Source organism: Pantoea sp. QMID4, from assembly GCF_030270445.1.
Lineage (GTDB): Bacteria > Pseudomonadota > Gammaproteobacteria > Enterobacterales > Enterobacteriaceae > Pantoea > Pantoea vagans.
The window spans coordinates 973,113-1,030,783 of record NZ_BSXL01000001.1 but is presented as its reverse complement, the minus strand read 5'-3'; the positions used below and the strand labels follow the sequence as shown (position 1 = coordinate 1,030,783).

Genomic DNA, 57,671 nt, shown 5'->3' with positions numbered 1-57,671 from the left:
TGTGGAAAAACAGGCACAGCAGTCATTTATCACGCCGCAGGGGCCGTTCGCCGTTCCAGCGCAGCGCCTGCTCGGTCTGAGCATTATGGAGACGCTGGGTTTCGACTTTAACCATGGCCGTCTCGACATCAGTGCACATCCCTTCTGTGGCGGCGTTCCGGAAGATGTGCGCATCACCACCCGTTACAACGAGAATGAGTTTCTCAGCGCCATGATGGGCGTGATTCACGAAACCGGTCATGCCCGCTATGAGCAGAATCTGCCGCAGCAGTGGCGCGGTCAGCCGGTGGCGCTGGCGCGCTCCACGGCTATTCATGAATCACAAAGCCTGTTTATGGAGATGCAGCTGGGTCGCAGCCGCGAATTCCTGCAGCGCATTCTGCCGCAGGTGATCGCGACCTTTGGCGATCAGCCCGCCCTGCAGGCGGATAATTTCGTGCGCCTGACTCAGCAGGTGAAACCAGGCCTGATCCGGGTTGACGCCGATGAGCTGAGCTACCCGGCGCACGTCATTCTGCGCTATGAAATCGAGCAGGCGCTGATTGAAGGCGAGATTGAGGTTGAGGACATCCCGGCGTTATGGGATGAGAAGATGATGCAGTCGCTGGGGCTGGATACACGCGGTAACTACCGCGATGGCTGCATGCAGGATATCCACTGGACCGACGGCGCATTTGGTTACTTCCCGACCTATACGCTGGGCGCGATGTATGCCGCACAGCTGTTTCGGTCGGTACAGAACGCCATTCCTCAGCTCAGTGAGCTGATTCAGCACGGTGAACTGCAGCCGGTGTTTGACTGGCTGCAACAGAATATCTGGCAGCACGGCAGCCGTTTCTCCACCGACCAGCTGCTGATCAATGCCACCGGCGAAGCCCTGAATCCGGCTTTCTTCCGCCAGCATCTTGAACAACGCTACCTGAATAGCTAAGCTTCCGGGCGGTCTGCTGACCGCCCTTTCCCGCCTTTGTACAATCGGTTACACGCCGATACCAAACACCCACGGACACCGTTCATTGATTTCCCTATAGTCTCTTCACCGGCCCCGCAGTGGGCTACACATGAAAAAATAGTCTCCGAGGGATTTGCAATGAAAAAATTATTTGCACTGGTTGTCGCCGCTGCTATGGGTATGTCTTCTGTTGCTTTCGCTGCTGACACCACAGCTGCTCCAGCTGCTGCGCCAGCCGCAACAACTACTACTACCGCTGCAGCACCGGCTAAAACCGTTCACAAAACTGCGCACAAGAAACACCATAAAGCAGCTCAGAAAGCCCAGGCTGCTAAGAAACACCACAAAAAAGCTGTGAAAAAAGACGCCGCGCAGAAAGCGCAGGCTGCTAAAAAAGTGCACCACAAGAAAGCGGTAAAACCTGCTGCACAGAAAGCGCAGGCCGCTAAAAAAGTTCACCACAAAAAAGCAACTAAACCAGCCGCTCAGAAAGCCCAGGCTGCTAAAAAAGTTCACCACAAAAAAGTAACTCAGCCAGCTGCTCAGAAAGCCCAGGCTGCTAAAAAAGTGCACCACAAAAAAGTGGTAAAACCTGCTCAGAAAGCCCAGGCCGCAAAAAAAGTTCACCACAAAAAAGTTGTGAAACCAGCAGCTAAAAACTAAGGTCGCCTTCAGCGCACGGCCACGAGATGATAATTAAAAACACCCGGTTCTGCCGGGTGTTTCTTTACTGGAGTGGATGAAATGACGAGAGTGGATGAAATAGTGCGTCGCTATCGCTTCGAAATTATTCTGCTTGTTATGATCCTGTGTGGCATTGTTGCAGCCAGCTTTTTTATTTAGCCGCTGTAGCGTACTGATTAACCAATAAAACTCCCTTTTTTAACGCTCACCGACTATAGTTACCGTACTTACGTAATAACAATAACGTTAATTTTTCTCGCCATTGAGATTTCTATGCGCCTGGCTACCCTGTTAATGGTTGGACTCTTCAGCTTTGCCACCACGGTTCACGCCGATGATGACGATGACTCGCCTACTCCTGCTGAAATTAAGATGCTGTTCTTCGGCAAGGATCATCGCCAGGCAATCACCGATATTACCGCTGCCCCCTGGGATGCCATTGGTCAGCTGGAAACCGAAAGCGGCAACCTCTGTACTGCCACGCTCATTTCTCCGCATCTGGCGCTGACGGCCGGACACTGTCTGCTCTCCCCGCCGGGTAATTTCGATAAGCCGGTTGCGCTGCGATTTATGGCCAGTGATAAAGGCTGGCGCTACGAACTTCATGATATTGATGCGCGGGTCGAACCCTCGCTGGCGTCAAAATTAAAAGCGGATGGTGAAGGCTGGATCGTGCCGAGTAGTGCTGCGCCCTATGATTATGGCATCGTGATTTTACGCAATCCGCCCTCCGCGATTATGCCGATTCCATTGTTCGATGGCTCACGCAGCGATCTTACCGCGGCGCTGAAGCTGACCGGACGCAAAGTGACGCAGGCAGGCTATCCGGCCGATCATCTGGATACGCTCTATTCTCACAGTGATTGTCTGATTACCGGCTGGGCGCAGCGCGCCGTGCTGTCGCATCAGTGTGACACCCTGCCGGGTGACAGTGGTTCACCGCTGCTGCTCAAAAGCGATAAAAGCTGGCAGTTAATCGCGGTACAAAGCTCTGCCCCGGCAGCGAAAGATCGCTATCTGGCTGATAACCGCGCGATTTCAGTCACCTCGTTTAAAGATAAGCTGGAATCTCTCGCGCAGTAATCGCTTCGTTACCATCAGGTGCGCGCCTGTTACGGCGCGCATCCTGACTTTTACCCTGCTATCTGTTCCATTGTCTGCAGAATACGCTTCTCCGAGATGGGATACGGCGTGCCCAGTTGCTGAGCAAAGTAGCTGACACGCAGTTCCTCAATCATCCAGCGAATGTTCTTCACCTCTTCATCATCCTGACGCTGCGGCGGCAATTTGTTGCGCCACGCCTGATACGCCTGTTCTACTGCCTGCACTTTTAACATCCGCGCACGATCGCTGTGTGGATCGGCAGGCAGTTTTTCCAGCCGCCGCTCAATGCCATGCAGGTAACGCAGTGTATCCGCCAGTCTCTGCCAGCCGTTGCCGGTGACAAAGCCGCGATAAACCAGACCACTTAACTGCGCCTTGATGTCGGACAACGCCAGCGCCATCGTCATATCGACCCGGCCCTTGAGACGTTTATTAATGTTGAAGACAGCCGTCAGAATCTGCTCAACCTGCTTTGCAATGGTCACGACGGTCTCATTGAGTTCGCCGCGAACCTTGTCACGCAACTGCTCAAACGAGGTCTGATCCCAGGCCGGACCGCCCGCCTCACCCATTAGTTTATCGATACCGCAGGCGATGCAGTCATCAATCAGCTCCAGCACTTTGCCATAAGGGTTGAAGTAAAGACCGAGCTTGGCTTTGTTCGGCAGCTTCTCGTGCAGATATTTAACCGGTGACGGCACATTCAGCAGCAGCAAACGACGCTGACCGCGCCACATCATTTTCTGCTGCTCCGGCTCGCTGTCAAACAGGCGAATGGCGACGCTCTCTTTCTCATCGACCAGTGCAGGCCAGGCTTTGACCTGATAGCTACCGCGCTTCTGTTCGTAGCTGCGCGGCAGTTCACCAAAGCTCCAGATATGCAGACCGCTCTGCTCCAGCCCGTCATCTGCCACTTTCGACAGCGTCTCCTGCACCTTGCCTTTCAGCTGTGCCTTGAGCGCGGTGAGATCTTTACCTTCCAGCAGTTTGCGGTTGTGCTCATCCAGCACACGGAAGGTCATTTTCAGATGATCGGGGACCTGTTCCCATTGCCAGTTTTCCCGCTCCAGCGTGACGCCGGTCATCCGGCGAAACTCACGGGACAGCGCATCGAGAAGCGGCATCTCCATTGCGTTGACACGTCCCAGGAACGCCTCGGCGTAGTTGGGTGCCGGCACCAGGTTGCGGCGCAACGGCTTGGGCAGTGACTTAATCAGTGCGATGATCAACTCACGGCGAACCCCGGGGATTTGCCATTCAAAACCGCTATCTTCAATCTGATTCAGCAACGGCAGCGGAATATGTACCGTCACGCCATCCGCATCGGCACCCGGCTCGAACTGGTAACTCAGCTTGAGTTTAAGGTTACCCTGATGCCAGACGTTAGGGTAATCAAGCTGGCTGACCTTATCCGCGCCCTCTTTGATCAGCATCTGTTTGTCGAAGTTCAGCAGCTCCGCGTTTTCACGGCTGGCCTTTTTCCACCAGCTGTCGAAATGCTTCGCTGAGACAACCTCTTTGCCAATGCGCTGGTCATAAAAAGCAAACAGCGTTTCGTCATCCACCAGAATATCGCGACGGCGGGATTTATGTTCCAGATCTTCGACTTCACTGCGCAGCTTCTGGTTAGCACGGAAGAAGGCGTGACGCGTCTGCCAGTCGCCCTCCACCAGCGCGTGACGGATAAACAGCTCACGGCTCAGAGTGGGATCAATGCTGCCATAGTTCACCTTGCGCGCGGCGACAATTGGCAGGCCATAGAGCGTAACCTTCTCAGCCGCCATTACCGCGCCCTGCGATTTCTCCCAGTGCGGTTCACTGTAGCTGCGCTTGATCAGATGCTGCGCCAGCGGCTCAATCCACTCGGGCTCAATCCGCCCCGCCGTGCGGCCCCACAGACGGCTGGTCTCAACCAGCTCTGCCACCATGGCCCACTTCGGCGGCTTCTTAAACAGCCCGGAACCCGGGAAAATCGAGAAGCGTGTATTGCGTGCGCCGGTGTACTCCTGCTTGTCGGTGTCCTTCTGGCCGATGTGCGACAACAGACCGCTAAGCAGCGCACAGTGGACGGGCTGCAGCTCAGCCGGTTCGCTGTTAACCGGAATGCCCAGTTCACGCACCACCTGCCGCAGCTGGGTATAAATATCCTGCCATTCCCGCACGCGCAGATAGTTCAGGAAGTCGCTTTTGCACTGGCGGCGGAAAAGATTGCCCGACAGCGCTTTCTGCTGCTCCGCCAGGTAGTTCCAGAGATTCACATAGGCGAGGAAGTCGGAATCTTTATCGGCAAAGCGCCGGTGCTTCTCATCGGACGCCTGCTTTTTCTCTGCCGGGCGCTCGCGTGGGTCCTGAATCGACAGACCGGCGGTGATGATCATCACTTCACGTACGCAGCCAAATTTCTGCGCTTCCAGCACCATCCGTGCCAGACGCGGATCGACCGGCAGCTGTGCCAGCTGGCGCCCGGAGCCGGTGAGTTTATAGTGTCCGCTCTCCTCATTCAGTGTCAGCGCACCCAGCTCTTCCAGCAGGCGGACGCCATCCTGAATGTTGCGCTTATCGGGCGCTTCCACAAATGGAAATGCGGCGATTACGCCGAGTCCCAGCGAGGTCATCTGCAGGATCACCGACGCCAGGTTGGTACGCAGGATTTCCGGATCGGTAAAAGCCGGACGGCTCAGGAAGTCATCTTCTGAGTAGAGACGAATACAGATACCGTCTGAAACACGGCCGCAACGCCCTTTTCGCTGGTTGGCAGAGGCCTGCGATATCGGCTCAATTGGCAGGCGCTGCACCTTGGTGCGGAAGCTGTAGCGACTGATACGCGCCGTGCCAGGATCGATAACATATTTGATGCCCGGCACCGTCAGCGAGGTTTCCGCGACGTTAGTCGCCAGCACGATGCGACGGCCACTGTGCGACTGAAATACCCGATTCTGTTCGGCGTTCGACAGTCGCGCATAGAGCGGCAGCACTTCGGTGTGCGGCAGGTCGCGTTTGTTCAGCGCATCGGCGGTATCGCGGATTTCGCGCTCACCGCTCATGAAGATCAGGATATCGCCGCGACTCTCGCGTCCAAGCTCATCCACCGCATCAAAAATTGCCTGCAGCTGATCGCGATCGCCATCATCCGCTTCTTCAACCACCGGCCGGTAGCGCACTTCGACCGGGTAAGTCCGGCCAGAAACTTCAATCACTGGCGCATTATTGAAGTGCCGTGAGAAGCGCTGTGGATCGATGGTTGCCGAGGTGATAATCACTTTCATATCGGGTCGGCGCGGCAGCAGTTCACGCAGATAACCGAGCAGGAAATCAATATTCAGGCTGCGCTCGTGCGCCTCATCAATGATGATAGTGTCATATTGCATCAGCAGGCGATCCTGCTGGATCTCCGCCAGCAGGATCCCGTCGGTCATCAGTTTAATCTGTGTCAGGTCGCTGACCTGGTCGTTAAACCGCACTTTATAGCCGACACAGCCGCCCGGTGAGGTACTGAGCTCATCGGCTATGCGGTTCGCCACGGTGCGCGCAGCCAGACGGCGCGGTTGCGTATGACCAATTAACCCGTTGATACCGCGTCCCAGCGCCAGACAGATTTTCGGCAGCTGCGTGGTTTTACCTGAGCCGGTTTCGCCCGCAACAATCACCACCTGATTGTCGCGAATCGCCCCCGCAATATCCTGCTGCTTCTGACTGACCGGCAGATTGTCCGGGAAGGTTATGGCTGGCGTCGCCGCGCGGCGCTGGGCCACGCGCTGTTCAGCAGCAAAAAATTCCTGCTCCAGCTCGCTGGCAATGCTCTGCTGCGCTTCAGGATTTTTAGCTTTTCTGGCACCCTGCAAGCGGCGCTGCAGACGCTGGCGATCGCGCAGCATGACACCATCGAGCCGTGGCCAGAGCGCTGCCAGTGGGGAAGTATCGGGAGATGACATAATAGTGACGTACCTTACTCAGACGGTGTCGCTGCGAGAAGCAGCGCCCTGCAAGCCGGGATAACCAGCTGATTCAATAAAAATAATTGTGCGCATCATAGCACATTCTGAACTGTTACGGCGGCTGGCCCCGGTTACGCTTATTCAATAAATTCGAATATGGGTCTCGAAATATTGCGCTTTCACCGCGCCATCGATAACCGTAGAGTGTAAACCATTGAGCGGAAAGTCTTCCGCGTAACAGACAGGAAACCACCATGAGCAAAGTTTTAGTTCTGAAATCAAGCATCCTTGCAGGCTACTCACAATCAAGCCAGCTTGCTGACTTCTATATCGAACAGGCAAAGGCACAGGGTAAAGAAGTGACTGTACGTGACCTGGCCGCTAACCCGATTCCGGTTCTGGATGGTGAGTTAGTGGGTGCAATGCGCCCATCCGAAACGCCGCTGTCACCTCGTCAGCAGGAAGCACTGGATCTGTCCGATGAACTGATTGCAGAACTGCAGGCTCATGACGAAGTGGTGATTGCCGCGCCAATGTACAACTTCAACATTCCAACCCAGTTGAAAAACTACTTCGACCTGATTGCCCGTGCAGGCGTGACGTTCCGCTACACCGAAGCAGGCCCGGAAGGTCTGGTTAAAGGAAAAAAGGCTGTGGTGATCTCCAGCCGTGGCGGCATTCATAAAGATACCCCAACTGACCTGCTGACCCCTTACGTTAAGCTGTTCCTGGGCTTTATCGGCATCACTGACGTGGAGTTCGTGTTTGCTGAAGGCATCGCGTACGGTCCGGAAGTGGCCAGCAAAGCGACCGCTGAAGCAAAAGACACAATTAAGCAGATCGTAACCGCATAAGTCTCCGTCATCTCATGATGATGCTGTAAACCGGGCGATGCGCCCGGTTTTTTACGCCTGTCACTGGCCGCTGCCTGCTCCTTTTCTTAGCCACTGACCATTAATGCCGCGCACATATTCCCCTGCTGCCGCACGGCCCACCAGCTTCTGTCCGGCAATACTGGCGATATCAGCCGTGGAAAGATTATTCTGCTCTGCCAGCCGCTGATAGGCCTGCTTACGTCCGGCGTTGATACGCTGTACCAGCGCCAGCGTGTCACTGTCCTGTGAACGTGCCGCCAGATAGCCTGAGAGCGTTTCGCCTGCCAGACCTGCTTGCCGCGCTTCATCGAGCGTCAGTGCCCAGGCAGGCTGCGCCATCGCCACGGAGAGTAACAGCGCCGCACTTATGCGTTTCATCGTGGCTCTCCTCAGAACAGACCGCTCTGGTTTTTTAGTAACGCTTCCACATCCTTGTCGACTTTGATGTGAATCTCATGCTCGATTCTTACGTTCATATTGATGGTGATGGGATCTTTAGGTGCCGTGACTTCGATGCGCGGCACGCAGCCGATGCTCAGCAGTCCGGCTGCCAGAATCAGTAGTGGCCTCAGGCTCATGGTGAATTGTCCTTGTTCGACGGCAAAGTCGCATGTTGCTCTAACCAGGATTGCAAATTATCGCCGAAGCGCAGGCTGCGCCAGAGCTGAAACAGGTTTTCCTGATGATGATAGTTGAGATTGACCGTCTGCCGACGGTTACTGAACTGGCTGACGCCCTGCACCTGCGCTTCCATCGTCAGGTCGCCGAGGTTATCCAGATTGATCGTGGCCCAGCTGCGGGAGACTTCCATATAGCGTAACCAGTCCAGCGCCGCACCGGTCGCTACGTTGTTGCGGGTAATGGCATCCGCCATATCTTTATCCAGCCGGAAGGTCAGCGGGCCGCTGTTGGCAATCCACCCTTTCTCCACCAGCCAGCGTGGGTTATTGAGCCACAGCGGCAGCTCGCCGTTAACCTTGCCTGACATGGCGAACTGTTTCGGCTTCAGTGCCGTGACAAGTTCGCTGAGGCTGATTTGACGCAGCGACACCCGGGCGGGTTCATGCTGCGGCATGCGCAGGGATGGCAGCGTGATTTGTCCGCCCAGCAGATCGAGGCTGACATCCTGCAGCGTCAGCGGCGCCTGTTCAGACCATGGCCAGTTTCCCTGCAGGTCGGCGCGAATATTCTGTATCGCAAACTGGTTCTTTACCTCGGCAATGCGCAGTGAAACCGGGCCATGCTGACCAAACTGCCACTGCTGCTCGTGGAATCTGAAGGGCAGCGAGAAGTCGATACCGTTTATCTGGCTGTCCGGCGTCCAGACGCTGCCCTGTCTGACCGTCCAGTGGCCCCCGGCCTGGAAGCCCTGATCGCTGGCAGCGGAAAAAGCGACCTGTGCCTGCAGACTGCCGCCCTGAATCTGCATTTTCATGTCGGGGCTGATCAGCGGCTGAAATACCGTCAGCGACTGAGCCGGCCACCAGGCCTGGCCGCGTAATCGTTCGCCATCCCAGCGACCATTCACCCGCAGCGGGCCAACCTTGCCCGCGTTTAACTCGCCCCGCCAGAGGAAATAGCCGGGATCCCGGCCTTTAGCTTCAAAGTCGAGCGCTGAGTCAGCCAGACGGCCGCCATAAGTGAAGCGTGTCGGTCCCGCCTGCAGTCTGAAATGGCCATTAAAAGAAGGATGTGCCGCATCACGCTGCCAGTTTACCGGTTCAGTCAGCGTCAGACGCGGTTTTGCTATGTTGACGCTGCCGTAAGCCAGCTGATTAAAGCCGGCAGACAGAGTATCAAGCTGGATCAGCGTGTCATGCCAGCCGCCGGTTCCTTTGACATCCCAGCGAGCCTGCAGCGGCAGCATCTCGCCTCCGCCCCAGTAGCGCCAGTTCCATTCGCCCTTATCGGGCCAGAAATTCGTGGCACGGCCATCGAGATGCAGCCGGAAGCGGCCAAAACTGACATCGTGTGCATTGAGAATAGCCTGCAGGCGACCCTCTATGCCCTGTGAGGAGAGCCTCACACCCGCCAGCGGCCAGCGCGCCTCATCCACTTCCAGCGTTGACAGCAGCCGGCCACGCAGACGCAGCAGCGATTTAGGTTGCAGCACCAGTTGAGGATCGAGCAGCGAACCACTAAGCGCACCCGGAATCGAGCCGTAAAGTTGCAGATCGGCCAGTTTGCTTTCACCAGTCAGCTGAAACGGCAGGTTGCTGTTGGTCAGGCTAAGGTTACCAGGCCCGACGCCCAGCACCACGTTGCCTTTGCCGCCGCGTCCCTGCGTCAGCAGGTTAACGCGACCTGTGATCTGGCTGCCTTCAGGGCCCGACTGCCAGTTATCCAGCGTCAGGTTAACAAACCCAGACAAGGGCTGAGACGCCAGCGGCCAGTAATATTCACCCTTTTCGATCCGAATCTGATCGCGGCTGACCTGCCAGGGTAACCGGAGAAGCGGTCGGTTCTCTTCCGCCATCGCCACGCGTAACTCACCCTGCTGCTGCTGCCAGTTGAGCGTCAGCTGCAGCGGATGCGGCAGCGCGTCCAGCGCCAGCTGTCCGGCCACCTCGCCGTTTACCGGCAGATCAGTGGCGAAGGTGGGTAACTCCAGATGACCACTCAGCGTGACGGGTTCAGGCAGTGCAGGATGAGTGAGCGTCAGGCGACGGATAGCGAGCTGTTGACCGGTCAGCGTGGCCGCCAGCTGCAGATTATCGCCCTGATAATTAAGTTGCTGGCGATCTTTTTCCAGCGTCAGATCCAGCGCACCCGCATAGGTCTGCCAGGGCGCGACAATCAGTTTGCCCAGATGAACGTCGGCGCCAGGCAGCATTGCCTGCCATTCGGCCAGCGTTTTGGGCGCAGCCGTATTGTTACTGGCCGGTAATTTTTGCAGGCAGTCACTATCCAGCGTCAGCGCTTCCGCATTGAGTTTCCAGCGCGACTGATGCCAGCCCAGTGACACCGCCTTTACTGTTGCCAGCGAGCAATCACCGGCGAGATAGCGAATCTGAGGCAACCACAGTCCACCGTTCCGCCAGCGCGGCGCGCCTGACAGCGCAATGCGCGTCCCGTCAGGCAGCCAGATGCCGGCCAGCCGTGGCAGCCATTGCGTCACAGTCAACATCAGGCCGAGCAGCAGCAGGATCACCGCCAGAATGGCCACCAGCCGTCGCCGGAAAATCCGTGGCATAAAAGCCATAATCCTTTTCCTTACAGTATCCTGACAGGAATGATGGCATGTAATCTGCCAGAGGTGAAGGCCTTCGCCTGGCGCAAATCAGCTGTTTCAGCAAAGTCAGTCAGAAAACGTTATCCTTGATTTATCACTCTGCAGGAGCATAACGATGAAGATCGCGGTTTACAGCACCAAACATTACGATCAGAAATACCTTGATCAGGTTAATCAGCAGTTCGGTTTTGAACTGGTGTTTTTTGACTTTTTACTCTCTGAAAGCACGGCCAAAACAGCTGTGGACTGCGATGCCGTCTGCATTTTTGTCAACGACGACGGGTGTCGCCCGGTGCTGGAAGAACTGGCCGGGTTGGGTGTGAAATATATCGCGCTGCGCTGTGCCGGTTTCAATAATGTCGATCTGGCTGCGGCGAAAGAGCTGGGTCTGGAAGTCGTCCGGGTTCCGGCCTACTCACCAGAGGCGGTCGCGGAACACGCGATTGGCCTGATGATGACCCTGAACCGCCGTATTCATCGTGCTTATCAGCGTACCCGTGACGCAAACTTTTCGCTTGATGGCCTGACCGGTTTTAACATGCACAACAAAACTGCGGGCGTTATCGGCACCGGTAAAATCGGGATTGCGACGATGCGCATTCTGAAAGGATTTGGTATGCGGCTGCTGGCATTTGATCCTTACCCAAGCCAGCAGGCACTGGAACTGGGCGCGGAATATGTCGATCTGAAGACGCTGTTTGCTGAATCCCACGTCATCACGCTGCACTGCCCGCTGACACCGGAAAATCATCACCTGCTTAACGCCGATGCGTTTAAACAGATGCGCGATGGCGTGATGATTATCAACACCAGTCGCGGTGGTTTGATTGATTCACAGGCGGCGATTGACGCGCTGAAACAGCAGAAGATCGGCGCGCTCGGCATGGATGTTTATGAGAATGAACGCGACCTGTTCTTTGAAGATAAGTCGAATGATGTGATTCAGGACGATGTGTTCCGTCGTCTGTCAGCGTGCCATAACGTGTTGTTCACCGGCCATCAGGCGTTTTTAACCGCCGAAGCGCTGACCGCCATTTCTGAAACGACGCTGAGTAATCTCAGCCAGCTCGACCGGGGGGAAGAGTGTCCGAACCGGCTCTCTGCCTGATTATTCTCTATAGCTATGCGGGCCGGAGCAATCCGGCCTGTTCATCAGCGCGCGCAATTCCCGCCAATTAACGCCTGCTCATCACAGCGACGGCCATTCACTAACTGACACATTCCCACGCGTGAACCATCCAGCTGATGTGAAAACGCCAGCATTCCGCCCGCATTTGAACAGGTGCTTTCTGCCAGGGAAGACATCACCACCCGTGGCTGGATATGGGCGGCGGTGGCTTGTTGTGGTGGCTCGTTATCATCACTGTTGCTGCTGCAGGCAGAGAGTAATAGCGCGGCACCGGCCAGCAAAAAGGTGGCTGCTTTCATCAGTCGGACTCCGGGAATGGGTGTAATAGGCTGGGTCAGCATATGTCAGGCAACACAAGGGGTCGAGAGGTGAAACAGCTTTTTACAAAATTCTCCGGCGTCATTTGCAAGCAGAATTATCTTGTTTACCTGTTATCGCTGAACTGTCACCCTTTTGCGGCCCCTCTTATTTCGGAGTAAAGCCATGTTAATGGATATGTTAATTCGCATCGCCCTTGCTGGCATTCTCGGCGGCCTGATTGGTCTGGAGCGTCAGATGCGGGCCAAGGAAGCGGGGCTGCGTACCCATATTCTGGTCGGTATCGGCAGTGCCATGTTTATGCTGGTGTCGAAATATGGCTTCGCCGACATGCTCAGCAGCGACCACGTGGCGCTGGATCCCAGCCGTATTGCCGCTCAGGTGGTCAGTGGAATGGGCTTTCTTGGCGCGGGCACTATCATGATTCAGAAGCAGGTGGTGAAAGGCTTAACCACGGCTGCGGGATTATGGGTAACGGCGGCGATTGGTCTGGTAATCGGCAGCGGCATGTATGAGATCGGCATCTATGGCACAGTGCTGGCGCTGGTGGTGCTGGAGGTGTTCCGCCGCCTGAGCCATGTTTTAATCGGCAAACACCATACGCTGCTGGTTTTCCTTAAGCCTAAAAGCGTGCCGCTGGTGCTGCTGGTGATGCAGCGCGAAGGCATTCGCTACGGTAATGTGACGGTAATTAATCGTGATGAAGAGAGCGGTCTGTGCGAACTCAGTGTTCAGGTGACGCTTTCACGCAGATCAAACGATGCGCACCTCTATGACAAGGTCATCGAGATCAAGGGGGTTCAGTCGCTGGAAATGATGTAATCCCGCCGGAAATACGGCACAGACCCGATATCTCCCTGCAGGCATCGGGACATCGCAGAAGGCGGTTAGTAGCAGCCAGCGCCTTCAGCCCCCCCCCTCCGAATCCATTTGCCCGCAAATCAAAGACGCCACAGCCTGACCGGAGACATAGAGCGAGCCGGTAATTAATGGCATAATCCGTTATTGTTTATCATTGTAATAATTTTCACCGGGGACCAATGCGCCAAAACTCTGACCATTCTCAAGATACTCTGCCTGCTGCTACGCGGAAAAATAACCAGCCTGCATTAATCGTGCTGATTTTTACGCTGATTGCGGGCGCTGTAGCGATCATGATGATTCTGGATCATCGGAACTCGGTTAATAATGCGCTGGAGACCGGACAATGTCTTGCTGGAGAAGGTGCGGAAGATATTCTGGAAGTACTCAGGCATTTTTTACATCATGCTTATCGCTGGATTTTTAAGGCCTGCGGCTGAATTCCGTGCAGCATAAAATGGCGTAAGCCATGCCGGTTGACCAACAGCAGAACGCCGCAATACATAATCACAACATAGCAAAGTAAAAAGAATCAGCGTCATAATAAATCTGATGCCGTACTTTTTTATTTTGCGATTTTTATCCGGATGCCTCATAAACATAAAATATTGATTCATTTTTTTCACATTGATAGCCCGACATTAAACGGCTTCACAGGCAGTCTGTATTGACGAAATGTTCTAAGCGACGGGTCAATGTAAGAGAGTCTGTGTCAATGGATATAAGCATAAATGTAAACGCCCGCTCTTACGCAGTCTGCTTATCGGATGTCATGAACATCACCTGATTTTACTGGAAAGTCATTTTTTAGTACGTGTCACAGGGATTATAAAGCTATTTTTTAAAAGAGATAAACAACACGCCAGCACGTCTGAATTTATTATAAACCCGATAGGTCAACGCACATTCAACAGAGCCCGTTTTTAAGATTATCACCTGAAAAATGAAAACAGTGATTAATATCAGACTCTCTGCCAATTAAACAGAAACATTTATTTTGATGTGCATCAAATCAGACCGATACAACCTGGAATGCATTCAGGCCTGATTAAGTTATAGCAGCGCGGTCTGTTTTTTTATTAATCCGGCAGTGCTGATGAAATTTTTATAATTATCTCTGTCATTTTTATGACCACAGGTTGTGCGGTAAAAAGGGAGCATCCGCGGACTGTTGCTTACCCGTCATCACCGCCGTCCTGTTCAATGCACAGTGATGAAATTGATTTTCAGTGGAGAGATGTGCCCGTCAGCTGACATCGCGCAGCTGATCGCTTTCCGTATTACCTCACAGCCCGCCGGATTACTCACGACGAAGCAAAACCCGCCCTCTTTGCTCGCGCTCTTTCGTAGTACCGCATTGCGGCAATCATCGCCCTGACAGGTAACGCGGCCTGTGACTCTGACGGCGATTATCCGCTGAATACTTCACTCCAGTACTGGCATTCGCGTCAACAATCCGTACCATACGCTGCATATTCGTAACATCACAGTGAAGTGACCGGCTGGGCGCGCGCATCAATTCGCCTTTTTGCTACGCTTTCTGGTTTTTGAGATAGGTAAAAATGCAAGATAATCAAACGGTTGACAAGAAAGCACAGTACAACCTGAATAAACTGCAGAAGCGTTTGCGTCGTAATGTCGGCGAAGCCATTGCAGATTTTAATATGATTGAAGAAGGCGACCGCATCATGGTCTGCCTGTCGGGCGGAAAAGACAGCTACACCATGCTGGAAATTTTGCGCAGTCTGCAAAAAAGCGCACCGGTGAACTTCAGCCTGATTGCCGTCAACCTTGACCAGAAACAGCCGGGCTTCCCTGAGCATATCCTGCCGCAATATCTTGAGTCGCAGGGTGTTGAGTACCGGATTGTCGAAGAAGATACCTATTCCATCGTCAAAGATAAGGTTCCGGAAGGCAAAACGACCTGCTCACTCTGCTCGCGCCTGCGCCGTGGCATTCTCTATCGTGTCGCGACAGAACTCGGTTGCACTAAAATTGCGCTGGGCCACCATCGCGATGACATCCTGCAGACGCTGTTCCTGAACATGTTCTATGGTGGAAAACTGAAAGGCATGCCGCCAAAGCTGATGAGCGACGATGGCAGGCAGATTGTGATCCGTCCACTGGCCTACTGCCGTGAGAAAGATATTATTCGTTTCTCCGAAGCACGTCAGTTCCCGATTATTCCGTGCAACCTTTGCGGGTCACAGCCGAATCTGCAGCGTCAGGTGGTAGCCGATATGATGCGTGACTGGGATAAGCGCTATCCTGGCCGTATTGAAACCATGTTCAGCGCGATGCAAAACGTGGTGCCGTCGCACCTGGCCGATGTCAGTCTGTTCGATTTTAAAAGCATCAAACATGGCGATGCAGTCGTTGATGGCGGCGATCTCGCCTTTGACCGGGAAACGCTGCCAGCACAGCCTGTGGGCTGGCGGGTCGATGAAGACGATGCACCCGATATCAGCACGCGTCTGGATGTACTTCAGATTAAATAAGTGCGGGAAAGTTTAAGGGCGTGCTGCAGGCAGCACGCCCTATTTTATATGTTTCGATGTGGCGGTGGATCCATTATCGGCGGAAATTCCGGATCGGTTGGTGGATCAGGCTGCGGTTGCGGCCGGGGAATGGGTTCAGGAATCGGGACTGGATCCGTGGGGATCGGCTCGCTGTTAAGAATCGCGCTCATGCCGTACTCCTTTTCTTGCGAATGGAGTTTAAGTTTAGATAAGGAACGGCGTTACAGCCAGGCAGACAAAAAAAAGCCGGCACACTGGCCGGCATGTTTCGAATTAAATGTGCTATGCAATAATTCTAAATATGGAAGTAAGACAATATGGAGCGCAACGCCCATCGCTTGACGTTGCATTCACCTGCGGGAGAGAGTTTGCGTCAGCTGCGGCAACGGGTTCTTGATGTCGATCAGCTTTTGCTCGCTTAACGGGATTTTCAGCTCCTATATCGGGATTACCGCATTACCCTTTGGCGCATCAGAGCCAGCGCCGTTTACGCAGATAGCCCGCTACCCCTACTGCCAGCGCCAACAGCAGCAGACAGAAGATTGAAAACCCATATTTCCATTCACCGCCCGGAATGCCGCCCAGGTTGACGCCAAACAGGCCAGTCAGGAACGTGGCGGGCAGAAAGATCATCGCCATCAGTGACATGGTATAGGTACGGCGATTCATTGATTCTGCCATTGCAGAAGCGACCTCATCAGCCAGAATCGCGGTGCGCGCCACGCCTGCATCCAGATCGTCCAGCCCGCGTCCCAGACGGTCGGCGATGTCCTGCATCCGGCGGCGTTCGCTGTCATCCATCCAGGCCAGTTTTTCACTGGCCAGCCTGGCATAGACATCGCGCTGAGGTGCCATATAACGCCGCATCACAATCAATTGCTTGCGCAGCAGGCCCAGCTCGCCGCGCGCGGGCATCCGCTGATCAAGCAGCGCATCTTCCAGCTCGATGATTTTGTCATGTAACTCTTCGATAAATTCGCTGGTGTGATCGGTCAGCGCATCACAGACATCCACCAGCCAGCTGCCGCAGTCAATCGGGCCATTGCCGTTTTGCAAATCGGTGAGCACTTCATCAACGGCAGAGACTTTGCGCCGCCGGGTCGAGACGATGAGCTTGTCGTTGATAAACACCCGCATGACCACCAGCTGGTCGCGACGTGCATCGCTATTGTGGTTGACGCTGCGCAGTACGATCATAAACCCGTCGCCAAGTCGGCTGACGCGAGGACGCATGCTGTCGCCCGCTAAGGCGTCACGCACCGTATCGGGGATCTGTGGCGTTGACTGCAGCCATTCGGCGCTCTTGCGATGGGTATAGTTGAGATGCAGCCAGCAGGGCTGCTCACACTGGATGACTTCATCTTCAGCAATCGGGATCATCCCACCCTTACCATCCAGCTGGCAGGAAATGATGGCATCTGAAACCTGTAATGCTTTTCCTTCAATAACGTCCACACCGTCCCCTCTCTACTAAAATCAATACGATACAGTCTAGCGTGACGGCGTTGAGTTGCAATCTCCGGGCTGTGTAGAAAGATGTCAGCCGATGGCCGGAAAACCGGCCACCAGTGGCTTAGTGCTTTTCAATCCAGAGTTCACGGCTGTAGGCGACGTCTTCAGGATTGGTAATGGGATAGCCTTTGACCCAGGGCTTAATGAGGCGGCCATTGGTGTACTGATAGATCGGGGCAATGGGTGTCTGTTCAGCCAGGATCTGCTCCGCCCGGTTGTAGTCGCTGTTGCGCGCCTGGTCGTTGGTCTCACGGCTGGCTTTGGCGATGACCGCATCATAATCCGCATTGCTGAAACGCGAAATATTGCTGCTGTTGCCTGAGGTCAGCAGATTCAGGAAGGTAGAGGGCTCATTGTAGTCACCCACCCACGAAGCACGAATCACATCAAAGTTCCCGCTATTACGGCTGTCGATATAGGTTTTCCACTCCTGATTCTCTAGCGTAACATCCACCCCGAGGTTCTTTTTCCACATTGAGGCCACGGCAATCGCAATCTTCTGATGGCTTTCAGAGGTGTTGTAGAGCAACTTAAGTTTTAATGGCTTGCCAGGACCATATCCGGCTGATGTCAGCAGTGCTTTCGCCTGCGCGTTCAGGGTGTTCTGATCGTGCTGCTGCATGAAAGTGGGCAAGGGCTTAAAGCCTGCTGTCACATCTGGCGTGAAGTGCCACGCCGGCTTCTCACCGGTGCCCAGCACTTTTTCAGCAATTACTTTGCGGTCAATAGACCATGACAGCGCTTTACGGACCCGCACATCAGCAGTCGGCCCCTTCTGCGTATTAAAGGCATAGTAATAGGTGCCTAACTGGTCGGGTGTGTAGACCTCTCCCGGCAACGTTTTTTTCAGCATCGCATACATATTCTTAGGGAAGGACTCGGTGATATCGACATCATTCGCGCGATAGCGCTTGGTGGCGCTCGACTCTTCATTGAGCGGGACAAAGGTCACTTTTGTCAGCACCGAATGCGCATCATCCCAGTAGCCCGGATTACGGACCAGGACGATTTTTTCATTTACCACCCGCTCACTGAGCTGATAAGCACCGTTGCCCACCAGTTTGCCGGGTGCCGTCCAGCTGTCACCCTCCTGCGCAATCGTCTTCTGAGGAACCGGGAAGAGCGCTACATTAGCCACCAGCGCCGGGAACCATGGCACCGGACGATCCAGCGTCACTTTCAGCTGCGTTTTACCCTGAGCGACGACACCCAGCTTATCGGGCGTCATTTCGCCTTTGGTAATCGCTGCCGCATTTTCAATACCGCTTAAGCCCGCGAACCAGGCAAAGGGTGAACTGTTTTTAGGATCGACCAGGCGCTGCCAGCTATAGACAAAATCCTGCGCAGTAACCGGTTCGCCGTTTGACCAGCGCGCGTTATTGCGCAGGGTGAAGACCCAGGTTTTGTTGTCGTTACTGCTCCAGCTCTGTGCCACGCCCGGCACGATCTTGCCCTGCGCATCCTGATTGGTCAGGCCTTCAAACAGATCGCGAATCACCTGAATTTCCGGCAGTCCGACTGCTTTAAGCGGATCAAGTGAGGCGGGTTCATCTTTAATATGGCGAACGATCTGCTGCTGTTCAGCCAGCTGTGCGCCAGCGGGTGGATTCGCCGCGATAGCGGGTGTGATAACACTGCTCAGACTGATTGCTGCCAGCGTCATGCGAAAGGTCTTAACCATCATCACTCCTTTACCCCAAAGAAGTGCTGCATCAGTCTGTTGCTGATACAGCTTGTGCAGGGCACTTTAGCGCAAATGGCTGACAGATAAATAGCTATTTTCCGCGCACGGCTTTTCCGCTACTTTGAGTAAAACCCTTTGAGGAAATGAGTATGTCACCACTCCATCCGCGACCCCTGCGGGGCAAACTTGACGTTCCCTATCAGCAGTACGGCCGCTCTGTGCTGGGCGCACCGCTGCTGTGGTTTCCGGCTCCGCTCGGCGATCCTGACAGCGGTCTGATCCTTGCCGGCACCCACGGTGATGAGAATGCGGCCATCGCGACGCTCTCCGCCGCATTACGCACGTTGCCCGACGGCATGCGTCGACACCATGTGGTATTAGCGGTCAATCCGGATGGCTGTCAGCTTGGGCTGCGCGCTAACGCAAATGGCGTCGATCTCAACCGTAACTTCCCGGCAGCAAACTGGCAGTCAGGCGAGACGGTGTATCGCTGGAACAGCGCGGCCGATGCGCGTGATGTGGCCCTTTCAACCGGCACGCATCCGGGTTCTGAGCCGGAAACCCAGGCACTCTGTGCCCTGATTCATCAGCTTAAGCCGTGCTGGATCGTCTCATGGCATGAACCGCTGGGCTGCATTGACGATCCGCATCAGGTGGAAATTGGCGGCTGGCTGGCCAGCCACACCGTCCTTCCCCGCGTCAGCAGCATCGGCTATGACACACCCGGTTCATTCGGCAGCTGGTGTCACGATCTCAGTCTGCCCTGCGTCACCGCTGAAATGCCGGTGATTTCCGTGGATGAAGCCACGGAAACTTACCTTGAGATGATGGTCAACCTGCTGCGCTGGCAGTAATAATCAGCTGACCGTTGCGCACGTTGATCGCCGGTTCTGCATCAACCGCCAGCCAGGTTGGCCCGTCGAGGTCGGCGAAGCGAGTCTGCGGAACCAGCGGCAGCGCAGCGCGTATCGCCCGCGAGGTACAGAGCATGCAGCCCAGCATCACCGCAAAACCCTGCTCCTGAGCCGCGTCGGCCAGCGCCAGCGCCTCGGTCAGTCCACCCGTTTTATCCAGCTTAATGTTGACCATCTCATAGCGGCCTTGTAGTGCCGCCAGGCTTTCGCGGGTATGACAACTCTCATCCGCGCAGATCGGTAACGGATGGATAAAGTTCTCCAGTGCCGCATCCTCATCCGCGGGCAGAGGCTGCTCCAGCATCGCCACATTGATATCGGCCAGCAACTGACAGCGTGCCGCCAGGCCTTCGGCGTGCCATGACTCATTCGCATCCACAATCAGGGTCGCGTCCGGCACGGCTGTGCGGATCGCCATCAGCCGTTCTGTGATGAAATTATCGTCCAGCTTAACCTTCAGCAGCGTTGCACCATGCTGACACAGCGCCAGCGCGCTGCTGGCCATCGCCTCCGGAGTATCGATACTGACGGTCTGTGCGGTGACCACATCCTCAGGGGCGGTAACGCCGCTAAGCTGCCAGAGGCTGCTCTGCTGCTGATGTGCGGCCAAATCCCATAGGGCGCTGTCAATCGCGTTGCGCGCGGCACCAGCTGGCAGTGCCTGTTGCAGCGCTTCGCGCGTCATGCCCTGTTGCAGCGCAGGCAGCAGCGTGGCGATTTGCGCCAGCACCGAGGCTTCGCTTTCACCGTAGCGCGCATAAGGCGTCGCTTCTCCGACACCTTTGACACCGTTTTCTTCAATTTCTACCACTACCACTTTGACTTCGGTCCGGGTTCCGCGGGCAATGACAAACGGCGTATGCAACGGCCAGGCTTCGGGATAACTTTTTACCGTTCTCATTTCCACTCCACAGTGTGTGATGCAGTGGCAGACCGCCACGTTAAATTCAACAATTGAACTCGTAAACCCTTAACATTTATGTCATAAACAACGACTATCTTTAGCCGTTTTGTGTTGGATATTTTTTCTCATCAAAAGGAATCACTATGTCTCAGACTGTTCATTTTCAGGGTAACGCCGTACCGGTTGCTGGTCAGTTTCCTCAGGCTGGCGATAAAGCCAAAGCTTTCACGCTGGTCGCTAAAAATCTGGTCAACGTTGCGCTCTCTGAGTATGCAGGAAAACGCAAAATTCTGAACATTTTCCCGAGTGTTGATACCGGCGTCTGTGCTTCATCAGTGCGCAAGTTCAATCAGGCTGCGAGCGAACTGAATAACACGGTGGTGCTGTGTATTTCTGCGGATCTGCCGTTTGCCCAGTCACGTTTTTGTGGTGCAGAGAACCTGAGCAACGTAGTGACCCTGTCGACGCTGCGCGGCTCGGAGTTTAAATATGATTATGGCGTGGAAATTGCCGATGGTGCGCTGGAAGGTCTGACTGCTCGTGCGGTGATCGTGCTGGATGAGAACGATAAAGTGATTTACAGCCAGCTGGTAGATGAAATTACCACAGAGCCTGATTACGACGCTGCGCTGGCCGCGCTGAAGTAATAAAAAAGCGGATAACCCGGTTATCCGCTTTCACCTTCTGTTTGCCGCTTATTCGCTTTCGTTGCGCTTCTGCCCCAGACCATATTCCCGCAGCTTATTGGCAATCGCGGTGTGTGACACGCCCAGCCGTTTTGCCAGCTTTCGGGTGCTGGGATAAGAGAGATAAAGCCGCGTCAGAATCGAGCGTTCGAAGCGGCTGATGATCTGATCCAGCGTTCCTTCCATGGCTTCATCGCCGAGTGACACATCCAGCGCCTGTTCAGGCAACACGATATCCTGCGGACGCAGCTCGTATCCTTCCAGCTGAGTTAACGCCCTGTACAGCGCGTTTTTTAACTGACGCACATTACCAGGCCAGGCATAACGGGTCAGAAACGCATTGAGCTGTGGCGACAGACGCGGACGCGCCATCCCCTGCTCATCCGCAAAACGGGCCACAAACATCTCGGTCAGCGGCAGAATGTCCTGGGGACGGTCGCGCAGCGGTGGCAGTTGCAGCGTCAGCACATTGAGACGGTAGAAGAGATCTTCGCGGAACTCACCGCGCTGCACCAGTTCAATCAGGTTCTTCTGCGTGGCGCAAATTACCCGCACATTGACATGAACTTCATGCTCTTCACCGACGCGACGGAAAGTGCCGTCATTCAGAAAACGCAGCAGCTTCGTCTGCATTCTTGGCGACATCTCGCCAATCTCATCCAGCAGAACCGAGCCGCCACTAGCCTGCTCGAAAAAGCCTTTCTTGCCTTCCAGCGCATTCGGATAAGCACCGGCAGCATGACCAAACAGCTCACTTTCCGCCACGTCGTCAGGCAGAGAGGCACAGTTCAGCGCCAGGAAAGGATTTTTCCCGCGGGCGCTGCGCAGATGGCAGGCGCGTGCCAGCATATCTTTCCCGGTGCCGGTGTCGCCAGCAATCAGTAGCGGCGCATCAAGCATCGCCAGTTTGCGCGCCTGATCGACGACCTGACGCATCTTCGGCGTGACGGCAATGATATGGTCAAACTCCGATTCGTCGGTGACCACCAGATTCTGCAACTGGCGGCCCATGCGGGCTGTCGACTTCAGCATTACCATCGCCCCAACCGGCCTGTCACTCTGGCCCTCTTCACCCGGCAGGTAGATAGGACGCGCTTCCATCAGAAAATCACGCCCCTCAATGACGACATGGTGGGCCTGCGCCTCAACCCTTTCGCTCTCGAGCCAGCGCAGGAAATTAAAGCCGTTAATCAGATAACCGGCGCTAAAATTGCGCATCTTTTCTTCATCGAGATTAAACAGGTTCTGAGCAGCGGGATTCGCCAGCTCAACCTTGCTTTTCAGGTCGATGGAAAAAACCGGATCCGGCATCGCCACCAGCAGCGCACTCAGCGCGCGATGCTCCCGTTCAGAGGGCATGTACGTCACCGTGCGCACATCTGTTACGCCGGGTGTACGCCGGATTTCCGCCATCAGATTACTGAAGGCGTCAAATTCCAGTGCAGAAAAGTTCAGATAGATGCGGCCCAGCGCCGTAATTTCAATGCCGCGTAAATCAATGTTGCGTGCCACCAGCAGGTCAAGCAGTTCGCGCGTCAGACCGATACGGTCCTGACAGAACACTTCCAGACGCATTGCGTTCGCCTTAATCAGGTTCAGATAAAACAATAATACGCTATGTGGCGCACCTGCAGAAAGGTCTCTGTCAGGAAATCTTGACAGTTCTGGCGCATATGGTGGACTTTTGTACGGCCCTTCTGTGGACTGTCATTTCCGGTTAATTGTCAGTTTTTGTCAGCACCGGACTGTTGATTGCGGGCTGACCAGGGTATATTTTTCTCAACTGTATAGAATTGATTATAAAATGCTGACTTTCTTCGCAAAATATCTGACTGTGGGTATGGTTAATACCCTGATTCACTGGGTGACATTTTTCATCGCCCTGAGCCTGGGTCTCATGCAGTCAACTGCTAACCTGATTGCTTTTAGCATGGCCGTCACCTTCTCTTTCTTTGTGAATGCGCGCTGGACCTTTGAACAACAGGCGACCGCGTGGCGTTATATTCTTTACGTCGTTTTTATGGGCGTGATGGCATTCAGCGTAGGTTATCTGGCGGATCGGTTAGGCCTCTATCCGATTATTACCCTTGTCACCTCATCAGCTATCAGCCTGGTGTGTGGCTTTCTTTTTTCCCGCTTTGTCATATTCAAAGGAGAATAATGAAAATCTCTTTGGTGGTGCCGGTATTTAATGAAGAGGAGGTTGTCCTTCTTTTTTATGATGCGGTCAGAAAATATGAAGCGCTGGCAGAGTGGCAGGTTGAGATTGTTTTTATCGATGATGGCAGCACAGACGCAACCTGTAAACTGATAACGCAACTGAGCCAGCGCGATCCGCTGGTACGCAGTCTGTCGTTTATTCGTAATTTCGGCAAGGAACCGGCGCTGTTTGCCGGCCTGGAAGCCGCAACCGGCGATGCCGTGATCCCGATTGATGTGGATTTGCAGGATCCGATCACGATTATTCCTGACATGATCCGTAAATGGCAGGCAGGCGCTGATATCGTGTTAGCCAAGCGGATTGACAGACGTGCCGATGGTCACCTCAAACGCAAAACAGCGCACTGGTTCTATAAACTGCATAACAGCATCAGCGATCCGCAGATAGAAGAGAACGTCGGTGATTTCCGGCTGATGTCGCGTGAAGTGGTTGAAAACATTAAGCTCTTGCCCGAGAAAAATCTCTTTATGAAGGGCATTCTGAGCTGGGTCGGCGGACAGACGGACATTGTGGAATATGTGCGCACTGAGCGAATTGCTGGCCGCAGTAAATTCGGCGGCTGGAAGCTATGGAATCTTGCGCTGGAGGGACTGACCTCATTCTCTACCGTTCCGCTACGCATCTGGTCATATCTGGGTTTTCTGGTGGCCTCGCTGGCCTTTCTGTACGGACTCTGGATGATCGTGGATAAGCTGCTGTTCGGTAATCCGGTACCGGGTTACCCCTCTATTCTGGTTTCGGTGCTGTTTCTCGGTGGGGTTCAGCTTATTGGCATTGGCGTGTTGGGTGAATATATTGGCCGCATCTATATGGAAACCAAAAACCGGCCTCGCTATATTTTGCGAAAATCCGCGACGACCAGACTAAACCCGCCTCAGAACACGGATTAAACTGCCCGTTCAGGCGCAGAGAAGATGGCCAGATTAAAAAAAGGATGAAAGATGTTCGCCACTGATACCGGACTGACACGTCGTAAGGTTTTTTTACTTATTGCGGTAGTTTTTCTGATTGCTTACAGCCCCGCTTATTTAACCCATTACGCCTATACCGATGACTGGACGAATCTCTACTGGGCTAACTTTGACAAGCTCAGTATTTTGAACTGGGACACGTTATCCGGCAGGCCGGTGTATGGAATTATTCAGTACAGCGCCTCTTTTCTGGTGGAGAGCGTAGAAAAGCTGGCACTGCTGCGTTCAGTCGCGATTGTTCTGCTCATTTTTACCGGGTATTACATCTATATCCTGTGTCAGAAAGAGGGGCTACTGGAGAATCAGGCTCAGCGAATGACTTTTGCATTATTGCTGTGTCTGCTCCCTTCATTTCAGGTTTACGTTGCATGGGCATCCTGTTTCCCCTATACCGCTGCGATTTTACTGGCGGGTGCCAGCTACCGTTTGTCAATTAAACCGGGCATCCCGACCCGTCTGTTTGCATTCTGCCTGCTGACCATCGCTTTCTGTCTCTATCAACCCGCTGCGATGAGCTTTACCTTCTTTGCTGCGCTGGACCTCTGCTTTTCCGCGCGGAAAATGGATAAGAAACAGGCGCTTATCTCTCTGATGGTGCTGGGTGCAGGCATGTTTGCAGCGCTAATCGCCTCGAAGGTGCTGCCCGTCCAGCTTTATGGTCATACGCTGCCACGCTCAGCATTCAGCTACGACATACCGGTTAAGCTGAAATGGTTTTTTACCGAATACCTGAAGAACGTAATCTGCAACTTTGACCTTGGCGCAAAAACGGTGTCGGTGATTGTCTCTTCGATCATTATTGGTTTTGGCCTGAAGAAAATTAAAGCCGCGGGCAACGACAAATTTTATCTGATGTTTGTCTTACTGCTGATTGCCGCACTGCCTAATCTGATTGTCAGCGAAAGCATGGCGGCTTACCGGACACTGATTGCCGGTGCGCTGATAACCACCAGCGTGTTCATTCTCGGCCTGTTTGAAATCAGCAAAAAGTTAAAATGGAAAAAGCCATTTTATGCGCTGCTGGTGATCGTGGCTGGCTCGCTGACAATAAGCCATCTGATCAACGGTTACTCAGTTCCGGCTCGCAAAGAGTTTGCCCTGCTCGATCAGGCGATCATCCAGCAGGTGCCGAAGGGATTTAAAGGGGCGCTCTATTATCGTCTGACCGGTGAGTATTTGCCGAAAGTTGCGACGTTACGAAAATATGATGATTTCGGTGGGCTTGGGCTGAGCATGTCATGGACATTTGCCGGAATGGCGCATTTTATCCGGGAGAAAAACGGAATGGCCTTTACGCTGCCAGCGGATCCGGTGATCACCGATGAAGCGGCATGTCCGGGTGAATGCCTGACTATCGATTCGAGGCAGGTCCTGCGCCAGCCACACTAATCAAAAAAGGCGGCCAGGCCGCCTTTAGTTATTAATGAGCGCGTCAGGCGGACTTATTGCCACCCTTCTGCAACGCCTCTTTCATCTGCCCCAGCAGCTCACGACGAAAGTCGCCGAGCCTCGGCTTATCCTGCTCCAGCCAGGGCAACGGACGGCAAAGCTCCATCGCTTTGATGCCCAGTCTTGCGGTTAATAAACCTGCACCAATACCCTGCGCGGCACGCGTGGAAAGCCGGGCGGCGATATCCTGCGACATCCAGTCCATACCTACTTCCCGCACCAGTTCAGACGCCCCGGCAAAGGCCATATTAAGCAGCACCAGACGGAATAGCCGGATGCGGCTGAAGTAGCCCAGCTCAATGCCATAGATTGCCGCGATACGGTTGACCAGCCGCAGATTGCGCCAGGCGATAAACGCCATATCCACCAGCGCCAGCGGGCTGACCGCAATCATCAATGTGGCTTCCGCTGCATGACGGCTAATCTCGCGTCGCGCCTGACGATCCAGCACTGGCTGCACCAGCTGGGCATATAAGCGAACGATTTCACTGTCATTGTGGGTTTCATGCAGCGAGGCATACCAGCGCTGCAGGGCCGGATGCGCCTGATCCAGCTCCGCCTGCTGCGCCAGCTTTTCGCAGAATGCGCGGCCTTTGCCGATGCCATGACTGTGCAGCAGCTCGCGGCCCACATCCCGCTCCTCCGCGCGCTGACGCAACTGATAGAGGCGACGCCACTCGGTGGTCAACGCGCCCACACCCGCCAGCACAATCAGGCCACCTGCCACGCCGCTGCCCAGCGAAAACCAGTCGCGGGCCAGCCAGGCATCATGCGTCCACTGTACACCCTGTGCAATCACACTGATGCCAAACAGCAGCGCGCCTGCCGTCACCATTTTGCGCCACAGACTGCGCTTAGGCTTCAGCGCGGCTTCCACCGCCCGTTCACCTGCGCCCTCCTCTTCGACGGCGGCATCCTCATCCTGCACCGCCAGAAATGCAGCCTGCGCTTCGGCTTCAAAGGTCTGCGCCGGGCGCAGCGGCGTCGTGCTGCTCTCATCCAGCGGACGGGCAAAATCGATACGCGGCTTCAGCGGATCGCTCATCGCAATTTATCTCCCAATAAAAATTCCAGCGCGGCATCCATGCGGATATGCGGCAGCGGACGATCGACGTCAAGCTGCTGAGGCTGGAACTGTTCAAACTGAAAGCCCTGCTGCTGCCAGAAAGCATTACCGGGCAGGCGAGGCGGCACTTCGCCGGGATAGACGGTGAGCGGCTCGCCATCAGTCAGACGATGACCGCGCAGGGCCGGGATCTTCTCGCCACGGTGATCGACCAGCCCGCTCTGCGTCGCCTGCACCGACGCCAGCCCGATGCAGTCCATACTGATTCCCTCAAACGCCGCGTTTTGCCAGGCATCCTGTACCAGTTGCTGCAACAGGGACACCATGTTGCCATGCTGATCGCTGGTGATGTGGTCCGCCTTGGTGGCGGCAAACAGTAATTTGTCGATCACCGGTGAGAACAGCCTGCGGAACAGGGTACGCTGACCGTAATGAAAACTCTGCATCAGTTGCGTAAGTGCCAGTCGCATATCATTGAACGCCTGGGGGCCGCTATTCAGCGGCTGCAGGCAGTCAACCAGCACAATCTGGCGATCAAAGCGCAGGAAATGGTTCTTATAAAAGCCTTTGACCACATGCTGACAATAGTAGTTAAACCGCTGCTGCAGCATGCTGAAGTTACTGCCTTTGTCAGCCTGCGCCAGCTTAGTCAGTTGCGCCTCATCGGAGGTCGGCCAGGGGAAGAACTGCAGTGCGGGCGCACCAGCCATATCCCCGGGCAGCACGAAGCGACCAGGCTGAATAAAGTGTAAGCCTTCCGTTTTACAGCGATGCAGGTAGTTGGTCCAGGCAGCAGCAATTTCCGCCAGCTGGGTTTCATCGGCGGGGGCTAACGCGTCGAGTTTTTCGCAGAGTGTGCGCCACGGCTTAGCCCACTCAGCGCGGTCACCCTGTAGCAGACCGTTCATCTGTCGGGACCAGGCGAGGTAATCCTGTGCCAGCATCGGGAGATCCAGCAGCCATTCACCGGGATAGTCGACAATCTCAAGATAGAGCGTCGCCGTCTCTTTCAGGTGGCGCAGCAGTGAATCATCAGGCCGGTAGCGCAGCGCCAGACGCATTTCGCTGACGCCGCGGGTTGGCGTGGGCCAGGCAGGCGGCGTGCTGTAGAGCTGAGCCAGGCCTTCATCATAGGTAAACCGCGCCGTGCCCATGTCACGCTGTGGCACCCGTTTTACGCCTAACAGGCGTTCATCCCGCACAACGGAAAACAGCGGCAAACGTGCGCCGCTGTGAACCGTTAAAAGCTGATTAACCAGTGAGGTTATAAAGGCGGTTTTACCGCTGCGGCTTAAGCCGGTTACCGCCAGCCGCAGGTGGCGATCGACGCCACGGTTCATCAACGCCACTAATTCAGTTTGCAGTCTTTTCATCGTTCTCCCTGATGAAGCGCGAAGCCACCCGGTTCATCACGCGCTTCAGTAATGGCTCAAGGGCCACCGCGAGCAGCAGACGTAACGGGCGTCGCGCTACCGATTTCACTGCCCAGCCAGTGACACCGGCGGGACCGTAGGTAACAGCATTGATAATGATGAATTTGGCCGCCGACTTCAATGCAGGTGCCGCGCGGTGACGAAAAGCAGTTGATCGCGAAAAAGACATTAAACCTCCATTGAGCCAGCGTTCGGGCCTGAACCAGGCCCGGCAATAGCAGAATTAAATCTGACGGAATCGGCTGCGCACGCTGAAGGTTTCAGACGTGACATAGCGCTCCAGGTCACGCACGTTACGTTCATCCCGTTGCAGGGTACTCTCCAGCTGATCCAGCAACTCGCTGGCGGTTGGCTGGCGTTCGCCATCACTGGCATTGGCAGGCTTCTCATCCAGCACAAAACCCAGCACAAAGTAGGCGATTACCGTAAAGACAAACAGTCCAAAAAACAGCGATAACACCACAATAACCCGCAGCAGGCGAACCGGGATATCGAGATACTCCGCCAGACCCGCGCAGACGCCCATCAGCTTGCCTTCATCAGGCTTGCGCCATAACTTACGACCTTTCATCATGGCTGCCTCCAGTTGGGATGCTCGGCGTCAAGAATCGCTTCCAGCGCATCAATACGTTCACGCATCCGCTGCGCATCCTGCGTGACGCGCTGCAGACGCTGGATTTCGCTTTGCGACAGTTCCGAACCGCCGTTGCGTTTGTTGCTGTAATGCAGCCATAACCAGATCGGTGCGACAAACAGCACGAAGATCGTTAGCGGTATGGCGAGAAAAAGTGCGCTCATTGACTCTCCTTAATCACTTATCGCAACGTCGATGATTACTCACTGCGGTTCATTTTGGCTTTCAGCGCATTAAGCTGCTGGCTGATTTCATCATCCGCTTTCAGGTCAGTAAACTGCTGGTCCAGGGTTTTCGGTTTACCAAAACCGTGGCTTTCAGCTTCCGCTTCCATGTGGTCAATGCGACGTTCAAAAGATTCAAACCGGGCCATCGCTTCGTCGATTTTGCCGCTGTCGAGCTGACGACGCACATCGCGTGATGAAGAAGCCGCCTGATGACGCAGGGTCAACGCCTGCTGACGGGCGCGCGTCTCGCTTAATTTTTTCTCCAGCTCGCTGATTTCGCCTTTCATGCGTTCCAGCGTCTCTTCAACCTGGCCCACTTCCTGCTTCAGGGAAGCGATAAGGTCGGTGAGTTTCTGTTTTTCAATCAGCGCCGAGCGGGCCAGATCATCTTTGTCTTTGCGCAGCGCCAGCTCCGCTTTTTCCTGCCAGTCGGCCTGCTGCAGCTCGGCCTGCTCAATACGGCGTGACAGCTGTTTCTTTTCAGCCAGCGCCCGGGCAGAGGTGGAACGGACTTCAACCAGCGTGTCTTCCATTTCCTGAATCATCAGACGGACCAGTTTCTGTGGATCTTCCGCACGCTCCAGCAGGGAATTAATGTTGGCATTAACGATGTCAGCGAAACGAGAAAAAATACCCATAATGATGTTCCTCTTTTAATGTTTTAAAACGTGATGCCCTGCCTGATTATTACAATATGCGTGCCAACTTTTTATCTTTATGATTTAAATAACATTTTAAATTTTACAGGCTCTTCGTCATGTCCTAATATAGTCAAAATGATTAAGGGGTGGCGAAATTCATCATGACAGGTACGAATGATAATCTGCTGGGTGAGTCTAATAATTTTCTTGAGGTACTGGAGCAGGTTTCAAAACTGGCTCCCCTTGAGAAACCGGTGATGGTGATTGGCGAGCGCGGCACGGGTAAAGAGCTAATCGCCAGCCGGCTGCACTATCTCTCTGACCGCTGGCAGGGTCCCTTTATCTCGCTGAACTGCGCCGCGCTGAATGAAAACCTGCTCGACTCTGAGCTGTTTGGTCATGAAGCTGGCGCCTTTACTGGCGCGCAGAAGCGCCATCTGGGACGTTTTGAACGTGCTGACGGCGGAACGCTGTTTCTGGATGAGCTGGCAACCGCACCGATGCTGGTGCAGGAAAAACTGCTCCGGGTAATAGAGTACGGGCAGCTGGAGCGCGTTGGCGGCAATCATGCCCTGCAGGTTAACGTACGGCTGGTCTGCGCCACCAATGAAGATTTGCCCGCCCTGGCGGCGGCAGGGAAATTCCGTGCCGATTTGCTGGATCGTCTTGCCTTTGATGTGGTGCAACTGCCGCCACTGCGCGAACGCCGCAGTGATATTCTGGTGATGGCCGAGCATTTTGCGATTCAGATGTGTCGCGAGCTTGGCCTGTTGCTGTTTCCCGGCTTTACCGCTAAAGCGCAGCAAGCCCTGCTTGATTACCACTGGCCCGGCAATGTTCGCGAGCTCAAAAACGTGGTTGAGCGCTCCGTCTATCGTCACAACAGCAGCGAGCTGCCGCTGGATAATGTCATTATTAATCCGTTCGCTTCACGCTCTGAACCGGTTGTGCTCCCGCGCCCCAGTCATGAGACAGAGAGCAGTGGCCTGCCTGCCCTGCCGCTGGATCTGCGTCAATGGCAGAATCAGCAGGAGCGGGATCTGGTCGATGCCAGTCTGCACCAGGCTCGCTATAACCAGCGCCGCGCCGCCGGATTATTAGGCGTTACTTACCACCAGCTGCGCGCGATGATGAAAAAGCACGATATAAAGGCTGAGAGTTAATCCGTAGTACAGGGTTTATACTCTCTTCCCGGTAAAACAGTGCCTTACGCGCGGCAACGCATTTATGGGCAGGGCTCCTTGCCCATATCAGGATTTCAAGGTTGATAAAAGTCAGCCCTGTCAAAAAGAATGGCCTTAGCCTGCCTGATAAAACTCGTTCGGCTTTGTTAAATAAATCAGATTTCGGATAAATTTCCCCGCAGCTAATTATTTTTTCAGGCAATATGCACGCTTTCAGGCAACCTGCTTTAGTCATTTTATTCAGCGCTCGCACCATGGTCATAGCCTGCACAGCCTGACCATTGTCGTCACGCAGCGTTAATGAACCTCCGAAAAACTGTTTTACCCGGTACATCGTCATTTCCGCAATCGAACGACGGTTTTAATCTGTTGTCCATTTCCACCGTGTATTACTCCCGGTAAATCGCTGATTAGCCACTGCACGGTTACACTCTGCGTATTCACCGGGCCAGTAACCCGCGGCTTTTCGGGGAGAGATAGCGTGCTGATTTTCTTACGGCGCAGTTCATCGTGACAGAGCCGGGTGTTGTAAGCCCGGTCTGCCGCTTCTACCCCACATGACAAAAAAAGCCCGCCATAAAGGCGGGCAACAATACTGGAAGCAATGTGAGCAATGTCGTGCTCTTCTTCGGCAGAGCCACCGTCGAAGCGCAGGTGAATAATAATCATTCTTATTATCATCTGTAAAGGTGTTATTGAGAATTTTTCTCATTACCACACCTTTTGTGCGCGCATTTCGTTTCGCCATGTCGAAAATCAGGCTGTCAGCGGTTGCAGATTTTGGGACTATGCCTGCTTTGCGATACACTCTGGTTAATGCCTCAAAATCGTTGAGTTCTATGTCAAAACTACTATGTTCGCTGTTGCTCAGCCTCAGCGCGTTGAGTTCTCCTGCGTGGTCAGCGCCTGCGGGTGATATCCGCCAGACTGGCTTTGTCTATTGCGTCAGCGGCACGCTGAACACGTTCAATCCGCAGATGGCCATCAGCGGGCTGACTGTTGATACGCTGGCTGCACAGTTATATGACCGCTTACTGGATGTTGATCCCTATACCTATCGTCTTAAGCCCGATCTGGCGTCGAGCTGGGAAGTACGCGATAACGGCGCGACGTATCGCTTTCATCTGCGCAGCGGCGTCCAGTTCCAGCAGACTAACCAGTTTCGCCCTACCCGCGCACTAAACGCCGACGATGTGGTGTTCAGCTTCGCAAGGATGTTTGACCGTCATCATCCCTGGCATAACGTCAATGGCGGTAACTACCCTTACTTTGATAGTCTGCAATTTGCCGATTCTGTGCAGAGTGTGAAAAAGATCGACAACAGGACGGTTGAGTTCAGGCTGAACAGCCCGGATGCCTCGTTCCTGTGGCATATGGCAACCCACTACGCACCAGTACTGTCGAAAGAGTATGCCGACCAGCTCACCGCTCAGGGCCGTCAGGAAGAGATGGATCGTCAGCCGGTGGGCACCGGTCCTTATCAGCTCAGCGAATATCGCACCGGTCAGTACATCCGTCTGGCGCGCAATCCACACTACTGGCGTGGGGTGCCGCGTCTGCAACAGGCGGTGATCGATCTGGGCTCCGGCGGGACCGGTCGCCTTTCCAAACTGTTAACCGGTGAATGCGATGTACTGGCCTATCCCGCGGCAAGCCAGCTCAGCATACTGCGCGATGACCCGCGCCTGCGTATGACGCTGCGTCCCGGTATGAATATCGCCTATCTGGCTTTTAATACCCGTAAGCCTCCGCTCGACCGGCCTGAAGTCCGGCATGCGCTGGCGCTGGCCATCAACAATGAGCGGTTGATGGAGTCGATCTATTACGGCACTGCCGAAACGGCCGCTTCGATATTACCGCGCGCGTCCTGGGCTTATGACAATGATGCGCGCATTACCGGCTACGACCCTGAGAAGTCTCGCGCCGCACTGGCCGCACTCGGCATCAGCGATCTGCATCTGCGGCTGGTTGTGCCTGCCGCATCGCAGTCGTGGAATCCCAGCCCGCTGAAAACCGCCGAACTGTTACAGGCGGATCTGGCGCAGGTTGGTGTCCGGCTGACCATTGTGCCGGTCGAGGGCCGTTTTCAGGAGGCACAGCTGATGGCAATGAATCATGATCTGACGTTGTCAGGCTGGGCTACCGACAGTAACGATCCGGACAGCTTCTTCCGCCCGCTGCTCAGCTGTGCGGCGATTCGCTCGCAGACCAATTACGCGCACTGGTGCTCTCCGGCCTTTGACGAAACGCTACAAAATGCTCTGCTGTCACAACAACTCTCTGGCCGCATCGACAGTTATGACAAAGCGCAGCAGATTCTGGCGCAGGCGTTACCGGTGCTGCCGCTGGCCTCCTCTCTGCGACTGCAGGCGTATCGTCACGACATCAAAGGGCTGGTGCTGAGTCCGTTTGGCAACGCCTCGTTTGCCGGGGTTTATCGTGAAGCTGATGAGGGTAAGTAAGTGATTATCTATATTTTGCGCCGCCTGCTGCTGCTGCTCATTACCCTGTTTCTGCTATCACTGGTCAGCTTCAGCCTGAGCTACTTTACCCCTAACGCCCCGCTGGAAGGCGCTGCGCTCTCCGATGCCTGGTGGTTCTGGTTCAAAGGGATGCTGCAGTTTGATTTCGGCGTCTCCAGCACTAACGGCCAGGAGATTGGGCTGCAGCTGCGTGAGGTTTTCCCGGCCACCATGGAACTCTGCATCCTGGCGTTTCTGTTTGCGCTGCTGGTAGGTATTCCGCTGGGGATCTGCGCCGGTGTGATGCGTAATAAGTGGCAGGATAAAACCATCAGTGCACTGGCACTGGTCGGCTTCTCTGCGCCCATATTCTGGCTGGCGCTGCTGCTGACGCTGTTCTTTTCGCTGACTCTGGGCTGGCTGCCGGTATCGGGACGTCATGACCTGCTTTATCCGGTGCAGAACATCTCCGGCTTTGCGCTAATTGACGCCTGGCTGAGTCCTTCGCCGTGGCGGCATGAGATGATTATCAGCGCCCTGTCCCACCTTATTCTGCCAGTGCTGGTGCTGGCGATGGCCCCGACCACAGAAGTGATCCGCCTGCTGCGCAACAGCACCAGCGACGTGATGGATAAAAACTATGTCAAAGCGGCGGCCACACGCGGTCTTTCACGCTTCACAGTGATCCGCCGCCACGTGTTGCACAACGCGCTGCCGCCGGTCATCCCGCGTCTGGGCCTGCAGTTCTCCACCATGCTAACGCTGGCCATGATCACCGAAATGGTATTCAACTGGCCTGGTCTGGGCCGCTGGCTGATTAACGCGATTCGTCAGCAGGATTATGCCGCGATCTCAGCCGGTGTGATGGTGATTGGCGGGCTGGTGATTCTGGTGAATGTGATTTCTGACGTGATTGGTGCGGCAATGAATCCGCTGAAACATAAGGAATGGTATGCCCTCCGGTAGGGCTTTTACGGCGCGGGAAAGTTTTTTAATGCATGCCGGTGTGAATTCTGTCTGTTTAAATGACTTTCAAACTGGATGAGGCTATGAATTTATGGATGACGCTGGCTTCGCACAGAAACGTAATGAAGCGTATCCTGCCGCCTTCTGACGGTTCCTAAACGCTTCACTAGCTTATGCGTCTGGTGCAATGATGAAGCCGTGGTGGCCGGGACGGCTTTCTGTTTTATTTCAAGGGGCACCGCAGGATTCTGACTATCGCGACCAGACGTTACAAATTCTGGTTTGAAGACCACAGATTATTCATCAGGGAAAAGATTATGCGTCTCAGCAGAGTGTTTCTTATACTTATTTTTGCAGCATGTATTGCCCTGTTACTCAAGGCGGGCTCATTCAAGGTTACGCATTATCTTGACGACAAAATCGATAATCAGATTACCCGATGGGCTGATGGCAAATAGGCAATCAGATGCATTCAGCTAACCTGGTCCGGACGGTTTTTTTCAGGTCCTGCCAGCATAACGTGCTTACGCTTCGCTATTAAATCTTTATCACTATCAATTGCACAGCAACACTGTATGGTGTGCGAATCAGCCTTTGCTGATGCTACGATTTTCCTTTTTTGATGCAATTTATGCCTGCGTAACGCGGGCTTTTTTGTGCCCAAAACCAGCCAGCGCTAACAGACATATCTTCACAGGAACCAGAGAATCGCTGGGTTAAATCGGTAAAGCTGAAGGGTGAATTAGAGGGTATGTGGTTTTCGAAGGCGTTAACGGAGGTGAAACAACGTCAGCCTCTGGTACAAACCTGCGTCAGGCCGCCTTCGTCGCCAGGAATCTGGAATGGCCAGCCGATTGATTTGTCACCCCAGCCGGGTCATGCGCGACGCCAGACTTCCAAACGGCCAGTGCAGGACAAACCAATCACATCCTGATGTTCATTTAACTCAGTCCATGAACCTGATTGCGGCCATTGTGTTTTGCTTCATAAAGCGCCTTATCAGCCTGTTGCTTAAGTCTTTTGGCCTCATCTGGCTGTCCGTTTGAAATCAGGCTACTGTATCCGGCGCTGAGGGTCACAATACTTTCAGAAATACCAGAGGTTTCGTGTGGTATTCTGGCAGACATAACTGCGTTCACTGCGCGCTCCGCCACCTTTTTCCCCATGCTTTCTCCACCTGAAGGGAGGATAATGGCAAACTCTTCTCCGCCGTAGCGTGCGACCACGGCATCCTGCCGCTGCGTAATTTCTTTCAGAATGGAGCTGACTCGCTGCAGACAGGTATCGCCAGCGACATGCCCGTAGGTATCGTTGTAACGCTTGAAAAAGTCGATATCAATCATGATCAGTGATACGGGTTCACCCGATTTTTGAGAGCGCTTCAGGACCTGATCTAACATCGCATCAAACTGGCGGCGATTAGCCAGCCCGGTTAGCCCGTCAATCAATGCCAGTGACTGCAGCGTATGATTGATCGTGGTCAGCTCATCCCTGATCTGTGTTAATTCCAGCTGGTTTCTGACATTCTTTTTAACCTGTCTGAGAACAAACATCCCCATCCCTGAAATCATTACAAGCAGAACCACGTTCAGTATGACGTCGATGATATTGGCGGAGAACCAGTCGCTCCGGATCTTATCAAGGTCATATCCCGCCGTGACAATGAGCGGATACTGCTCAAGGCGGGCGTAGCCATACACCCGCTCCACCCCATCCAGTGCAGAACGCCATGTTGCGCTGCCACTGGCAGAGGTTTTCAGGACGGTTGTAAATAATGGACTCATGGACAGGCTGCGGTTGATGGCAGAATCCGGGAATGGCCGGATATACAGGACAGAGGTATCAGCAAGAATCAGCCCCAGAACGTCGCGATCACCCAGCGTATAATAGCTGTAGAACTGCCGGAAGTAGTCCACTTTAACGGTTGCCAGCGCGACGCCGGCAAAGTTGCCTTTTGAATCGTTCAGTCTCAACGATACCGGAATAACAAGATCACCTGTAGACCTGCTGCGGATAACACGACCAATCCTTACGCGGGTATCCTCATGGGTATGGTGCCAGATAAAATAGTCCCGATCGGCATTGCTTCCTTTCGCCGGAACGTAGTTGCCCGACGTAGCCATCCAATTACCCTGTGCGTCATAAATAAAAAGCCCATGAAGCTGACGCAATTTACCCTGCTGCTCTTTAAGCTGACGAGCGAAGACGGGCGTTGCCGCGTAATCCAGCCCGTTCAGGCTGAGCAGTCTGACGGCATCCGCCAGCGTAATATCCACCTGAAGAAAGGCATCTTCTGCCTGTTTGGCGAGAGAAACAGAGAGGTTACGGGCATCATCTTCACGGACATTCTGATTGTGCTGCCACGATCCCCAGAGCGTAAATATGTTGATCACAACAACAGCAAGCACGGTTGCCAAAAGGAAAAAGGCCATCGTGCGGCCAAGAGAATTATGGATACCTGAAGGTACAACACCGCCACTGTTTTTATTCAATGCAATGATTTCCATTAAATCCTGATACTTAAACATAATTTACGAATGAGATAACCGCAAGCAGACCGGAATGACTCACGATATTGTTGTGGTTTCTGTGAGCGTCAAGCCTGCCGCTACCTGACAGCACGTTTCCTGATTAAACTGAAGCCTTTGATCACTACGATCTTCACGCTACAGATGCCACGCCGGGAAAAGATATCGGCCGTTTTCAGCGTTGATTTTCTTGATGGCTTAAGCATTTTATTTTAAGAGACTGAATGAGGTCTGGCAGGGAGTGAATGACAAAGCCCAGGCGGCATTGTTTTTGTATAAATCACTGCCGAACAGAGGTTGAAATCTTTTAATGATTCCGCGTGATGAATGGCTGATTAATTTATCACTCTCTCTTTTCAGACCTGCTTCTTTTAATCTGTTATGACGAGCCAACAAGCGAAGGAGTAACATTTTTATAATGGCCGGAATATTTAACGCAGGTAAGCACATAAGTCACCGCTAATAAACCGTGCATTTTCGGCAGGCGTTTTATTCAGAGTAGATACTTTCATTGTGAAAACCATGTTATTTAAGAAACATTTAAACGTGAAAGCCCCGACAGGTTTGCCGGAGCCTGCGGCCTGATCAGAATGTCAGATTATTCAGACTTACGTCCGCCGCTGTGGCCATTCTGGCAACCTTTCTTATCGGCTTCTGAAGCTTTTTCACGGTTATTAGCAAACTTACCTCCACTATGCTGCCCGCCCTGTTTACCCGCTTCAGATGCTTTCTCAGAGTTTCTGCAAAATCATCTGAACCACCACGATGTTCGGCCATGATATCTTTCTGGATAACTCTATTTATAGATGGCAACTGGCATAAATCATTCATACCGGTCATAGTCGTGTTGCAATATTTACTCTGGAAGAAACCCTGTGTTTGCAAGCGCACCTGGAAAGATCCGGCGATATAAACAGCTGAGCAAAACGCACTGATAAAAAATAAACCAGACGATAAAGTTGAAGTTTTAAAAAAAATAATTTTAAGGTGATGACATAAAAACATAAGTTACCAGAGCTATTGATAAAATATTACGTTTATATAAAAATTATAAAGCATACACTTTGAATATTAACCACCGTTTTAATGTCAATCGCATCAAAAACCGTTTAAAAATCGCGGTTTTTTATTTCATCAGGCGATCGCTACAGTCATCAGTGTTCACACATTAATCGTCTTGCCCGAGTGCTATGACAGTGACTGACCGGATTCGATCAACATCACAGCGTAGCTTGTCCCTGTCTGTTTTCGTGGCATGCTGTAGCGATGGTAACGGCGGGAAGGCATCCCACAAACCCGCCACTCACCTGAGCGAGCAACTATCTTCCCATAGCGTCACTAATAATCATTTTTTCACTCCCCCTATGCCCCAGGACCGGCTGAACAGAGTTCACGATATTTTGCCGATTCATGCGGGTCTTAACGTTCTGTCGGCTTTGCCGTCGTGTTTTCCCGGAAGTCGATCGTCTCTTCAATCGTCTTTGCCGCCATTTTTTGCAGCCTGTCACGGAACACCTAACGGCCCGGATTGTAATTCTCTGTAACCCAGCGCCGAAATTGCTGACGCCGTTTCCTTGCCTGTGACGGGGATCTCGACGGATAATCCCCTATAGTCAGCTGAATGGGCTTATCCTCCCAGCAATAACGGTTGAAAAATGTCACTTCGCCAGTAAGGGAGAGGCTGACATGCAGGCCGGATGAGTGCGGGAATACATTCGTTTTATCGCGGCACTTAACTGTGTCTGATATCGATAAGCGACAGGTATGTTCTCTCTGCGTATTCGCAAAGGCGCACACAAACCCTGTAAATTAATGCTGTTCAGCGTTTTCCATGACAAAGCAACATAAAGCAGACCCACGGGGCAAGTAACTAAAATGACTGATTTTTCTGAAGCAATATTGCCCGGCGTTAAGGACAACGAAGTGAAAACGTATGCCCTCCGATAATATCTACGCCGAAAAACGCCTGCCCAGCGCGTTTCGTCAGAGCTGGTATCATTTCTATGGCAACCCGATTTCGATGGTCGGCCTGTATGGCTTTGGCGCACTGCTGCTGCTCTGCCTGTTTGGCGGTTTCATGGCACCTTATGGTATTGACCAGCAGTTCCTGGGATATCAGCTGCTGCCACCGTCATGGTCGCGCTACGGCGATGTCTCATTTTTCCTCGGCACCGACGATCTGGGCCGGGATGTTCTGAGTCGCCTGCTGAGCGGTGCCGTTCCGACGGTGGGTTCCGCGATTCTGGTAACGCTGTTCGCTACGCTGGGCGCGCTGGTGCTGGGCGTGCTGGCGGGCATGACCCACGGCATTCGCTCGGCGGTGATGAACCACGTGCTGGACACCCTGCTCTCTCTTCCGTCGCTGTTGCTGGCGATCATCGTGGTGGCGTTTCTCGGACCGCGTCTTGAGCACGCGCTACTGGCGGTCTGGCTGGCGCTGATGCCACGTCTGGTGCGCGAAATTTACAGTGCCGTGCATGATGAGCTGGAAAAAGAGTATGTGGTTGCCGCGCGCCTGGATGGTGCCAGAGGTCGGAATATTCTGCGCTACGCCATCCTGCCTAATATTCTGCCGCTGCTGATTACCGAAATTACCCGCGCACTGTCGATGGCGATTCTGGATATTGCCGCACTCGGCTTCCTCGACCTGGGCGCACAACTGCCTTCGCCGGAATGGGGCGCGATGCTGGGCGATTCGCTGGAGCTGATCTACGTTGCACCCTGGACCGTGATGCTGCCCGGTGTGGCACTGATGGTCAGCGTACTCATTGTTAACCTGCTCGGTGACGGCATCCGTCGCGCCGTCGAAGCGGGAGTGGAATAAATGCCGTTACTTGATATCCGTAATCTGACCATTGAATTTATGACCGCTGACGGGCCGGTCAAAGCGGTCGATCGCGTCAATCTGACGCTGGGAGAAGGTGAAGTCCGGGGTCTGGTCGGTGAATCCGGCTCCGGTAAAAGTCTGGTCGCTAAGGCTATCTGCGGTATAACCAACGATAACTGGCGTGTAACGGCCGATCGCATGGTGTTTGATGATGTGGACCTGCTGCGCCTCTCCCCGCGCGAGCGCCGTCGCATTATCGGGCATAACGTCTCGATGATTTTTCAGGAGCCGCAATCCTGTCTGGATCCCTCCGAGAGCATTGGCCGTCAACTGATGCAGGTGATCCCGCGCTGGACGTATAAAGGCCCCTGGCTGAAACGCTTCTGGTTCTGGCGCAAAACCCGCGCTATCGAACTGCTGCATCGCGTCGGCATTAAAGATCATAAAGACATCATGCGCAGCTTCCCCTATGAGCTGACCGAAGGCGAATGCCAGAAAGTAATGATTGCCATTGCGCTGGCTAACCAGCCGCGTCTGCTGATTGCCGATGAACCCACCAATGCTATGGAACCGACGACACAGGCGCAGATATTCCGCCTGCTGAGCCGCCTGAACCAGAATAACAACACCTCTATTCTGCTGATCAGCCACGACCTGCGCACCATGAGCCAGTGGGCGGACCGTATTAATGTAATGTACTGCGGTCAGACGGTGGAAACCGCTCAGAGCGAAGATTTAATGAACACGCCGCATCATCCTTATACGCAGGCACTGATTCGGGCGATGCCCGATTTTGGCCGCGCGCTGCCGCACAAAAGCCGTCTCAATACGCTGTCAGGGGCGATCCCGTCGCTGGAGAGCCTGCCGATAGGCTGCCGCCTGGGGCCACGCTGTCCTTACGCGCAGCGTAAATGTGTTGAAACGCCGCGCCTCACCGGCAGTAAAACACATCTCTTTGCCTGTCATTTCCCGCTGAATATGGAGGGCCAGTAATATGGAGACTCTGCTGGAAGTGCGCAACCTGAGTAAAACTTTTCGCTATCGCACCGGCCTGTTCCGCCGTCAGCACGTTGAGGCAGTAAAGTCTGTCAGCTTTACCCTGCGCGAAAAACAGACGCTGGCGATTATTGGTGAAAACGGTTCCGGCAAGTCCACGCTGGCGAAGATGCTCAGCGGCATGATCGCCCCCACCGAAGGTGAGATTCTGATTGACGACCATCCGCTGACCTTTGGCGATTACGGCTATCGCAGTCAGCGCATCCGCATGATTTTTCAGGATCCCTCAACCTCGCTGAATCCGCGTCAGCGCATCAGTCAGATTCTGGAATTTCCGCTGCGACTTAATACCGGACTGGATGCAGAAGCGCGCGAGAAACGGATTATCGCCACTCTGCGTCAGGTGGGATTACTGCGCGATCACGCCGGATATTACCCACACATGCTGGCACCCGGTCAGAAACAGCGTCTGGGTCTGGCGCGCGCGTTGATCCTGCAACCCAAAGTGATTGTGGCCGATGAAGCACTGGCCTCACTGGATATGACCATGCGTTCCCAGCTGGTGAATCTGATGCTGGAGCTCCAGGAGAAACACGGAATCGCCTACATCTATGTTACCCAGCATCTGGGAATGATGAAGCACATCAGCGATAAAGTGCTGGTGATGCATCAGGGCGAAGTGGTCGAGCGCGGCGGCACGGCTGACGTACTCGCCTCCCCGCTGCACGATCTGACCCGGCGCCTGATCAGCAGCCATTTTGGTGAAGCACTCAGTGCCGAAGCCTGGCGGCGTGAGCGCTGATTTTTGCTGCATATCGCGGAAATTGCGGGCCGATTTACCTGATTTATGAGAGACGTGCTAGAATCCGCACGTCGATTAACGTCGGTCGCTTACTTTTTAACCATGCGGCCGCCAACTACAATGACCATAAGGATTACAGCTATGGGTTTTCTTTCCGGTAAGCGCATTCTGATTACTGGCGTTGCCAGTAAACTTTCCATCGCCTACGGTATTGCACAGGCGATGCACAAACAGGGCGCAGAACTGGCTTTCACCTACCAGAACGACAAGTTAAAAGGTCGTGTGGAAGAGTTTGCTAAAGATTTGGGTTCAGACATCGTGCTGCCATGTGACGTAGCCGAAGATGAGAGCATCAAATCTCTGTTCACTGAACTGGCAAAAACCTGGCCGAAATTTGACGGTTTCGTTCACTCTATCGGTTTCGCCCCTGGCGAGCAGCTTGTTGGCGACTACGTGAACGCCGTTACCCGCGAAGGCTTTAAAATCGCGCATGATATCAGTGCTTACAGCTTTGTCGCGATGGCCAAAGAGTGCCGCGAGATGCTGAATCCACACTCTGCGCTGCTGACCCTCTCTTACCTGGGTGCTGAGCGCGCGATCCCGAACTACAACGTGATGGGTCTGGCGAAAGCGTCGCTGGAAGCGAACGTGCGCTATATGGCAAACGCCATGGGCCCGGAAGGTGTGCGTGTTAACGCCGTTTCTGCCGGTCCAATCCGCACCCTGGCCGCATCAGGCATCAAAGATTTCCGTAAAATGCTGGCGCATTGCGAAGCGGTTACCCCGATTCGCCGTACCGTAACCATTGAAGATGTCGGCAACTCAGCAGCATTCCTCTGCTCTGACCTGGCTGGCGGCATTACCGGTGAAGTGGTACACGTTGATGGCGGCTTCAGCATCGCTGCAATGAACGAACTGGAACTGAAATAAGTTCTGTAAGGGCGAGCCTGGCTCGCCCTTCTCTTTACGCCCATCTTGCCCTTCCCGCCTGATTTCGCTGCCGTTATACCGTAACGCTATTAATTATCACCGATCAATCTTTTGCCCCGGACTGGCCATCAGCGACGATAAGCCTGCCCTTCGGTTTATGCATATTTTCAGATTCTGCCGCCTGCATACCGAACCCGAATTTGCAAAAGGATTGATCATGGAACAACGCCGCTATCCGGGCCATAACCACTGGTTTTACGAGAGCCAGACCAGTCCACGTACCACGCAGGCCGCACCGCTGGTGCCAGAGGCCGCCCATATCGATGACCGTTTTTTGCTGGGATGCCACGCCGGTGACGCCGTAGTCCAGTCACTGCTGCGCATGCATCAGCCGGCTCTGCTGGCGGCGCGCGATCTGGCACAGCTGCTGTTTCCCGATCGCGTTGTCACCTCGCTGACGCACACCTTAACGCTTTACGACCGTCTCAGCACTGCGCTGACCGTGGCGCAGGTCGCGGGTGTACAGCGGTTATGTAATCACTACTCTGCCCGCCTCAATCCGCTGCCTGGCCCTGACTCTTCACGCGAAAGTAATAATCGCCTGACCCAGATTACGCAGTATGCGCGCCAGCTGGCGATGCAGCCTGAGCTAATTGGCGCCAGCGCCATCACCGCACTGGATGCGGTCGGCCTGACCGAACCCGATATTGTGACGCTGAATCAGCTGATTGGTTTTGTCAGTTATCAGGCGCGCGTCGTCGCCGGATTGCAGGCGCTGCAGGCCCAGCCGGTACGCTGGCTGCCGGGCAGCACCGCACCACCCGATGCTGAGGCTACAGGATTTGATCAGCCTGCCCGCTGGCAGCCGGTGCTGAAGCCGCTGGAGCTGCGGTATGCCAGCGCTGAGCAGCTCGCTGCCGTTACCCGCTGTCAGACGCTGCCAGGCATGCAGGACGCGGTATGGCTGCTGGCTCATGACCCAGCGGTGCTCCATGGCTGGGCGCAGCTGCGTCAGCATCTCTCACAGGAAAACACATTGGCGGAAGCGACAGTCGCCCGTATTCTCGGCAGCCGCTGGGCGTTCCGGCTGCTGGCCGGGAATGACGTTTTGATTGAGGGTGTCGATGAAACGGATTTAAAAGGCGAAGAACAGCAGATTGTCGCGCTGTCGGCGCAGCTGACCCGATCACCCGAGCGTTTCAGTGCGGCCCATCTGCAGCCGCTGATGGAGGCGGGCTGGAAGGCTGAGGCGCTGTTCGCCTTGATTCAGCGTGTCGCCATCGGCAACTGGAACAGTCGTCTCTTTTACGCGCTGGGCGAGGCGCAGTAGCCTGAGCTAAACCGGCAGCTGACCGCGCGCTTCGTCGAAAAAGTGCTGTGCCAGCGGAGTGGCACGGCCAGGTTCCGCTATCACCAGCGCAGCCTGGCGCGCCATCGGCGGCAGCGTAATGCCGCGCTGCTGTAACCCCTGAATTGATGCGGGCAGCAGATGACCCACTGGCGATACCAGCAGCCCCAGACCGACCTGAGCACACTGCATCAGCTGCATGATAGAGGCGCTCTCCACGATAACCCGCGGCACCAGCGCCGCCTCGCGAAAGGCCATATCAAGATAGCGGCGGAAATAGCGCGTTGGCTCCGCCAGGCAGAGCGGCTGTTGTGCCAGTTCGTTCAGCGTCAGGGGGGTTTCTCCCACCAGCGCCGGAAAATAGTCGGGATGGAACACGGCTTCAACGCCGCGATCGGCCAGTATCTCAGTCTGGAAATGAAGCTCCCGCAGCGTTGCCATCTCAAAAAAGCCAATTCCGACATCCACGGTGTGGCTGTTAAGCGCTTCCAGCAGCTGATCAGCACTGAGTACCGCAATGCGGTAATCGAGCTGGGGATAACGCGCCTGCACGGCTTTCAGCAGCAGCGGCAGTGCCACGCTGCACTGCGGCACAACGCCAACCCGCAGCGTGCCGTTCACTCCATGTTTCAGCGATTCCACTTCCAGCTTCAGCCCCTGATAGACCGAAACAATCTCCCTCGCCCAAGCCAGCACGCGATCGCCCTCTGGCGTAAATCCGGCAAAGTTATTGCTGCGGTTGATCAGCGGCAGGCCCAGCTCGCGCTCGAGATTTTTCAGACGCATTGACAGGGTCGGCTGCGTCACAAAACTGGCTTCCGCAGCCCGGCCGAAATGGCGTTCCCGCTCCAGGTTACACAGGTAAATGAGTTGTTTAATGTCGATGTTAATTATCCATCAGCAGGTTTAAGACGGTTCGTGTGACTTTTTCAATGGCAGTATCAACCCGAGTATACGGCTCAATTTTACCCTGTGCGGGCTCTGATCTTTTAACCGCACGGATCATCTGCGCAGTCGGAACAAATAAATCAGAGCTTCGCGCGACGCTTATCTGAAACCAAACGATAACAGCAAAATCACCGTTTCATCCCCCCTGGTTTACTGGCTTAGTTACCAGGGCATTCAGCGCCAGACAGATTAATCCGAACCCCACGGGCAACAGGAAATCGTAGCCGAGCAGTCGGCAAAGTGCGATGCCGGCCACGCCGCCTGCAAGGAAAGACAGCAGGGTCAGACTGTGCAGCCGCAACCGCCCCAGCCAGATCGGCGCATCTTTCGGTGAGGCTTTGCGCCGCAACATTTCAAACAACATCGCCAGCTCAATCCCGATATCAGTCGCCGTGCCGGAGATATGGGTGGTGCGAACACGGGCATTGGAGATCCGCGTGACGACCGCATTCTGTAGCCCCATAAAAAAGCTCAGGCTCATGATCAACACCACACCGGGCGACAGCGGCGGAAAGTGATTCTCAATGACGCCCAGCGTAATCAGCGCGATGCCCTCAATCAGAATAACGAAGGCATAGATAGTACGGATATTCCTGCGGTGCCCGGCATTAATGACCAGCGTTGAAAACATGGAGCCTGCAATAAACAGCAGGACGATTGACAGAAAAAACAGGCCAGGCCCCAGGTTCGCTTTTGCCAGATGATCGGACAGCAGCGAGACATTCCCGGTCATGTTAGCTGAAAAGAAACCGACAATCTCAAATGCGGCGGTATTCAGCGCGCCTGCGGCAGCGGCCAGCGTGCAGGCCAGTCGGGTATCGGCACTGTTGCTGCGGGCACTTTCTGTGCTGATTAGCATGACAACCCCGTGTTCAGTGCAAAACCGTATAATCCGCCCATTCTGCCTCAGCCACAAGGCGCTGAATCAAACACGCTATTCTCTGCCTCACGATGCGCATCACAGCATTATTCAGGATCCCGCGCTGCCTGGACGCCGCGCGGGAAAACCAGTCAACTGTTTGCCAGACGGAAAGTCGAGACCGACTGCGTCAGGTATTGCACCTGCTCCTCCAGTGAGGCCGATGCTGCCGCAGACTCCTGCACCAGCGCCGAGTTCTGCTGGGTCACGCTGTCCATCTCGGTAACCGCCTGCTCAATCTGACCGATGCCGCGACTCTGTTCATCAGACGCGGTAGAAATGTGCTCCATCAGCAGATTTACGCGGCTGACCGAGGAGATAATCGCACTCATTGCTTCACCGGTCCGGCTGACCTGGTCTGAACCGGCGTGAATGATGGAGACCGTTTCTGCAATCAGCCCCTCAATCTCTTTCGCAGCGGTGGCGCTGCGCTGGGCCAGGTTACGCACTTCACCTGCGACTACCGCAAAACCACGTCCCTGCTCACCCGCGCGGGCGGCTTCGACGGCCGCGTTCAGCGCCAGGATGTTAGTCTGGAAGGCGATACTGTCGATAACGGTGGTGATCTCTTCAATCTTCTTCGAGCTGGCGTTAATCAGCGCCATTGATGTCACCACTTCCTGCGAGACTTTTTCACCGCTTTCGGCGTTTTTCACCGCTTCACTGGTCAGACGGCAGGCTTCAAAGACGTTTTCAGTGTTCTGTTTCACCGTTGCGCCCAGTTGTTCCATGCTGGCTGCGGTTTCCGTCAGCGCAGCGGCCTGCTGTTCGGTGCGCGAGGCGAGATCGATGTTGCCCGCCGCAATTTCCTGCGAGGCGGTAGAGACTGAACGGGTTGAATCACGCACCTGAAGGATAATGGCGGTCAGCGCGCTGCGCATCTGCTCCAGCGAACCCATCAGCATCTGAATTTCACTGCGTGAACCCGGTTTCACCGGAACGGTGGCATCCAGAACGCCCGCCGCAATCAACTTACAGTGTTCCTGCGCGTCATTGATTGGCGAAAGGACATAGCGCTTCATGAAGATGTAAATGGCGATGATGATGCCGAAAAACAGCACGCCAAACAGGCCCAGCAGCGTAATGCCAGAGGTAAAGTGACTCTGTGCGTCGCTGTTGAGCTTTTTGGCGTAGGTTTCGTGCTGGGCCAGAACACGATCCAGAATAATTTCATACTGACGATCCAGACGAACCACGGTCGGGATTTGGTTTTTAAAACGCACCTGATCGTGCGCCTCTGCTGCCTCAATTAAGGGCTGCAACCCCTGCTGACGATAGGCCTGATAAGCCTGATTGTAGGCATCTGCCTCCGCCTCTTCGCCCGGCAGACGCGGCGCATTCATATAGGCCTGGAACGCGGCATCAGCTTTACCCGCCACGGTCCGCACGCTGTCCAGCATGGCGGGATTGCTGGCGTCACTGCCCTCAATCTCCTTCATGTACTCCATCAGGCGGACACGCAGCGTACGGCTGTGGTTAATCGGGTCAATGACCGAGAGCACCACGCGGATCTCTTTGTTGACCGCGTTCAGCGAGTGATTGCTCTGAATCAGCAGCCAGGTACTGATTGCCACGCTGGTGAGAAACAGCGCCAGCAGGAAGGAGAAGATAATCAATGAGGACTTTTTTAACGACATCGCGATGTTCCGAAATAGGGAGTATTAGTCGCTATATCGGCAGAAAAGTGCGCCCCATTAGGGCTGAGCTTTTTTTAGTTACAATAAGCGGGACGGCAGCGTTTAGCCTCCCCAGGCCAACAGGTGCTAACCGCCCGGAGCAACCAGGCGTCTGGCCGGATGATAAAACCTGAAACAGCCCGCTGCTATGCAACGCCCAGCGCCAGTTTCACTTCACTGGCAATTTTCTCGACCTGCGGACCATAGATAACCTGTACATCGTGCTTGCTGACGCGATTAACCCCGTTAGCACCGGTGCTCATCAATGTCTGATCGACCACCTGATTCATCTCTTTAACCCTTACCCGCAGGCGGGTAAAGCAGCAATCGACATCCTCGATATTGGCCTGCCCGCCCAGTCCGCTGATAATCACCTGCGTCCGCTCATCCGCAGCGACCTGTTGCGGTTTCTCCTCTTCCGACTCGCGACCCGGCGTTTCGACATGCATCCTGGTGATCACCAGCCGGAAAGCGTAGTAGTAGATCGGCGCATAGATGACGCCCAGCACCAGCGTCCACCACCAGTGGGTTTTCGCGCCGCCCAGCATGCCGAACACCACCAGGTCGATTATGCCGCCCTGCACGTTGCCGATCATCAGATGCAGCATCGACATCAGCATAAACGACAGACCGGTTAAGAACGCGTGTAGCAGATAGAGCACTGGCGAGACAAAGATAAAACAGAACTCCAGCGGCTCGGTAATCCCGGTGGTAAATGAGGTCAGCGCGCCCGCCATTACCAGCGCTTTGACCCGCCGCTTATGTTCGGGCCGCGCAGTGTGATAGATCGCCAGCGCCGCAGCGGGCAGACCAAACATCATCACCGGAATCTTGCCCTGTGCCAGAAACTGCGTGGCGGTGCGCAGCGTCTCATCGGGTATTGATCCCGGATGGGTCAGCGACGCATTGAAAATGTTCAGCGCACCGACCACCGTCTGACCGTCGACTACCGCCATGCCGCCAATTGGCGTGAACCGCACGGTTTCGTTGAGGATATGATGCAGGCCGGTGGGGATCAGGATGCGTTCAAAGGCCCCCAGCAGAAATGCCCCATACTGGCCGCTTTTGCCGATCATCTGGCCAATCCAGGCGATACCCTCGCCGATAGCAGGCCAGACCAGCGCCAGCAACACCCCAATCAGCGGCAGACAGACCACGGTCACGATCGGCACAAAACGCCGGCCGCCAAAAAAACTGATCGCAGTTGGCAGCTGCTGAGTATAGAAACGATTGTGCAGCGCCACCGTGATCAGACCGGCAATCACCCCGCCCAGCACGCTCATGTTGTAGGTAAAGACGCCCAGCATGTTGATATATTCCGCCGAGGTCATCATGGCAGTGGTCTGATCCATCCCCGCCTGCTGCAGCGCGCCGGGTGTGGTAGTGGCTGCGGTGATCCCTTTCGCCGCCAGCGTGGCGCTGATACCGACGTTCATCACGATGTAGCCAATCACCGCAGCAAAGGCGGCGGTAGGTTTTTCCGCTTTCGCCAGTCCGATGGCGCTCGCCACTGCAAAGAAGACCGGCAGGTTGGCAAACAGCGCCCCGGCGACCTTGCGGATAAATCCAATGATTAACTGCGGCACCTGCATCTGCGCAAAGGCTTCACCGGTCACCGCCGGGTTCTGCATCGCCGCCGCCAGCCCAAGAAAAATACCCGCGGCAGCGATGACCGAGATTGGCATCATCAACGCTTTGCCAAATGCATGGATCTGGCTGGTCAGCTGTTTCATGGATTTACGCCTTCTCTGATAGTGAACAGCAAGTATTAGCCTGTTGTGAGGAGAACTCCCGTTATCAGCCAGTTAAAGGCGGGTAAAATCTGACCACCATCACAATTCTGGCCGATGCACGATAAACGTCAGCTATCGCACCATTAAGTCAATCAATTAGACAAAGTATAAGGATATCTGCAGACTTTGTTTCACCATCAGGCTATAACCTGATAACAAACACTAAACAATAATTCCTACTATAAAAGCCTGCACTCATTATGAAATTTAAACGCCAAATCAAACCCTACCGCGCGGCTGCGGGCGGCTGGGGTTCACTGGAAGCCACCACGCGTTTCGTTCTTGACAGCAAAGCGGCCCTGAGAAATATGCGCAACCTGATGCGCATGAACAAAGCACGCGGTTTTGACTGTCCGGGCTGCGCCTGGGGTGATGACAATAAAAGTACCTTCAGCTTCTGCGAAAACGGCGCCAAAGCGGTGACCTGGGAAGCGACACGCCGCATGGTCGACAGCGATTTTTTCGCTAAGCACAGCGTGACAACGCTTTATACCCAGAGTGACTATTTCCTTGAGTATCAGGGGCGTCTGACCCATCCACTGCGCTACAACGCGGAAACCGACCACTACGAGCCGATTAGCTGGGATGATGCATTTGCACTGATCGCGCGGCACATCAAGGCGATGGATCATCCGGACCAGATGGAGCTTTACACCTCTGGTCGCGCCAGCAATGAAGCCTCCTGGCTTTATCAGCTGTTTGGCCGCCTGACGGGCACCAACAACTTCCCTGACTGCTCCAACATGTGTCACGAAGCCAGCGGCACCGGTCTGAAGCGCAGCATTGGCGTCGGCAAAGGCACCATTCGCCTGGATGATTTCGATCACGCTGATGCCATTTTTGTCTTCGGGCAAAACCCTGGCACCAACCATCCGCGTATGCTGCACAGCCTGCGTCACGCTGCCGATCACGGCGCGAAGATCGTTACTTTTAATACCCTGCGCGAGCGCGGTCTGGAACGTTTTGCCGATCCGCAGAAACCGCTGGAAGTGGTGACCTCGAAAGCGGGCAACATCAGCTCCTCCTATTACCAGCCAAACCTGGGCGGTGACATGGCGGCAGTGCGCGGCATGGTGAAATCCCTGCTGGAGACCCATCGTGCACGCCTCGTGGCCGGAGAAAGTGGTCTGTTCGATCAGACCTTCATCAATGCCAAAACCAACGGTATTGAGGCCTACCTCGACGCGGTGGATAACACCAGCTGGATGCAGATCGTGGCGCAGTCTGGCCTGACTCAGGCGCAAATCTGTGAAGCTGCTGCGATTTACCAGAGCGCAGACCGCGTGATCTGTACCTGGGCGATGGGCATTACCCAGCATAAGCACTCGGTCGACACGGTGCGCGAAATCGCCAACCTGCAACTGCTGTTTGGTCAGCTGGGCAAAAAAGGCGCAGGTCTCTGCCCGGTTCGCGGTCACAGTAATGTACAGGGCAACCGCACCATGGGTATCGATGAGAAACCGGCCAAAGCCTTCCTGGATGCACTGGGTAATCATTTCGGTTTCGAGCCACCGCGTGCGCCAGGCCATAATACCGTTGAAGCGCTGAACGCGATGCTGCGTAATGAAGTCAAAGTGCTGATCGCGCTGGGTGGCAACCTGGCTGCGGCTGCGCCCGATTCACCACGCACCGAAGAGGCGCTGTCACGCTGTGGTCTGACCGTGCATATCAGTACCAAACTGAACCGCAGTCATCTGGTGCCGGGTCACGAAGGGCTGATTCTGCCAACGCTGGGGCGCACCGAGCGCGATCTGCAGGCAACTGGTAATCAGTTCATTACCGTGGAAGACTCTTTCAGCATGGTCCACGCCTCTGAAGGTATCGGTATTCCGCTGGCGGAAACACAGCGTTCAGAGACCTCGATTGTTGCGGGTATCGCCCAGGCAGTGCTGGGTGATGAGAAAGTGAAATGGCGCGAGCTGGCGGGTGATTACAACCTGATCCGTGAGCACATTGCCGCGACGATTCCGGGTTTTGCCGACTTCAACGCCAAATGCGATATCCCGGGTGGTTTCTATCTGGGCAACGCGGCAGCAGAGTTGCGCTTTAACACGCCAAACCAGAAAGCGGAGTTCAACGCCTCTGCGCTGCCGACTTCGCTGTTCCCGACGCTGGTTCAGGATGTGCCTTTTACTTTGCAGACACTGCGCTCCCATGACCAGTACAACACCACTATTTACGGCCTTGATGACCGTTACCGTGGCGTGTTTGGTCAGCGTGAAGTGGTGTTCATTAACCCGGACGATATGGCAGACCTGGGCTTCACCGAAGGCCAGAATGTTGATATCGAAACGCTGTGGAATGATGGCATCACCCGTCGCGTCAGCGGCTTCAAACTGGTTCCCTACAATATTCCGCGCGGTAACCTGGCGGCTTATTATCCGGAAACCAACCCGCTGGTGCCGCTGAACAGCTTTGGCGATGACAGCGGTACACCGACCTCTAAATCGGTGCCGGTGAAGCTGGAATTGTCGTCAGCACTGGCCGATCAGCGCATCGCCTGATAGCACCTTCGCCACTCCCTGAAAAGCCGGTTCGTCCGGCTTTTTGCCTTGCCGCGCGGCGTCGATTCGCGTAAAACTGTCAGCCGCAATCAGCCAACGAAACGTAAAAATTATGTTCCAGGATAACCCGCTGCTCGCGCAGCTGAAAGAGAAGCTCCATTCGCAAACGCCTCGTGCTGAAGGCGTCGTTAAAGGCACCGAAAAAGGCTTCGGCTTTCTGGAAGTCGATGCGCAAAAAAGTTACTTCATTCCGCCACCGCAGATGAAGAAAGTAATGCATGGCGATCGTATCACCGCCGTGATCCACAGCGATAAAGATCGCGAAAGCGCTGAGCCGGAAACCCTGATTGAACCGTTCCTGAGCCGCTTTGTTGGCCGGGTGCAGAAAAAAGACGATCGCATGTCGATTGTGCCGGATCATCCCCTGCTGAAAGATGCAATTCAGTGTCGCCCAGCGCGCGATGTCAGCCATGCATTTGAAAATGGCGACTGGGCCGTGGCGGAAATGCGTCGCCATCCACTGAAGGGCGACCGCGGCTTTTATGCTGAACTTACCGATTTTATTGTCAAAGCTGATGACCCTCTGGCGCCGTGGTGGGTGACGCTGTCGCGTCATAACCTGGAGCGTGAAGCACCTGACGTCAGCTTTGGCGAGATGCTGGATGAAAATCTGACGCGTGAAGATCTGACCGCGCTGGATTTTGTCACCATTGACAGCGCCAGCACCCAGGATATGGATGATGCGCTCTATGTGGAAGCACAGGATGATGGCACCCTGCGTCTGATCATCGCCATCGCTGACCCGACCGCCTACGTGCCGGAGGGCAGTCAGCTCGATAAGCTGGCGGCGCAGCGCGCGTTTACCAACTATCTGCCGGGCTTCAACATCCCGATGCTGCCGCGCGAACTCTCTGATGATGTCTGCTCGCTGCGTCCGAATGTGCGCCGTCCGGCGCTGGCCTGCCGCGTCACGGTGGCCGACGATGGCACCTTAAGTGATGACGTCGAGTTCTTTGCGGCCTGGATTGAGTCCAAAGCCAAGCTGGCCTACGACGACGTTTCTGACTGGCTGGAAAACAACGGCAGCTGGCAGCCGGAGAGTGAGGCGATTGCGGATCAGATTCGTCTGTTGCACCGTCTCTGCCTGGCGCGCAGCGAGTGGCGTCAGACCCACGCGCTGGTGTTTAAAGATCGCCCGGACTACCGCTTCCTGCTGGGTGAAAAAGGCGAAGTACTGGAGATCGTGGCTGAACCTCGCCGCATCGCTAACCGCATCGTTGAAGAGTCCATGATTCTGGCGAACGTCTGCGCGGCGAAAGTGATGCGTGACCGTCTTGGTTTCGGCATTTATAACGTCCATGCCGGTTTCGATGCGACCAATGCTGAGCAGGCCGCCGCCGTGCTGGCCAATCACGGTGTTACTGTGGATGCACAGGCAATCACCACGCTGGACGGTTTCCGTGTGCTGCGTCGTGAGCTTGATGCACAGCCGACCCAGTTCCTCGACAGCCGCATCCGTCGTTTCCAGACCTTCGCGGAGATCAGCACTGAGCCTGGCCCGCACTTTGGACTGGGCCTGGAGGCCTATGCCACCTGGACCTCACCGATTCGTAAATTCGGCGATATGATTAACCATCGTCTCCTGAAAGCGATTATTCGCGGTGAGCAGATTGCCCGCCCGGATGAGGCCGTAACGGTGACAATGAGTGAGCGCCGTCGCCTGAACCGGATGGCGGAACGTGATGTCGGCGACTGGCTCTACGCCCGTTATCTGTCTCCGTTTGCGGGCGCCGACCGTCGCTTCAGCGCTGAGATTATCGACGTGTCGCGCGGCGGTATGCGCGTTCGCCTGGTCGAGTTCGGCGCCGTCGCCTTTATCCCGGCACCCTTCATTCACGCAGTGCGTGATGAGCTGGTTCTCAGCCAGGAAAATGGCAGCGTACAGATTAAAGGTGAAGTGGTTTACCGCGTGACTGACGTGATTGATGTGACCATCGCCGAAGTCCGTATGGAAACCCGCAGCGTTGTGGCCCGTCCTGCCGTCTGAACACGGCGTGTTTAAGCAATAAATCTGGCGGGATAACTTCAGTTATCCCGCCTGTTCCCGCCCCGTTGGCGTTACGAAAACGTTAAATTTGTACCCCGCTTCACACTTCTCTACTGATTAACTTTCACTTACATTCCATTACATTAAGTTTAACTCGTTGTTTTCGATCGCTTTCCTCTCGGTCCCTACAAGGAGTTAGTCATGAAAAACGTCAAAACCAGTGTCATCTGGTTAGTGGTGGCGTTAATCGGCGCGGGCGCTTTCGCCATGCTGGCCCTCAGCCGCGGCGAACACGTCAATGCAGTCTGGCTGGTGATAGCCGCTGTCGCCTGTTACAGCATCGCGTATCGCTTCTACAGCCTGTTTATCGCCCGCAATATCTTCGAACTGGACGATCGCCGGATGACCCCCGCTGAGCGGCTGAGCGACGGACTCGATTATGTCCCGACCAATAAATGGGTGCTTTTTGGTCATCACTTCGCGGCTATTGCCGGTGCCGGTCCGCTGGTCGGCCCGATTCTGGCGGCGCAGATGGGCTTTCTGCCGGGCACCATCTGGATTCTGGTCGGTGTGATGCTGGCGGGCGCGGTACAGGATTTCCTGATCCTGTTTATCTCCACCCGCCGTGACGGCCGCTCGCTGGGCGAGATGGCGCGGCAGGAGCTAGGGGCGTTTGCCGGTGTAGTCACCATGCTCGGCGCGCTGGGCGTGATGATCATTATCCTGTCGGCGCTGGCGCTGGTTGTCGTGAAGGCGCTGGCGAACAGTCCGTGGGGCCTGTTTACCATTGCGGCCACGATTCCCATTGCGCTGTTGATGGGCGTTTACATGCGCTTTATCCGGCCCGGTAAAATCGCCGAGGTGTCATTGATTGGCTTTGTGCTGATGATGGCGGCGATTATTTATGGCGGCGACGTGGCACAGCATCCTTACTGGGGCCCCTTCTTTACCCTGAAAGGCACCTCGCTGACCTGGGTACTGGTAATTTACGGTTTTATTGCTTCGGTGCTACCGGTCTGGCTGCTGCTGGCACCCCGTGACTATCTTTCGACCTTTCTTAAAATCGGCGTGATTGTCGGGCTGGCGGTGGGCATTGTCTTTGCGATGCCTGAGATGAAAATGCCAGCGGTGACCAAATTTATCGACGGCACCGGCCCGGTCTTCTCCGGTGCGATGTTCCCGTTCCTGTTTATTACCATCGCCTGCGGCGCGATCTCCGGCTTCCATGCGCTGGTCTCCAGCGGCACCACGCCGAAGCTGGTTGAGCGGGAAAGTCATATCCGCTTTATTGGCTATGGCGCCATGCTGATGGAGTCATTTGTGGCGATCATGGCGCTGATTTGTGCATCGGTACTGGATCCGGGCGTCTACTTTGCCATGAACTCACCTGCCGCGCTGATTGGCACCACCGTTGAAAGCGCGTCGCAGGTGATCAACGGATGGGGCTTTGTCGTGACGCCCGAAATGCTGAGCGGTATTGCGCGTGATGTGGGTGAAGGCTCGATTCTCTCTCGCGCAGGCGGCGCGCCCACTTTCGCCGTGGGTATGGCCCACATCATCACCGAAATCTTTAACAGTCGGGCGATGATGGCGTTCTGGTATCACTTCGCCATTCTGTTCGAAGCCCTGTTCATCCTGACCGCCGTCGATGCGGGTACACGCGCCTGCCGTTTTATGGTGCAGGACCTGGTGGGCACCGTGGTGCCTTCTCTGGCGAACAACCGCTCCTGGCTGGGTAACATGGCGGGCACCACTGTCGCGGTCGCGGGCTGGGGCTTCTTTGTTTATCAGGGCGTGGTCGATCCACTGGGCGGCATTAACACCCTGTGGCCACTGTTTGGTATCGGCAACCAGATGCTGGCGTCGATGGCGCTGATTCTTGGCACCGTCGTGCTGTTCAAAATGAAAAAGCAGCGCTACGCCTGGGTGACTATTCTGCCCACCGTCTGGCTGTTTATCACTTCGATGACCGCGGGCTGGCAGAAAATTTTTCACGAAAAACCGTCCATTGGCTTCCTGGCCCAGGCGAATAAATTTCGCAAAGGGCTGGATGACGGTGTGATCATTGCGCCAGCAAAAAGCGTGGCGGATATGCAGACCATCGTGTTCAGCAATCAGATTAATGCGGCGCTGTGCGCCTTCTTTATGCTGGTGGCGGTCACGATGCTGGTCGCCGCGTTCTTTGTGATTCGTCGTGCGCTGAACAGTGCAGTGCCGACCACCAGCGAGACGCCGGTGGCACTGCGCAACAAGGCGGTGCGTCATGTCTGATGCCATTCATCAGGGCCATCGTCCACAGGGTGAGTGGCAGATTATCCGCTGCCACCTGACGGCTTCGCCGATGCCCCAGGCACGCAGCTGGCGGGGATTCTGGCGCGGTCTGCAACAGTGCTTCCGCTTAATGGTCGGGGTCCAGGATTATGAAAAGTATCTGCAGCATATGCATCTGCATCATCCCGACCAGCCGCCGATGAACGAGCGCGATTTCCACCGTTACTGCCTGGACGCCCGCTTCCCCAGCCAGGCGGGTAAACTGGGTAAATGTCCCTGCTGACCGCTCGCCACAGCCCCGCGCCGCCGGGGCTTTTTTGTGCCATTCTTATCTGGATGAAAAAATATATTTGGTTTGCATCTTGTGCTGGCGTCAGATGATGAATACTGTTGCTAAAATAATGAGATAACGCCTGCAGAGCACTTCCCGGAGGAAGTTTCCATGACCGATGAACACGGGCAAACGTTGTTGTACACTCTTTTTGGTACAACCAGCCCTCATTGGCGTCTGACCGCGGACAGCGATGCGTTGCATTTTGCCGAAGATGAGTCATCACAAACCAATATCGCCCTGCCGCTGACCCCCGGCCAGGCCGCAATGATCCGCGCGATGCCGGTCATCACCTCAAGCATCAATCTGACTATGACCCTTCAGGGCATTGATGTGCCGATGCATTTTGTCGGACGTAAAGTGAATCAGGCTTCATGGGCCGGCACCGCCTCTGCGTGGGGCGATACGTCTGCAGTTGCCCGCGATTTAACCCTGGGGCTGTCGTTTGCTGAACAAGTGGTTTCTGAAGCTAATTCGGTGATTGTAATCCTCGATCAGCGCGGCAATATTCAACGTTTTAACCGCCTGAGTGAAGAATATACCGGCCTGAATGAGCACGAGGTTATTGGCCGTAACGTCTTCCAGCTTTTTATGACTAAACAGGAAGCCTCACAGTCACGACGCAACATTGCAGGCTTCTTCCGTGACGGTAACTCTTATGAGGTTGAGCGCTGGGTCAAAACCAAAAAAGGTCAGCGACTCTTTCTGTTTCGTAATAAGTTTGTTCACAGCGGCAGTGGCAAAAATGAAATTTTCCTCATCTGTTCTGGCACAGACATCACTGAGGAGCGACGCGCCCAGGAACGTCTGCGGGTGCTGGCAAACACCGATACGGTGACCGGCTTACCCAATCGCAACGCCATTCATCAACAGATTAGCCTGGCGCTGGAGCGATCCAGGGGTGATGAGACCGGCGTGGTTTATCTCGACCTCGATAATTTTAAAAAAGTGAACGACGCCTACGGTCATATGTTCGGCGATCAGTTGCTGCAGGCAGTTTCACTGGCCATCCTCAGCTGTCTGGGTAAAGACCAGACCCTGGGCCGTCTGGGTGGCGACGAATTTGTGGTGCTGGCTGAGCACACCAGTCAGGCGGCGCTTGAGGCTATGTCTTCCCGCATTCTTGAGCGGCTGCGTCAGCCTTTCCGTATCGGGCTAATCGAAGTTTACAGCGGCTGTTCTATTGGT

The 57,671-nt window shown here is 54.7% G+C and carries 49 protein-coding genes and 2 pseudogenes (2 of these 51 cut by a window edge); 27 read left to right on the top strand and 24 right to left on the bottom strand.

What is annotated here, in order from left to right; translation table 11 throughout:
- The 4 genes from QSK07_RS04750 to QSK07_RS04740 all read left to right on the top strand — a co-directional run.
- Positions 1-931, top strand: the 3' portion of a protein-coding gene (locus QSK07_RS04750) for a carboxypeptidase M32 (RefSeq protein WP_098050448.1). It extends 557 nt beyond the left edge of the window; the window shows 931 of its 1,488 coding nt (coding positions 558-1,488); its start codon lies off the left edge, out of view; the stop codon is at positions 929-931.
- Positions 932-1,090: 159 nt separating this feature from the next.
- Positions 1,091-1,615 carry an acid resistance repetitive basic protein Asr gene (gene asr / locus QSK07_RS04745; RefSeq protein WP_013357956.1) on the top strand — a complete coding sequence of 175 codons (525 nt, stop codon included), beginning with the start codon at positions 1,091-1,093 and terminating at the stop codon, positions 1,613-1,615.
- Between the two features lie 81 nt (positions 1,616-1,696).
- A complete protein-coding gene (gene ydgU / locus QSK07_RS22920; RefSeq protein ID WP_008925242.1) occupies positions 1,697-1,795 on the top strand; it encodes a small membrane protein YdgU in 99 nt (32 codons plus the stop codon).
- A 114-nt stretch (positions 1,796-1,909) separates the two neighbouring features.
- Positions 1,910-2,719 (top strand): trypsin-like serine peptidase, encoded by an 810-nt coding sequence (locus QSK07_RS04740; RefSeq protein WP_285720577.1) that lies wholly within the window; start codon positions 1,910-1,912, stop codon positions 2,717-2,719.
- Between the two features lie 50 nt (positions 2,720-2,769).
- Here QSK07_RS04740 and hrpA read toward each other — a convergent pair whose 3' ends face one another.
- Positions 2,770-6,672 carry an ATP-dependent RNA helicase HrpA gene (gene hrpA, locus QSK07_RS04735; RefSeq protein ID WP_285720576.1) on the bottom strand — a complete coding sequence of 1,301 codons (3,903 nt, stop codon included), beginning with the start codon at positions 6,670-6,672 and terminating at the stop codon, positions 2,770-2,772.
- A gap of 257 nt (positions 6,673-6,929) precedes the next feature.
- Here hrpA and QSK07_RS04730 point away from each other — a divergent pair, with 257 nt between their 5' ends.
- Entirely contained in the window at positions 6,930-7,529 is a 600-nt protein-coding gene (locus tag QSK07_RS04730) for an FMN-dependent NADH-azoreductase (protein ID WP_285720575.1), read from the top strand.
- Positions 7,530-7,589: 60 nt separating this feature from the next.
- On the opposite strand, the gene QSK07_RS04725 is transcribed toward QSK07_RS04730, so the two are convergent.
- The 3 genes from QSK07_RS04725 to QSK07_RS04715 are packed head-to-tail and all read right to left on the bottom strand — an operon-like array spanning position 7,590 to position 10,752.
- Positions 7,590-7,928, bottom strand: a complete 339-nt coding sequence (locus QSK07_RS04725; protein WP_285720574.1) for a YdbL family probable chaperone protein — start codon at positions 7,926-7,928, stop codon at positions 7,590-7,592.
- Between the two features lie 11 nt (positions 7,929-7,939).
- Entirely contained in the window at positions 7,940-8,128 is a 189-nt protein-coding gene (locus tag QSK07_RS04720) for a YnbE family lipoprotein (protein ID WP_098050443.1), read from the bottom strand.
- Positions 8,125-10,752: a YdbH family protein gene (locus QSK07_RS04715; RefSeq protein WP_285720573.1), complete on the bottom strand. Its 2,628-nt coding sequence runs from the start codon at positions 10,750-10,752 to the stop codon at positions 8,125-8,127. Before QSK07_RS04715 ends, QSK07_RS04720 begins: the two co-directional genes overlap by 4 nt.
- Before the next feature lie 145 nt (positions 10,753-10,897).
- Between QSK07_RS04715 and QSK07_RS04710 the strand changes: the two genes are divergently transcribed.
- The gene (locus QSK07_RS04710) at positions 10,898-11,890 is read left to right on the top strand and encodes a 2-hydroxyacid dehydrogenase (RefSeq protein ID WP_285720572.1); all 993 of its coding nucleotides are present in this window, start codon (positions 10,898-10,900) and stop codon (positions 11,888-11,890) included.
- A 44-nt stretch (positions 11,891-11,934) separates the two neighbouring features.
- Here QSK07_RS04710 and QSK07_RS04705 read toward each other — a convergent pair whose 3' ends face one another.
- The gene (locus tag QSK07_RS04705; RefSeq protein ID WP_285720571.1) at positions 11,935-12,210 is read right to left on the bottom strand and encodes a putative hemolysin; all 276 of its coding nucleotides are present in this window, start codon (positions 12,208-12,210) and stop codon (positions 11,935-11,937) included.
- A 184-nt stretch (positions 12,211-12,394) separates the two neighbouring features.
- Between QSK07_RS04705 and QSK07_RS04700 the strand changes: the two genes are divergently transcribed.
- The 3 genes from QSK07_RS04700 to ttcA all read left to right on the top strand — a co-directional run bounded on the left by QSK07_RS04700 (position 12,395) and on the right by ttcA (position 15,588).
- The gene (locus QSK07_RS04700) at positions 12,395-13,051 is read left to right on the top strand and encodes an MgtC/SapB family protein (RefSeq protein WP_275219391.1); all 657 of its coding nucleotides are present in this window, start codon (positions 12,395-12,397) and stop codon (positions 13,049-13,051) included.
- A gap of 218 nt (positions 13,052-13,269) precedes the next feature.
- Positions 13,270-13,530 (top strand): hypothetical protein, encoded by a 261-nt coding sequence (locus QSK07_RS04695; protein WP_098050439.1) that lies wholly within the window; start codon positions 13,270-13,272, stop codon positions 13,528-13,530.
- A 1,122-nt stretch (positions 13,531-14,652) separates the two neighbouring features.
- On the top strand, positions 14,653-15,588 hold the full coding sequence (ttcA, locus tag QSK07_RS04690; protein WP_285720570.1) for a tRNA 2-thiocytidine(32) synthetase TtcA: 936 nt from the start codon (positions 14,653-14,655) through the stop codon (positions 15,586-15,588).
- Between the two features lie 44 nt (positions 15,589-15,632).
- Here ttcA and ynaL read toward each other — a convergent pair whose 3' ends face one another.
- From ynaL to QSK07_RS04675, 3 genes are all read right to left on the bottom strand, one after another.
- Entirely contained in the window at positions 15,633-15,779 is a 147-nt protein-coding gene (ynaL, locus tag QSK07_RS04685) for a proline-rich small protein YnaL (RefSeq protein ID WP_275219390.1), read from the bottom strand.
- 301 nt (positions 15,780-16,080) lie between these two features.
- The gene (gene zntB, locus QSK07_RS04680) at positions 16,081-17,064 is read right to left on the bottom strand and encodes a zinc transporter ZntB (RefSeq protein ID WP_285720569.1); all 984 of its coding nucleotides are present in this window, start codon (positions 17,062-17,064) and stop codon (positions 16,081-16,083) included.
- 118 nt (positions 17,065-17,182) lie between these two features.
- A complete protein-coding gene (locus tag QSK07_RS04675) occupies positions 17,183-18,802 on the bottom strand; it encodes a peptide ABC transporter substrate-binding protein (protein WP_285720568.1) in 1,620 nt (539 codons plus the stop codon).
- Between the two features lie 152 nt (positions 18,803-18,954).
- On the opposite strand from QSK07_RS04675, the gene mpaA reads away from it, so the two are divergent.
- Complete coding sequence (gene mpaA, locus QSK07_RS04670) at positions 18,955-19,659, top strand: murein tripeptide amidase MpaA (RefSeq protein WP_275219389.1); 705 nt, start codon at positions 18,955-18,957, stop codon at positions 19,657-19,659.
- On the opposite strand, the gene ycjG is transcribed toward mpaA, so the two are convergent.
- A complete protein-coding gene (gene ycjG, locus QSK07_RS04665) occupies positions 19,637-20,620 on the bottom strand; it encodes an L-Ala-D/L-Glu epimerase (RefSeq protein WP_285720567.1) in 984 nt (327 codons plus the stop codon). The genes mpaA and ycjG overlap by 23 nt on opposite strands.
- 146 nt (positions 20,621-20,766) lie before the next feature.
- Between ycjG and tpx the strand changes: the two genes are divergently transcribed.
- On the top strand, positions 20,767-21,270 hold the full coding sequence (gene tpx, locus QSK07_RS04660; RefSeq protein WP_013357974.1) for a thiol peroxidase: 504 nt from the start codon (positions 20,767-20,769) through the stop codon (positions 21,268-21,270).
- 48 nt (positions 21,271-21,318) lie between these two features.
- Here tpx and tyrR read toward each other — a convergent pair whose 3' ends face one another.
- The gene (gene tyrR, locus QSK07_RS04655) at positions 21,319-22,884 is read right to left on the bottom strand and encodes a transcriptional regulator TyrR (RefSeq protein ID WP_285720566.1); all 1,566 of its coding nucleotides are present in this window, start codon (positions 22,882-22,884) and stop codon (positions 21,319-21,321) included.
- 229 nt (positions 22,885-23,113) lie between these two features.
- On the opposite strand from tyrR, the gene QSK07_RS04650 reads away from it, so the two are divergent.
- From QSK07_RS04650 to QSK07_RS04640, 3 genes are read left to right on the top strand one after another with little or no spacing between them, the layout of a single operon-like run.
- Positions 23,114-23,470 (top strand): GtrA family protein, encoded by a 357-nt coding sequence (locus tag QSK07_RS04650; protein WP_285720565.1) that lies wholly within the window; start codon positions 23,114-23,116, stop codon positions 23,468-23,470.
- Positions 23,470-24,420, top strand: coding sequence for a glycosyltransferase family 2 protein (locus tag QSK07_RS04645; RefSeq protein WP_285720564.1), 951 nt, complete (start codon positions 23,470-23,472; stop codon positions 24,418-24,420). The genes QSK07_RS04650 and QSK07_RS04645 overlap by 1 nt, the downstream gene beginning before the upstream one ends.
- A 51-nt stretch (positions 24,421-24,471) precedes the next feature.
- Positions 24,472-25,890, top strand: coding sequence for a hypothetical protein (locus QSK07_RS04640; RefSeq protein ID WP_285720563.1), 1,419 nt, complete (start codon positions 24,472-24,474; stop codon positions 25,888-25,890).
- Between the two features lie 43 nt (positions 25,891-25,933).
- Here the strand turns inward: QSK07_RS04640 and QSK07_RS04635 are convergent, their stop codons facing one another.
- Genes QSK07_RS04635 through pspA form a run of 6 tightly spaced genes read right to left on the bottom strand, consistent with a single transcriptional unit; the run spans position 25,934 to position 29,948 of the window.
- A complete protein-coding gene (locus QSK07_RS04635) occupies positions 25,934-26,995 on the bottom strand; it encodes a YcjF family protein (protein ID WP_098050429.1) in 1,062 nt (353 codons plus the stop codon).
- Positions 26,992-28,389, bottom strand: a complete 1,398-nt coding sequence (locus QSK07_RS04630; protein ID WP_098050428.1) for a YcjX family GTP-binding protein — start codon at positions 28,387-28,389, stop codon at positions 26,992-26,994. The genes QSK07_RS04635 and QSK07_RS04630 overlap by 4 nt, the downstream gene beginning before the upstream one ends.
- Entirely contained in the window at positions 28,370-28,618 is a 249-nt protein-coding gene (gene pspD, locus QSK07_RS04625) for a phage shock protein PspD (RefSeq protein ID WP_003853796.1), read from the bottom strand. Before pspD ends, QSK07_RS04630 begins: the two co-directional genes overlap by 20 nt.
- 54 nt (positions 28,619-28,672) lie before the next feature.
- Positions 28,673-29,023, bottom strand: a complete 351-nt coding sequence (pspC, locus tag QSK07_RS04620) for an envelope stress response membrane protein PspC (protein ID WP_013357981.1) — start codon at positions 29,021-29,023, stop codon at positions 28,673-28,675.
- Positions 29,020-29,247 (bottom strand): envelope stress response membrane protein PspB, encoded by a 228-nt coding sequence (gene pspB / locus QSK07_RS04615; RefSeq protein ID WP_013357982.1) that lies wholly within the window; start codon positions 29,245-29,247, stop codon positions 29,020-29,022. The genes pspC and pspB overlap by 4 nt, the downstream gene beginning before the upstream one ends.
- A gap of 35 nt (positions 29,248-29,282) precedes the next feature.
- The gene (pspA, locus tag QSK07_RS04610) at positions 29,283-29,948 is read right to left on the bottom strand and encodes a phage shock protein PspA (protein WP_098050427.1); all 666 of its coding nucleotides are present in this window, start codon (positions 29,946-29,948) and stop codon (positions 29,283-29,285) included.
- A gap of 164 nt (positions 29,949-30,112) precedes the next feature.
- Here pspA and pspF point away from each other — a divergent pair, with 164 nt between their 5' ends.
- Positions 30,113-31,114, top strand: a complete 1,002-nt coding sequence (gene pspF, locus QSK07_RS04605) for a phage shock protein operon transcriptional activator (protein ID WP_098050426.1) — start codon at positions 30,113-30,115, stop codon at positions 31,112-31,114.
- 215 nt (positions 31,115-31,329) lie between these two features.
- On the opposite strand, the pseudogene QSK07_RS04600 reads toward pspF, so the two are convergent.
- Positions 31,330-31,681: pseudogene (locus QSK07_RS04600) on the bottom strand (transposase); the annotation flags it as partial.
- A gap of 293 nt (positions 31,682-31,974) precedes the next feature.
- Here QSK07_RS04600 and sapA point away from each other — a divergent pair.
- Together sapA and sapB are read left to right on the top strand one after the other, a co-directional pair.
- Positions 31,975-33,597 (top strand): ABC transporter substrate-binding protein SapA, encoded by a 1,623-nt coding sequence (gene sapA, locus QSK07_RS04595; RefSeq protein WP_098050425.1) that lies wholly within the window; start codon positions 31,975-31,977, stop codon positions 33,595-33,597.
- Positions 33,598-34,563, top strand: coding sequence for a putrescine export ABC transporter permease SapB (gene sapB / locus QSK07_RS04590; protein WP_095707136.1), 966 nt, complete (start codon positions 33,598-33,600; stop codon positions 34,561-34,563).
- A gap of 941 nt (positions 34,564-35,504) precedes the next feature.
- On the opposite strand, the gene QSK07_RS04585 is transcribed toward sapB, so the two are convergent.
- The 3 genes and pseudogenes from QSK07_RS04585 to QSK07_RS22815 form a co-directional block, all read right to left on the bottom strand.
- Positions 35,505-37,091, bottom strand: coding sequence for a sensor domain-containing diguanylate cyclase (locus QSK07_RS04585; protein ID WP_285797968.1), 1,587 nt, complete (start codon positions 37,089-37,091; stop codon positions 35,505-35,507).
- 598 nt (positions 37,092-37,689) lie between these two features.
- Positions 37,690-37,868: pseudogene (locus QSK07_RS04580) on the bottom strand (con-10 family general stress protein).
- A gap of 738 nt (positions 37,869-38,606) precedes the next feature.
- Entirely contained in the window at positions 38,607-38,888 is a 282-nt protein-coding gene (locus QSK07_RS22815) for an Arm DNA-binding domain-containing protein (protein WP_352230954.1), read from the bottom strand.
- Positions 38,889-39,024: 136 nt separating this feature from the next.
- Here QSK07_RS22815 and sapC point away from each other — a divergent pair, with 136 nt between their 5' ends.
- From sapC to QSK07_RS04555, 5 genes are all read left to right on the top strand, one after another.
- A complete protein-coding gene (gene sapC, locus QSK07_RS04575) occupies positions 39,025-39,915 on the top strand; it encodes a putrescine export ABC transporter permease SapC (RefSeq protein WP_285720561.1) in 891 nt (296 codons plus the stop codon).
- On the top strand, positions 39,916-40,911 hold the full coding sequence (gene sapD / locus QSK07_RS04570) for a putrescine export ABC transporter ATP-binding protein SapD (protein ID WP_275219378.1): 996 nt from the start codon (positions 39,916-39,918) through the stop codon (positions 40,909-40,911).
- Position 40,912: 1 nt separating this feature from the next.
- Positions 40,913-41,716 (top strand): putrescine export ABC transporter ATP-binding protein SapF, encoded by an 804-nt coding sequence (gene sapF, locus QSK07_RS04565; protein ID WP_098050420.1) that lies wholly within the window; start codon positions 40,913-40,915, stop codon positions 41,714-41,716.
- A gap of 141 nt (positions 41,717-41,857) precedes the next feature.
- On the top strand, positions 41,858-42,646 hold the full coding sequence (gene fabI, locus QSK07_RS04560) for an enoyl-ACP reductase FabI (RefSeq protein WP_010244547.1): 789 nt from the start codon (positions 41,858-41,860) through the stop codon (positions 42,644-42,646).
- Positions 42,647-42,863: 217 nt separating this feature from the next.
- A complete protein-coding gene (locus QSK07_RS04555) occupies positions 42,864-43,976 on the top strand; it encodes a CMD domain-containing protein (protein WP_285720560.1) in 1,113 nt (370 codons plus the stop codon).
- Positions 43,977-43,982: 6 nt separating this feature from the next.
- Here QSK07_RS04555 and QSK07_RS04550 read toward each other — a convergent pair whose 3' ends face one another.
- From QSK07_RS04550 to QSK07_RS04535, 4 genes are all read right to left on the bottom strand, one after another.
- Complete coding sequence (locus tag QSK07_RS04550) at positions 43,983-44,879, bottom strand: LysR family transcriptional regulator (RefSeq protein WP_098050417.1); 897 nt, start codon at positions 44,877-44,879, stop codon at positions 43,983-43,985.
- Positions 44,880-45,078: 199 nt separating this feature from the next.
- Entirely contained in the window at positions 45,079-45,801 is a 723-nt protein-coding gene (locus QSK07_RS04545) for a YoaK family protein (protein ID WP_285720559.1), read from the bottom strand.
- A 152-nt stretch (positions 45,802-45,953) separates the two neighbouring features.
- A complete protein-coding gene (locus tag QSK07_RS04540) occupies positions 45,954-47,498 on the bottom strand; it encodes a methyl-accepting chemotaxis protein (RefSeq protein WP_098050415.1) in 1,545 nt (514 codons plus the stop codon).
- Positions 47,499-47,683: 185 nt separating this feature from the next.
- Positions 47,684-49,270: a PTS transporter subunit EIIC gene (locus QSK07_RS04535; protein WP_285720558.1), complete on the bottom strand. Its 1,587-nt coding sequence runs from the start codon at positions 49,268-49,270 to the stop codon at positions 47,684-47,686.
- A 260-nt stretch (positions 49,271-49,530) separates the two neighbouring features.
- On the opposite strand from QSK07_RS04535, the gene QSK07_RS04530 reads away from it, so the two are divergent.
- From QSK07_RS04530 to pdeR, 5 genes are all read left to right on the top strand, one after another.
- Positions 49,531-51,834: an FdhF/YdeP family oxidoreductase gene (locus QSK07_RS04530; RefSeq protein WP_285720557.1), complete on the top strand. Its 2,304-nt coding sequence runs from the start codon at positions 49,531-49,533 to the stop codon at positions 51,832-51,834.
- A 112-nt stretch (positions 51,835-51,946) separates the two neighbouring features.
- Positions 51,947-53,881: an exoribonuclease II gene (locus QSK07_RS04525; protein ID WP_285720556.1), complete on the top strand. Its 1,935-nt coding sequence runs from the start codon at positions 51,947-51,949 to the stop codon at positions 53,879-53,881.
- A gap of 201 nt (positions 53,882-54,082) precedes the next feature.
- Positions 54,083-56,152, top strand: a complete 2,070-nt coding sequence (locus QSK07_RS04520; RefSeq protein ID WP_285720555.1) for a carbon starvation CstA family protein — start codon at positions 54,083-54,085, stop codon at positions 56,150-56,152.
- Entirely contained in the window at positions 56,145-56,435 is a 291-nt protein-coding gene (locus tag QSK07_RS04515; RefSeq protein ID WP_275219371.1) for a YbdD/YjiX family protein, read from the top strand. The genes QSK07_RS04520 and QSK07_RS04515 overlap by 8 nt, the downstream gene beginning before the upstream one ends.
- A gap of 159 nt (positions 56,436-56,594) precedes the next feature.
- Positions 56,595-57,671 carry the 5' portion of a cyclic di-GMP phosphodiesterase gene (gene pdeR, locus QSK07_RS04510; protein ID WP_285720554.1) on the top strand. It continues 909 nt past the right edge of the window, so 1,077 of the gene's 1,986 nt are visible here — the first part of the coding sequence; it begins with the start codon at positions 56,595-56,597; its stop codon lies off the right edge, out of view.

What these genes read in the sequence shown, in the direction of transcription:
- asr (WP_013357956.1), top strand. Translation starts at nt 1,091, where the DNA reads ATGAAAAAATTATTTGCACTGGTTGTCGCCGCTGCTATGGGTATGTCT.
- ydgU (WP_008925242.1), top strand. Translation starts at nt 1,697, where the DNA reads ATGACGAGAGTGGATGAAATAGTGCGTCGCTATCGCTTCGAAATTATT.
- QSK07_RS04740 (WP_285720577.1), top strand. Translation starts at nt 1,910, where the DNA reads ATGCGCCTGGCTACCCTGTTAATGGTTGGACTCTTCAGCTTTGCCACC.
- hrpA (WP_285720576.1), bottom strand. Translation starts at nt 6,672, where the DNA reads ATGTCATCTCCCGATACTTCCCCACTGGCAGCGCTCTGGCCACGGCTC.
- QSK07_RS04730 (WP_285720575.1), top strand. Translation starts at nt 6,930, where the DNA reads ATGAGCAAAGTTTTAGTTCTGAAATCAAGCATCCTTGCAGGCTACTCA.
- QSK07_RS04725 (WP_285720574.1), bottom strand. Translation starts at nt 7,928, where the DNA reads ATGAAACGCATAAGTGCGGCGCTGTTACTCTCCGTGGCGATGGCGCAG.
- QSK07_RS04720 (WP_098050443.1), bottom strand. Translation starts at nt 8,128, where the DNA reads ATGAGCCTGAGGCCACTACTGATTCTGGCAGCCGGACTGCTGAGCATC.
- QSK07_RS04715 (WP_285720573.1), bottom strand. Translation starts at nt 10,752, where the DNA reads ATGGCTTTTATGCCACGGATTTTCCGGCGACGGCTGGTGGCCATTCTG.
- QSK07_RS04710 (WP_285720572.1), top strand. Translation starts at nt 10,898, where the DNA reads ATGAAGATCGCGGTTTACAGCACCAAACATTACGATCAGAAATACCTT.
- QSK07_RS04705 (WP_285720571.1), bottom strand. Translation starts at nt 12,210, where the DNA reads ATGAAAGCAGCCACCTTTTTGCTGGCCGGTGCCGCGCTATTACTCTCT.
- QSK07_RS04700 (WP_275219391.1), top strand. Translation starts at nt 12,395, where the DNA reads ATGTTAATGGATATGTTAATTCGCATCGCCCTTGCTGGCATTCTCGGC.
- QSK07_RS04695 (WP_098050439.1), top strand. Translation starts at nt 13,270, where the DNA reads ATGCGCCAAAACTCTGACCATTCTCAAGATACTCTGCCTGCTGCTACG.
- ttcA (WP_285720570.1), top strand. Translation starts at nt 14,653, where the DNA reads ATGCAAGATAATCAAACGGTTGACAAGAAAGCACAGTACAACCTGAAT.
- ynaL (WP_275219390.1), bottom strand. Translation starts at nt 15,779, where the DNA reads ATGAGCGCGATTCTTAACAGCGAGCCGATCCCCACGGATCCAGTCCCG.
- QSK07_RS04675 (WP_285720568.1), bottom strand. Translation starts at nt 18,802, where the DNA reads ATGGTTAAGACCTTTCGCATGACGCTGGCAGCAATCAGTCTGAGCAGT.
- mpaA (WP_275219389.1), top strand. Translation starts at nt 18,955, where the DNA reads ATGTCACCACTCCATCCGCGACCCCTGCGGGGCAAACTTGACGTTCCC.
- ycjG (WP_285720567.1), bottom strand. Translation starts at nt 20,620, where the DNA reads ATGAGAACGGTAAAAAGTTATCCCGAAGCCTGGCCGTTGCATACGCCG.
- tpx (WP_013357974.1), top strand. Translation starts at nt 20,767, where the DNA reads ATGTCTCAGACTGTTCATTTTCAGGGTAACGCCGTACCGGTTGCTGGT.
- tyrR (WP_285720566.1), bottom strand. Translation starts at nt 22,884, where the DNA reads ATGCGTCTGGAAGTGTTCTGTCAGGACCGTATCGGTCTGACGCGCGAA.
- QSK07_RS04650 (WP_285720565.1), top strand. Translation starts at nt 23,114, where the DNA reads ATGCTGACTTTCTTCGCAAAATATCTGACTGTGGGTATGGTTAATACC.
- QSK07_RS04645 (WP_285720564.1), top strand. Translation starts at nt 23,470, where the DNA reads ATGAAAATCTCTTTGGTGGTGCCGGTATTTAATGAAGAGGAGGTTGTC.
- QSK07_RS04640 (WP_285720563.1), top strand. Translation starts at nt 24,472, where the DNA reads ATGTTCGCCACTGATACCGGACTGACACGTCGTAAGGTTTTTTTACTT.
- QSK07_RS04635 (WP_098050429.1), bottom strand. Translation starts at nt 26,995, where the DNA reads ATGAGCGATCCGCTGAAGCCGCGTATCGATTTTGCCCGTCCGCTGGAT.
- QSK07_RS04630 (WP_098050428.1), bottom strand. Translation starts at nt 28,389, where the DNA reads ATGAAAAGACTGCAAACTGAATTAGTGGCGTTGATGAACCGTGGCGTC.
- pspD (WP_003853796.1), bottom strand. Translation starts at nt 28,618, where the DNA reads ATGTCTTTTTCGCGATCAACTGCTTTTCGTCACCGCGCGGCACCTGCA.
- pspC (WP_013357981.1), bottom strand. Translation starts at nt 29,023, where the DNA reads ATGATGAAAGGTCGTAAGTTATGGCGCAAGCCTGATGAAGGCAAGCTG.
- pspB (WP_013357982.1), bottom strand. Translation starts at nt 29,247, where the DNA reads ATGAGCGCACTTTTTCTCGCCATACCGCTAACGATCTTCGTGCTGTTT.
- pspA (WP_098050427.1), bottom strand. Translation starts at nt 29,948, where the DNA reads ATGGGTATTTTTTCTCGTTTCGCTGACATCGTTAATGCCAACATTAAT.
- pspF (WP_098050426.1), top strand. Translation starts at nt 30,113, where the DNA reads ATGACAGGTACGAATGATAATCTGCTGGGTGAGTCTAATAATTTTCTT.
- sapA (WP_098050425.1), top strand. Translation starts at nt 31,975, where the DNA reads ATGTCAAAACTACTATGTTCGCTGTTGCTCAGCCTCAGCGCGTTGAGT.
- QSK07_RS04585 (WP_285797968.1), bottom strand. Translation starts at nt 37,091, where the DNA reads ATGTTTAAGTATCAGGATTTAATGGAAATCATTGCATTGAATAAAAAC.
- sapC (WP_285720561.1), top strand. Translation starts at nt 39,025, where the DNA reads ATGCCCTCCGATAATATCTACGCCGAAAAACGCCTGCCCAGCGCGTTT.
- sapD (WP_275219378.1), top strand. Translation starts at nt 39,916, where the DNA reads ATGCCGTTACTTGATATCCGTAATCTGACCATTGAATTTATGACCGCT.
- sapF (WP_098050420.1), top strand. Translation starts at nt 40,913, where the DNA reads ATGGAGACTCTGCTGGAAGTGCGCAACCTGAGTAAAACTTTTCGCTAT.
- fabI (WP_010244547.1), top strand. Translation starts at nt 41,858, where the DNA reads ATGGGTTTTCTTTCCGGTAAGCGCATTCTGATTACTGGCGTTGCCAGT.
- QSK07_RS04555 (WP_285720560.1), top strand. Translation starts at nt 42,864, where the DNA reads ATGGAACAACGCCGCTATCCGGGCCATAACCACTGGTTTTACGAGAGC.
- QSK07_RS04545 (WP_285720559.1), bottom strand. Translation starts at nt 45,801, where the DNA reads ATGCTAATCAGCACAGAAAGTGCCCGCAGCAACAGTGCCGATACCCGA.
- QSK07_RS04540 (WP_098050415.1), bottom strand. Translation starts at nt 47,498, where the DNA reads ATGTCGTTAAAAAAGTCCTCATTGATTATCTTCTCCTTCCTGCTGGCG.
- QSK07_RS04535 (WP_285720558.1), bottom strand. Translation starts at nt 49,270, where the DNA reads ATGAAACAGCTGACCAGCCAGATCCATGCATTTGGCAAAGCGTTGATG.
- QSK07_RS04530 (WP_285720557.1), top strand. Translation starts at nt 49,531, where the DNA reads ATGAAATTTAAACGCCAAATCAAACCCTACCGCGCGGCTGCGGGCGGC.
- QSK07_RS04525 (WP_285720556.1), top strand. Translation starts at nt 51,947, where the DNA reads ATGTTCCAGGATAACCCGCTGCTCGCGCAGCTGAAAGAGAAGCTCCAT.
- QSK07_RS04520 (WP_285720555.1), top strand. Translation starts at nt 54,083, where the DNA reads ATGAAAAACGTCAAAACCAGTGTCATCTGGTTAGTGGTGGCGTTAATC.
- QSK07_RS04515 (WP_275219371.1), top strand. Translation starts at nt 56,145, where the DNA reads ATGTCTGATGCCATTCATCAGGGCCATCGTCCACAGGGTGAGTGGCAG.